The sequence below is a fragment of the Providencia sp. Me31A genome (genome assembly GCF_050487165.1).
Taxonomy (GTDB): domain Bacteria; phylum Pseudomonadota; class Gammaproteobacteria; order Enterobacterales; family Enterobacteriaceae; genus Providencia.
Genome location: NZ_JBKQGZ010000022.1, coordinates 1 through 57,671, shown reverse-complemented (window position 1 = coordinate 57,671; position 57,671 = coordinate 1). Strand labels below are relative to the sequence as shown.

Sequence of the window (57,671 nt, the reverse complement as noted above, 5' to 3'; positions counted from 1 at the left end):
CTCGTGTTGATGGCCCAGTTGTTACGGGGAGTACATTGAAGCAGATGATTGGTAATGGCTTTATCGTGATTACTATTACGCCAAACCAAGGTGAACGTTATCAGGGGATAGTGGCGATTGAAGGGGATTCTATCGAAGAAAGTATCGATGCTTACTTCCGCCAATCTGAGCAATTACCGACACGTTTATTCATTCGTGTTGGTGAAGTCGATGGAAAAGCAACAGCGGGTGGCATGTTGTTGCAAGTTCTGCCTGCGGCGGATGAAACAAGCCATGATATTTTCGATCACTTGGTGCAACTGACGGCGACGATCAAAGGCCAGGAGTTGAGTAAATTAGATGTGAAAGAAGTTTTGCATCGTCTATATCATGAAGAAGATGTCACGTTATATGACCCACAATCTGTTGAGTTTCGTTGCACTTGCTCAAGGGAACGTTGTGAAAGTACTCTTGCAACTTTACCTCATGAAGATGTTATCGATATTTTGCATAAAGATGGGAAAATTGATATGGAATGTGAATATTGTGGCTCACATTATGTATTTATTGAATCCGATCTTGAAGGGTTAAATAATGAGCGTAATCAGCAACTTCACTGATACGATTTAGCAACCTAATTATGTGACGAGGGTGCAATTCTGCACCTTTTTTTTATAATTTTAAAGCATTATTACGTGCTCTAAGTCTCATTATGAATTAAAAAAAATTATACATTTTCAATTCTTTGATAGCAATCGCTGTTAATTAGTCGTAAAGAATTATGATCATCCGCAGATTAATTATGTTTACCAGGAGCAATATAATGAGCGCTAAAAGCATTACCATAAAGGAACTTGAAAAGTACGGTATTCATGATGTAGCTGAAGTGGTTTATAACCCAAGTTACGAGCTGTTATTCACGGAAGAAACAAAGCCAGAACTTGAGGGTTATGAACGAGGTACGGTGACCACATTAGGTGCTGTTGCGGTTGATACAGGTATTTTTACTGGTCGTTCGCCAAAAGATAAATATATCGTTCGTGATGATGTCACTCGCGATACCGTTTGGTGGGCTGACCAAGGTAAAGGTAAAAATGACAATAAACCGATGTCACAAGAAGTTTGGGCTGACCTCAAACATTTAGTGACAGAGCAATTGTCAGGTAAACGTTTGTTTATCATTGATGCATTCTGTGGTGCTAACGCAGATACACGTTTGAAAGTGCGTTTTATCACCGAAGTTGCATGGCAAGCTCATTTCGTGAAAAACATGTTCATTCGTCCATCTGATGAAGAGTTGGTGGGTTTTGAACCCGATTTCATTGTGATGAACGGCGCAAAATGCACTAACCCGAATTGGAAAGCACAAGGCTTGAATTCAGAAAACTTTGTGGCGTTTAACCTGACAGAACGTATGCAGCTGATCGGTGGTTCTTGGTACGGCGGTGAAATGAAAAAAGGGATGTTCTCAATGATGAACTACCTTCTGCCGCTGAAAGGTATCGCATCAATGCACTGCTCAGCTAACGTGGGCGAAAAAGGGGATGTGGCCATTTTCTTTGGATTATCGGGTACGGGTAAAACAACGCTGTCGACAGATCCAAAACGTAAGTTAATTGGTGATGATGAGCACGGTTGGGATGATGACGGTGTGTTCAACTTTGAAGGTGGTTGCTATGCGAAAACAATCAACCTATCTAAAGAAGCTGAGCCAGACATCTATGGTGCCATCAAACGTGATGCATTACTTGAAAACGTGATGGTATTGGCAGATGGTTCTGTTGATTTCAATGATGGCTCGAAAACGGAAAATACCCGTGTTTCTTACCCAATCTATCACATTGAAAATATCGTAAAACCAGTGTCTAAAGCAGGCCATGCAACAAAAGTTATTTTCTTAACTGCGGATGCATTTGGTGTGTTACCACCCGTTTCTCGTTTAACGCCTGAGCAGACGCAATATCACTTCCTGTCAGGCTTTACTGCGAAACTCGCTGGTACAGAGCGTGGTGTTACTGAACCGACACCAACCTTCTCTGCCTGCTTTGGCGCCGCATTCTTATCACTGCATCCAACACAATATGCAGAAGTATTAGTTAAACGTATGGAAGCAGTAGGTGCGAAAGCCTATTTAGTGAACACTGGCTGGAACGGTACTGGTAAACGTATTTCTATTAAAGATACTCGTGCTATCATCGATGCAATCTTAAGTGGTGATATCGAGAAAGCTGATATGATCAAGCTGCCTGTATTTGATCTAGAAGTCCCAACAGCACTACCCGGTGTGGATACAAATATTCTTGATCCACGTAATACTTATGCAGATAAAGCACAATGGGATGAAAAAGCGAAAGATTTAGCGGATCGTTTCGTGAAAAACTTTGATAAATACACTGACACCCCAGCGGGTGAGGCTTTAGTTAAAGCAGGTCCAAAACTGTAATTATCTCCGCGAGTAACGCATAGAAAAGGCTCTATTTAGTAGAGCCTTTATTGTGAAAAAAGGGTTATTCTGTCGCTGGTAAATCGAACAGCAGGATTTCGCTGCTTTCATCAGCCTTAATGTTGAGGCTGTTTTCTCGCCAAATAGCGAGACCATCGCTGGAAGTGGCTTTATGTCCATTCACTTCAATAGAGCCTTTGACAACTTGGACCCACACGACTCGTTTTTCTGCGATGGTATGTGTCTGTGCTTGATTTGTAGGTAGTGCCCAGCGCCAGAGCTCCATATCTTGATAAACCTTTAATGAGCCATTTCGTGCGTCTGGTGATAAAACTAATTGCTTGGCATCTGTTGAATCAAAACGTTTTTGCTCATAACGAGGTTTAATCCCTGTTTTTTCAGGAACGATCCAAATTTGATACAAATGTAATTCTTCTTCATTACTTGGATTGTATTCAGAGTGGCGAATACCTGTCCCTGCACTCATGATTTGGAATTCCCCTGCTGGAATTTGCTCCATGTTGCCCATGCTGTCTTTATGTTCGACTGTACCATTTAGCACATAGGTTAATATTTCCATATCATTATGAGGGTGAGTACCAAATCCTTGTCCAGCAGCAATAAAGTCTTCATTGATCACTCGTAGCGCTGAAAAGCCCATAAATTGCTCATCATAATAGCTAGCGAATGAAAAGGTATGCCAACTGTCGAGCCAGCCATGGTTAGCATGACCACGTTCATTTGCTTTGCGTAAATAGATCATTGTGTTATCTCCTTAAGGGAGTTCAACGTTGGCTAAACTCGCTATAAAATGTATTGCTGATAGTTTAGCCAATTTATGTACTGAGAAAAGTAGCCGCTATTAACCATAGGTTTCAAAAAATTTGAATAAGTTTGATTCGGTTAGTGAGAAACACCAATGAGTAGGGGGAAATACAAAAATAGTTATTGGGATATCTAGTGGATAATTAGATAAAAAATAGCCAGCGCAAGGCTGGCTAAAGTAAACACTGGAAGCAATGTGAGCAATGTCGTACTTCCCAAAAAATGGTGACTAAGTAACCATATCGAGGAAGTGATGATAATGATAATAGTTATCACTATCGTTTGTAAAGCATTATTTTTGACCAAAAGAATATAACTTATAATTAATAACGCAATTATATGATTTATATGAGATTAAAATTTTAACCATTATTTTTCAATGGATTAAATAATTTTAGTGCCTAAAAAAGCCTGCTTTTTATATGGAATATATAAAAATTCGTAGGCTTTTAGTAGATTTATAGTGAGCTCGCTCTCTTAAGGTTAGAAACACGAGTAAGTCATGTATTGCTAAACAATGAGAGGAAAAAGACTTACTAAATTTATTTGGTAAGATCATTAGTCATTCTGTTGCACTAAAATCTGAGGCAGGCTTTCAGCACATGCCGCGGCAGAACTCCACGCCCACTGGAAGTTATAACCCCCAAGCCAACCAGTCACATCCACGACTTCGCCAATAAAATATAACCCACTTATCTTTTGTGATTCCATCGTTTTGGAGGAAATTTCATGGGTATCTACTCCACCCAGTGTCACTTCAGCAGTACGGTATCCCTCTGTTCCATTTGGCTGTACTTGCCATTGATGTAATGTGTCATGTAAGTGTTCAAGTTGTGGATGATTCAATTGTTTAAGGGCACATTCTGGAATTTGGCCTTGTTCTTGGAATACTTCGACGAGTCGCCTAGGTAATAATTTTGCTAGAGTGTTTTTAAGCGATTGATTTGGATGCTGTTGTTTTTCATTGGCTAAGAATTCGGTAATAGATAGGTTAGGAAGTAAGTTAATGCTTACATACTCTCCTGGGTTCCAGTAACTCGAAATTTGCAAAATTGCAGGTCCAGATAGGCCACGATGGGTAAACAGAATATTTTCTTTAAATAGTGTGCCATCCGCCGAGGTGACTGTGGCCGGGACTGAAACTCCAGAAAGCACCTGCAATGATTCCAATAAAGGTTTATGCAAAGTAAAGGGAACTAGTGCTGCACGAGTAGGGATAATGGTATGGCCAAATTGTTCTGCAAGACGATAACCAATAGGAGTGGCACCTAAACCTGGCATAGATAGACCCCCTGTCGCAATTACAAGTGAGTGAGTGCACACTTTGATTCCATTTGCTGTAATTAAAAATCCATCGGCTGTTTTCTCTACTTCGGTCACTTCATTGCGTAGTTTGATGGTGATATTCGGCAAACTACATTCATTTTCCAACATATCGACAATCTCTTGAGCACTATTATCACAAAAAAGCTGCCCTAACGTTTTTTCATGATAAGGGATATTATATTTAGCCACTAAGGCGATAAAATCCCATTGTGTATAGCGAGCAAGTGCTGACTTACAAAAGTGTGGGTTCGTAGAAATGTAATTGCTGTGTTCTGCATACAGATTTGTGAAATTGCATCGTCCACCACCGGACATCAATATTTTTCTGCCTAATTTTTTCCCGTTATCAATCACTAGCGTCTTTAAACCGCGTTTGCCAGCGAGTGAGGCACAAAATAAACCTGCTGCGCCAGCACCTAAAATAATAACATCGAAATTTTTCACAATAAGTATCTCTATATATATTTGATTTTAAGCATAATTACATTGATAACGGGGATATTTTACGTCATCTCATCGAGATTGTAATGTAAAGCTTTGAGGAAGAACTGATGAAAACTATACTAGACGTATTATAATTAGAGAAATTCGACTAAAAAAAAGCAAATAATGATTATTTTCTGGAAATATCGTTAAAAAGTTACAAAAATTCAGAATAAGTTTGATTTATTTAATCTATTGATAAATATGGAGTAATTACTATGAGGTACTTTTTTGATGAGTAGCTAAATCAAAAAAAGGTTAGATTTTGCTTCCACCGCCAGCGTTTGTCACTGATAATGCGCCGCGTTCATGTCCAACATATAATGGCTTAACGTCTATGCTACATCTTTTTACAGGTTTAGAATTTCATACAGGTCTATTACTAGTTCTAGCACTGTTATTTGTGCTGTTCTATGAGGCTATAAATGGCTTCCATGACACCGCTAACGCGGTAGCAACGGTTATTTATACCAGAGCAATGCGAGCTCAGTTTGCAGTTGTCATGGCAGGGGTTTTTAACTTTTTTGGTGTATTGCTGGGAGGGTTGAGCGTTGCATACGCGATAGTTCATCTCTTGCCAACAGACCTTTTGCTTAATGTGAGCTCAGCTCACGGCCTTGCAATGGTGTTTTCATTGCTCTTGGCTGCAATTATTTGGAACCTTGGAACTTGGTACTTAGGTATTCCTGCTTCCAGTTCTCATACACTGATTGGCGCTATCATCGGGGTTGGTTTAACCAACGCGGTTGTGACTGATTCATCAGTGGTTGACGCCTTGAATATACCGAAAATGATCAGTATTTTCATGTCGCTCATTTTGTCTCCCGCTATTGGTTTTGTGATTGCTGGCTTAATGATTTTCTTTTTACGTCGCTATTGGAGTGGCACAAAGAAACGCCGCCGTATCCACTTAACTCCAGCGGAACGTGAGAAAAAAGATGGTAAGCGTAAGCCGCCATTTTGGACTCGTACGGCGCTGATCTTATCAGCCGTAGGTGTCAGTTTCTCTCATGGTGCGAACGATGGGCAAAAAGGCATCGGTCTTATCATGCTGGTATTAATTGGTGTTGCGCCAGCAGGCTTCGTCATGAACATGAATTCAAACGGTTATGATATCGCGAGAACTCATGATGCCGTTGTCCATCTGCAACAATACTATGAAACACATAAACCAGCGTTAAATCATGCAATAGAAAATACCCCAGCAGTCGCTGAAAATAGCGATGGGACAGATGGTGAGTTTCACTGTGATAGCTCTCGTACCGGTGCTATTTTGAACCAAGCACAGACCATGCTTAATGGTATTCAAAGCTACGAAGAGCTAACACCCGATCAACGCAACCATGCGCGCCGTTTGCTGATGTGTATTTCTGATACTGCAAATGCAGTAGCGAAATTGCCAGAAACAAGCTCAAAAGATGCTACCTTACTGAAAAAACTGAGCAATGACCTATTGTATACCGTTGAATATGCACCTCTTTGGATCATTGTTGCGGTGGCACTTGCATTATCGTTAGGTACCATGTTTGGTTGGCAGCGTGTTGCGGTGACCATCGGTGAGAAGATTGGTAAAAAAGGTATGACCTATGCGCAGGGGGTTTCTGCTCAGGTTACAGCCGCAGTATCAATTGGTGTTGCGAGTTATACAGGGATGCCTGTCTCAACGACTCAGGTTCTATCTTCAGCGGTTGCGGGAACCATGGTAGTTGATGGGGGAGGGGTACAAACTAAAACCATCAAGAGCATTGCTCTAGCTTGGTTATTAACGTTACCTGTCTCCATTGTATTATCTGGTGGACTGTATTGGTTATCACTGCTGTTTATCTAAACATATTTAGCTTGGGCTCCATGTGCTGTTATGGAGCCTTTAAAAGTTATATGAACGCAATTATATCCATATAAAAATAGTGATGATCATTTGGTCATCACTATTTTTTTATCATTAAAGAACGTCACGGTTCTTTGTGCGATGAGTCTAGCTGGTCATCAATAAATACACTAAGCTGACAATAACTAGGATGCTAAGTCTGCTTATCAGAATGAATTGTTTGCGAATTCTTTCGCAACGTGTAATGACTTCAGGGTCATAATGGTCAAGGTACTGCTTATTGTTAATGTAGCTAACTAATCGTAATTGTTTATTTAGCTGGCCATGAGTTGTGAAAAAACCATTACCATCGACAGACTGGTAGAGAAGAGGATCAGAATCCCTCAGAATAAATAATAAAACGCGAATCGAAGAAAAGTACCGCATCATATTCAAGATGCACAAAATGCATAATGCCCAAAACAATGCAATCATACTGAACATAATCCCCTCCGTAGAACTTAGCTCAAGTCCACAGCAACTGTTACAAAGGAAAGACAGCAGGAATATTGTATTTATACTCAGTTATTTCATTGTAAGATAAATTTCTGCTTAAAAAAAGTGCAATCATGACAAAATTGTGATTACTAGTTGTTTGTATTGAGTAAATATCAAATAACTGATGAATTTAGTTGACTCTTTTTAAGACACTATCATGTGGTTTTAAGGATGCTTGGGTTAATCTCTAATTCAAATTGTGTAGGCAAATATATTAATATTGAATCAATGATGTTATTGTTTTATAAAATGTTATATGTACTCGCGATTTTAAGGTTAATCTGCTTAGATGTGATCAAAGCAACACCTAATTATCACAATTAGCAGGTATAGTATTCATAAAGATGTGGTGTAGGCATAACCACTCGATAATCAGCATTTGGAAGGAGTTTACTTATGGCTTATAAACATATTCTTGTTGCGGTAGATCTATCACCTGAAAGTAAAGTATTACTGGATAAGGCTGTCTCTATGGCAAAACCTTATGGGGCCAAAGTATCCATGATCCATGTTGATGTTAACTATTCAGACCTTTACACCGGTCTTATTGATGTCAATCTTGGTGACATGCAGCAGCGTATTACTGATGAAACGCGTAACGCTTTGAAAGATTTGTCTGCGGGTGCAGGTTATGACATTCAAGAAACCCTTAGTGGCAGTGGCGATTTAGGTCAAGTATTGGTTGATGCTATCAAAAAATATGATATGGACTTAGTCGTTTGTGGCCATCACCAAGATTTCTGGAGTAAATTAATGTCATCCGCACGCCAGCTAATCAATACAGTTCATGTGGATATGTTGATTGTGCCATTAAATGACGAAGAAGAATAATCTACATCATTAAGTCTGAAAAATTATTCACTAAAAACGCTTGCTTATGCAGGCGTTTTTTTTGTTTCAAAATATGTACTTTCAGGAGGATATTGGTAGGTCAAGCAATTTTTTTTGCATTACAGTGAAAAAAAACCTTGAATTTAGAATACAAACTAATGATATATTCAATAGGCAAACACAAATCAACCTCACATTTTCTAAAAATAATGATAAGAAAGAGTGAGGCACATCACAACAACTACATGTTAAAAAAGGAAGACATAGATGACACAATCACTATCTTCGTTCTTGGAGTCTGTCCAAAAAAGAGATCCATCACAGCCTGAATTCCTACAAGCTGTACGTGAAGTATTCACTTCGCTTTGGCCTTTCTTAGAGCAAAATGCAAAATACCGTGACCAAGCACTACTTGAGCGCTTTGTTGAGCCAGAGCGCGTTATTCAATTTCGTGTTTGTTGGGTTGATGACCAAGGCAAAGTACAAGTAAACCGTGCTTGGCGTGTGCAGTTCAGTTCAGCAATCGGCCCTTTCAAAGGTGGGATGCGTTTTCACCCATCCGTCAACTTGTCCATTTTGAAATTTCTAGGATTCGAACAAACATTGAAAAATGCACTGACAACATTGCCGATGGGTGGTGGTAAAGGTGGTTCTGATTTTGATCCTAAAGGGAAAAGCAATGGTGAAGTTATGCGTTTCTGCCAAGCGTTGATGACAGAACTATACCGTCATATTGGCTCAAACACTGACGTACCTGCGGGTGATATCGGTGTGGGCGGGCGTGAAGTTGGCTTTATGACAGGGATGATGAAAAAATTATCAAATGACACTTCTTGTGTATTTACAGGTAAAGGCTTGTCATTCGGTGGTAGTTTAATTCGCCCAGAAGCTACGGGTTACGGTTTAGTGTATTTCACCAATGCGATGTTGCAACGTCATGGCTTAAGCTTTGATGGGATGCGTGTTGCGGTTTCAGGCTCAGGTAACGTTGCACAATATACCATTGAAAAATGTATGGAATTGGGCGCTAAAGTGGTTACCGCTTCTGATTCAAGTGGTACAGTCGTTGATGAAGCTGGCTTTACAGCAGAGAAATTAGCTCGCTTAGAAGAAATCAAAAATAACTATGGTCGCATTGAAGAATATGCGAAAGAGTTCGGTTTAACTTATTTAGCGGGCCAGCAGCCATGGAATGTTCCTGTTGATATTGCGTTGCCATGTGCAACACAAAATGAGCTGGATGTTGAAGCTGCAAAAGTCCTGATCAAAAACGGTGTTAAAGCGGTCGCAGAAGGGGCTAACATGCCAACCACGATTCCTGCAACAGAGCTGTTCCTTGAGGCGGGTGTTTTATTTGCACCAGGTAAAGCGGCTAACGCAGGTGGTGTTGCGACTTCTGGTTTAGAAATGGCGCAGAATGCGGCTAGGTTAGGCTGGAAAGCGGAAAAAGTTGATGCGCGTTTACATCACATTATGTTGGACATTCACCACCACTGTGTTGAGTTTGGTGGCGAAGGAAAACAAACTAACTATGTTCAAGGTGCTAACATCGCAGGCTTCGTGAAAGTCGCAGATGCAATGCTTGGGCAGGGTGTGTTGTAATTCTCTGACCTCAAAAACGTACGCGAAAGGGCGGTTGTATTAAGCTGATATTTCACCTGTACATACGCCCTTCGCCGTTACGTTTTAATCGCTAGTTTTAATGCAGGGATAAATATCAAATCGATGGTTTTTTGTGGTAACGGCAGAAGGTGCTTTTTGTCCAGCAAGGGGCTCTGCATAATCAGGGCGTTTCACCACCACGCGACGTTTTGCCAAAGCAATCGCAGGTGCTAATAATGAGTCAGCATCATCATCTGCTCCCACCAATGACTGGAATACGCGCATCTCTTTTTTAACTAATGCACTTTTTTGCCGATGTGGATACATTGGGTCAAGATAGATAACATCAGGGGCTTGAGTTATCTCGCTTAATGCTGTGATGCTTGACGCATGGATCAACGACATACGCTCTTGTAGCCATAGGCCAATTTCCGCATCTTGATATCCACGCTGCAAACCATCATCAAGTAATGCTGCCACCACAGGGTGACGCTCTAGCATACGGACACGACAACCTAAAGCGGCTAACACAAACGCATCTCGACCAAGCCCTGCGGTCGCATCAATAACATCTGGGAGATAATCTTTTTTTATACCGACAGCTTTAGCCACGGCTTCGCCACGGCCACCGCCAAATTTGCGACGATGTGCCATCGCGCCAGAGACGAAATCGACAAAAATCCCCCCTAATTTAGGCTCATCTAGCTTGCGTAGTTGCAAGTTATCAGGCGTAAGCACTAATGCCATAGTGGCATCAGGCGTGTGGGAAAGTTGCCATTTTTCAGAAAGCTGAGAAAGGATGCCGTGATCGGCACCCTCTTCGCAGATCAACTGGATCGCAATGTTATTAGCCATGGATACCATAGCTTTTTAACATCGCATCGAGTTCTGGCTTGCGGCCACGGAAGCGTTCAAACAGAGCCATTGGCTCTTCAGAGCCGCCACGACTTAGGATATTGTCGAGGAAGGACTGGCCAGTTTGGCGATTAAAAATGCCTTCTTCACTGAAACGTGAGTAAGCATCCGCTGCCAACACATCAGCCCACAGGTAGCTGTAATAACCCGCCGCGTAGCCCCCTGCAAAAATATGGCTGAATGCATGTGGGAAACGAGCCCATGTAGGTGAAGGAACAACAGCCACTTTTTCCTTAATGGCGTACAAAGTTGGCATGACTTGCGCACCTTTTGCTGGGTCATACTCAGCGTGTAAGGTGAAATCAAATAAACCAAACTCAAGTTGGCGTAAGACAAACATAGCAGACTGATAATTTTTTGCTGCTAACATACTGTTAAGCATTTCCGCTGGTAATGGTTCGCCAGTTTCGTAGTGGCCAGAAATAAATTCAAGCGCTTCAGGCTCCCAGCACCAATTTTCCATAAATTGACTCGGTAGTTCGACGGCATCCCACGGTACACCGTTGATTCCAGCGACATCGGCTACATCAATTTTTGTTAGCATGTGGTGCAATCCATGACCAAACTCGTGGAATAGTGTGATGACTTCATCATGGGTAAAGAGTGCCGGCTTATCGCCTAATGGTTTATTAAAGTTACAGGTTAGGTAGGCAACAGGGTTTTGCAGTGAACCATCTTTATGTACCATTCGGCCTACACAATCATCCATCCATGCCCCGCCACGCTTGTGTTCACGTGCATACAGGTCGAGATAGAAGCTACCACGTAGCGTATCCGTGTCATCATAGAGTTCAAAGAAACGCACATCTTTATGCCAAGTTTCGACATCATTTCGTTCTTTAGCCGTCAAACCATAGATGCGATGAACAACTTCGAATAACCCATTGATAACACGTTGTTCAGGGAAATACGGGCGTAATTGTTCATCACTGAGTGAGAATTTATGCTGTTTTTGCTTTTCGCTGTAATAGGCTAAATCCCAAGACTCTAGAGTATCAACACCATAGTGCTCTTTGGCAAAGGCGGTTAACTCCGCAAGCTCGTTTTTGCCTTGTGGATGCGCACGCTGTGCTAAGTCATTGAGGAAACCTAATACTTGTTCTGGCGATTCGGCCATTTTGGTTGCGAGGGATTTGTCGGCGTAATTTTTGAAACCCAGCAACTGAGCAAGCTCATGGCGTAACGCCATTAATTCATCGATTAAATCACTGTTATCCCACTTACCTGCATTTGGGCCTTGATCAGATGCACGAGTGCTGTATGCATGGCTCATTTCACGGCGCAGTTCCGCGTTATCCGCATAGGTCATTACTGGCAGGTAACTTGGTATATCGAGGGTAAGCAAATAGCCTTCTTCGCCTTTAGACTCGGCCATGGCTTTTGCTGCGGCAATCGCGCTTTCTGGCATGCCCGCTAATTCTTTTTCATCTTTAATCAGCTTGCTCCAACCCATGGTTGCATCAAGAACATTATTGCTAAATTTAGAGGCGATCTCCGACAAACGAGCGACAATTTCACCATAACGTTGCTGTTTTTCAACCGGTAAGCCGATACCGGATAATTCGAAGTCACGTAAGGTATTCTCGATTGATTTACGTTGAGCTTGGCTTAAAGAATTAAATTCAGCACTTTCTTTTAAGGATTTATACGCTTGGTATAAAGGTTCGTGCTGACCCATCCATGTACTGAATTCAGACAGTAGTGGCAAACATTGCTCGTAAGCTTCGCGTAATTCAGGGCTATTCTTCACTGAATGAAGGTGGCTCACAGGTGACCAAACGCGAGACAGCATATCGCTGGCTTCTTCTAACGGCTGACACAGGTTATCCCATGTATAGTGGTTGGTCGCATTAAGAAGGTTTTCAACCGTTTGACGGTACTCAGTAAGCACGTGCTCGACAGCAGGAAAAACGTGTTCAGGTTTAATGCTTGAAAAACGGGGTAATGTAGAATCGGCTAATAATGAATTTGTCATAAAAACATCCTGTGATTGCAGGCTTGTGCTCGTAGGCCAAGGCTTACTGTGTTGACAATAAAAGTTAAACGGCGAAGTTATACCTAAAACGATTCATGTTATAGGGGGATAAAACCAACACACCATTATGAATATAAGAAAGTATATGGGGACGAAAATGAAAACCTCAATATTAAGATAGCGCTTTTTCTTATCAGTCTTTATCAATAAATGGTTTTTTTATTCGCTTTTATCAATAAAGGCGATAGTTGTAATTTCAATGCTTTGGAAAATAATGAATTCAGTCTATAATCCGTTTCAGTCTATAGAGGAAGATCGTCGTCTCCGGTGAGGCGGCTGGATTTCAAATCCAGTTGGGGCTGCCAGCAGTCCCGGGCAGGTTCGACTCCTGTGATCTTCCGCCAAACGCAGTTTCTAAATTTCCCCTAAAGTCTATTTTTTTCTTTTAAATCAATATGATTGATCATGTTGAAGTCTGTCTAATTCTCCCCTATTTTTTGGATGCCTCCACAATGAAACTTTGAAAAAGATATTTTTCCATTTATTGGTCGGCGACCAATCGCTGAAATTAAGCCTATGGAGCTTTTGGAAACATTAAAACGCATTGAAAAGAGAGGCGCATTAGAAAAATTACGTAAAGTCCGCCAGCGCTATGGTGAGGTATTTCGTTACGCGATTATAACAGGGAGAGCTGCCCTATTTTCGGCATGATTTATCCGGCTATACAGGAAGTATTATCACTAAAACGGGAACTAAAATTATCATGCTAACAGGGGGGCGTACCCAAGAGCTCCGTTTTGCTCGTTGGCAGGATATTGATTTAGAAAAAGGAATTTGGGAGATACATGCTGAAATGATGAAAATGAAGCGACCGCATGTTTTACCGCTATCGTACCGAGTATTTTTTCTGAAGAAAAACACGAATCCAGAAGTGACCGATATACTTATATCTCAACCATTACCTTACTCGATAGCCTTCAAAAAGAAGGTTTTTATCCGTTCTTTGCCTGCCAGACGCGTGTACGTGATGCCAGCCGTCGAGAGCATACAAAACATATGTTACGGCTCAGACGTCATGACCAAATCACGGGTATACAAGTCCCTGAAATTATTCTTTTAAATAGCCATGACGTTTCAAGTAGTTATCAAATGTTGCCGGGCTTATTTAGAGCAGTATGTCAGAATGGTTTGGTTTGCGGTGATATCTTTGGTGAGGAGCATCAATCAATTACAGAGGAGCAAGTATTACAGCCTCGTCGCTGGGAGGATAAGAAAGATGATCTGTGGACGGTATATCAACGCTTGCAGGAGAATTTAATCAAAGGTGGACTATCCGGTAGGAACGCTAAAGGTAAGCGCGCTCGTACTCGTTCAGTGAATGGCATTGATGGGGATATCAAATTGAATAAGGCCCTGTGGGTGATGACAGAAAGGATGCATGAACATTTTTCTGGAAGAGAAAGAATATAGGAATGATAGCACATTGTTTTTGCATAAAATAATGTGCTTTCTATCTATTCATTGATGGCCTTATTTTTTTGTTAAATATGCTATATTGTTGTTCACAGTTTATGCGCAACGTATAGAGAGTGGAGGCAATTTGATGAGCGAAAATCTTCCTGAGGCACCACAGGGTGAATTTGTTTTGTTCCGCAGTGAAGATGGACAAACTCGCGTCGAATGCCGCTTTGAAGCTGATACACTGTGGTTATCTCAATCATCAATTGCTGAGCTGTATGGAAAAGACGTTCGTACAATTAATGAGCATCTTGTTAATATTTTCTCTGAAGGGGAACTTGCTCAAAACGCAACCATCCGGAAATTCCGGATAGTTCGATTAGAGGGAAATCGTCAGGTTTCCAGAGAGATAGACCACTATAGTTTACCCGCCATTCTTGCTGTCGGTTACCGTGTCCGCTCTGTTCGTGGTACACAGTTTCGTCAGTGGGCAACGCAAACTCTGGAGCAGTATCTGATCAAAGGGTTTGTGATGGATGATGAACGTCTGAAGAATCCGCCTATCGGTCAGTCAGTCGTGCCTGATTACTTTGATGAGATGCTCGAACGCATCCGCGATATTCGCGCCAGTGAGCGACGTGTGTATTTACGGGTGAAAGAGATTTTCACTATGGCCGCGGACTATGAGCCTTCCAATAAAGAAACCACACGTTTCTTCCAAACCATCCAAAACAAACTGCATTTTGCTTGTACGGGCATGACAGCGGCAGAGCTTATTGCCAGTCGTGCAGATGCAAGTCAGCCAGATATGGGCTTAACAAACTATAAGTCGGACGAAGTCCGTAAAACGGATGTCACTATTGCAAAGAATTATCTACGTGAAAATGAACTGAAAGAATTAAACCGTATCGTCAATATGTGGCTGGATTTTGCCGAAGACCAAGCACTGCGCCGTAAGCAGGTTTTCTTACAGGATTGGGATACTAAACTGGATCAGTTTTTAAGTTTCAATGACCGTGAAGTTTTACAAGGTGCTGGTGGAATAAGTAAGAAAGCCGCTGATGAAAAAGTCAAAGAGATATTTGATGTTTATGCTCAAAAACGTCGCCAATTAAAAGAAGCCGAAGGGGCAAGGGCGAATATTGCGGCACTGAAAGATTTGCTGAAAACAACCAAGCAAAAGAAGTGATGTGGTGAAGACAAGTAAACTGTTTACAGACAAAGATCTCTGTGCGGCGTTATCCGATATATTTGTGGATAATCGGGTGGATTATCAATATATCGCCTCAGTCGCAAAACATTTCCCCGTTGAATATGTTCAAATGATGTTGTATCGGTATGTTGCCCCTATTTGTTATACCAATGCATTAACACCAGTGCCTCCAGTATGGACTTTTTTTGATGCAGATGAATTATGGGAAAATATTGGTATATTGAAAAATAAAGAGCAGGGTTTATTTGGTAAATTTAAAAGAGATCTCTGTACGTTATATTTAAAAAATAGACTTAAGCAAGAGTGGCAAGAATTAATGTGTTTTTTGCAAAATTAACAGAGAGTTCTCCAACTTAATTAAATAGTTGAAAGAATAGGAATAGAACATGCAATCAATACGACTCATGGGGAATGGTTATGAACCTCATGTTGAGCGATTTGGCACTCATTTAACCTACTCACTACCTGTTGACTCAGGTTTTGCCAGTTTTAGTTTTACGTTTGAAATTTGTCAGAATGATCTGGATATTTTACTTTCCGATGATTACAGGCGTGCTGTTCTCGAAGTTATAGCGCATACATTGCTACAGTGTTCTACAATGAAGGGGAATGACTGTTTTACTCAAGGTGACTTCGATTGCCTTATTACGGATATACTTCATTCCACGAGTGATTTTCTCCAAGCGTTCATTGAGCAGGTGAATAGGGAAAATAACATTGTTATTGATCACTATGTGAAAGAAGTTATGAGCCGATGCACGAAGTGTTAACAGTAAAGGAAGTAGAGTGAAATATAAGATTATAAATAAAGATAAAATCATCGGTATCACTGAATTAGAGAGAAGTGATCCTCCTATGGGCTTTGTGTTTGGCGTTTTAGAGCCCACCCAGTTTTATAGATTAGGTATCAATACAACTAATTGTAAAATATTCATTTCTGAAACTGATGAAGAAATTGCTTCTGAATTCATTACGATCGAAGACCATTCAAAGGAATGGGGAGAGCAGTGTATAGAGGTGACCGTTTTAGTTGAGTCAGCTGAAGAATATGAGAAATTCTTTAAGCATCATCTAGATGCTTACGAAAAACAATTCATCTAGGCAACAGATAAAAACAAGATCAATCGACTTCAAAACTGCCCATTTATTCTGAGTCTAATCCGTATAGTGATATACTAACTTTAACTTTCAGTACCACTATTATTTACCTGCTCACTTTCCCCTCAAAAATCAATCTGGGGGCATTAACGGGGGCACTGCTATTTATCAAACTCGATAAACTCATTTAATATCAATGCTATTACCCATCAAATACGACTCCTGTGATGGCCAAACGCAGTTTCTAAATTTTCCCTAAAATCAATATTTTCCTTTTAAATCAATAGGGTTGATCATATCGAAGTCTGTCTAATTCTCCCATAGAAAGCCGATCAGCAAAGAAAGGGTGAATCAGGTTATTGAGTTGTTGGGGTATAAAGGAAGACTAACAGGACATGGCTTTAGGCATACCATGAGCACAATATTACATGAGCAGGGATATTGTGCTCATGGATTGAGGGTCAGCCTGCCCATATCGATAAGAACGCGATCCGTGGAACTTACAACTGTGCTCAGTATATGGACGTAGGGGATATGGACCCTGTAAATAATTCTGTGTATTTGCCTTTCATGAGGTGTGTCCGTCTAGGAGGTCACCGAACTCAATAATAAAACGACTCATTGCCTGTTTCCAGTTTTGAATTGGCATCCCCCCATTTTTACCGGCTGATTCAATCGCTAAATAAATCATTTTTCGTACAGAGTCATCGGTGAGTCATGTTTTAGATGCATAACCATTGCGGGTGTTAGAGCCTGTTTTAGCGCTATTTTTTGCATGTCCCAAATGCTTAGTCAACTCAGCGTTTAATGCCGTTTCAACGGTTAATTTGGTTAACATACGAGTGAACTGATTAAGGTCAGCTTCGGTTTTAATGCCTTTTGCAAATTCTGCTGCAAGGGCTTTTAGTTTTTTCTCATCCATAATATGTCTGCTTTGTTGTTGGATTTAACATATCAAAAGCAGGCAAATACACAATTTAAATTACAGTCTCGAAAAACAAATATGCAAGCATTAGGTGCTGCGATGCGAAAGCTGATTCAAATTTGTTTTTGGGTTATAAAAAATCAAAAAAAAATATCAGTCTGAATTAGCCTTGAATTAAGTTTAAATTAGCTTATAAGAGATGGTATCTACACTACATATTGAAACCGAAAAGGAGTTTTATTGCTTTAAATACCGTGATTAAGATGATTTTTTCTCTGTTAGGTGAATATGATTATTGTGGGGGTTTTTCGGAATATAATTAATACGGAAATAGACTAATACAGTTGGTTAAGTTGTTATATCACTGGTTAAATAATTGTAATAGACCATTATTTAATTTTGTTTTCAATTGATGATTTAATCTATGTTAAAAATGTACATAATCTAAATCTTAATTTTAAATAGACATTGATTATTTATCCTCAATAAATTAGTTAATTGTATGTTAATAGCATAGTCTTATTCAAAATAATAAGATTACTACTATCGTTAATTTTATATTTTATAATACTACAGTCTTATTTCCGGTTGTAACAAACTGAAAGTAATATCTAGAATGTAATGTCAGGTTTATATTTTAGTCACTATATGAGTAATTAAGGCTTTATTTGATGGTTTAATGTTACCTATTGAATTTAAAGTGTTTTTAACCAATGGAAATTGATTGGTATGTAAATAAAATCCAATAGGATAGCTTTAAACTATCGTTTTTTGATTATCAAGTGGTAAAAACATGTTTACAGGCTGATTAAAGAACTCTAATGCTTACTCCATCGGAGTGTTTTTTTGTTTATTTCTTTATTGGTTATATTATATTTTACCTACTTTTCCATTAGGAATTTAATGTAGTTGTATGGTGTTAGTTAATAACTATTATAATAAATAATTGTACGAGATTTTACTAAATAGTGGTGACCTATGATGAATAAAAATGAATATCAACATGATAAAATAATACGTGAAAATATTGGTTTTTTTATTCGTCAATCACGTTTAAATAAATCATTAAGCGGAGATCAGCTTGGAAAATTAATTAATGTTAGTCAACAACAAGTTTCTAGATATGAAAATGGAAATACTAGCTTAAATATTGAGACGCTAAATACTATATTAAAAGTATTAGATGTTAGTTGGCATGACTTTTTTTATAAAGTTCTTCAGGTTGAAGTTGATGATAATGATTATAAAAAAATAAATTGTCATTCTGATAGCCTATGATGTTATTTATTAAAAACAAATAAGACCTTTCTTATGTTAATAAGAATTTTCATTTTCAAAAGATGAATAATTAACTTAAAGAAAATAAGATTTATTTTCGGTTTTTCACGCATGTTACCTAAATATCACACTGATATTAAGGGGCATTTTTATTAATTATTGTTTAAATGAAGTTTGAGGAATATATGAAAAAATTAATGCTAGCAACATTTGTATTAGGCGCTCTGAGCTCATCTGCTTTTGCAGCTGATCAAGGTAGTGGTGAAGTTAAATTTACTGGTACTATAATTACTGCACCTTGTTCTATTGCACCGGGTGATGAAAGCCAAACTGTACCATTAGGTCAAATTTCTAATGTTACCTTAGAAAAAGGTAACATGTCTAAGCCACAGCCATTTAGCATCAAATTGGAAGGATGTAACTTGAATGCAACTTACGTTGACGCAGCTGGTGAAACTCAAAATTACAATAATACACTAAATGTGACTTTTAAAGGCACTGAGTGGATGAATGGTACAACTGCTACTGGTCTACTGCAAATCATTGGTGATGGTAAAAATGCCGGTGTTCAGTTAATGACCGCTTCTGGTAACAAAATCAAACTGAATGAAAAATCAGACGACCGTAGCTTTATCGAAGGTGATAATGAGCTGAAATTCTCTGCTGCACTTGCAGGTGTTAAAGATCTTAAAGTTACTCCAGGTCAATTCGACGCTACCACAAACTTCGTTTTAAGTTACAACTAATTTGTGGATGGGTGTGCGCCTAAATTTTAGGCCACACCATTTTTAGTGTAAGGATTGCTTCATGAAAAAAATAGGTAAAGCCACCGTACTTTTTCTCAGCATTTCATCGCCATACATAGCTTTTGCTGATGTTAATTTTAACAGCGGTAATGGTGATGTGAGAATGAACGGAGCCATTATAGAAACACCTTGCGCTATCGCGATGGAGTCTATTGATCAAACAGTTGCGTTCGATACTGTTCCCGTTAGTACCCTGAAACAATGGGGACAGGGGCCTAGAAAACAATTTACTATCAATATAATAGGTTGTCGATTGCCTTCTGAAGATGAAAGCCAAGAGATGAATTTCGGTATGACTTTTGATGGACCTTCTGAAAAGTATGGCTTTTCAACGTTTGGTTCAGCTCGGGGAGTGGCATTACAAATAGATAATGAGCAAGGTCAAATCATATGGCCTGGCCAACCTATTTATTGGGGGTCGATAGTGCCAGGTGATAGACAACTTAAGTATGGATTACGTTTAGTGAGTAATCATTCTGTATATAAACCTGGAGATTTTCAAAGCATTATACGTTTCAAACTAAACTATTACTAGTGAAAAATGCTGCCATGCCATGTCAAGCATAATGTCATAAACAAGGATTTTTTATGTCTTTTCATTTACATCCAAAATTTCGTTATCGGATACTTCCTATAGTTATCGCTACGGTGATTCTTGGCGGACTGTTTCCTTATTCAAACGCGGAAGAAATCCAATTTAATATGGATGTACTCGACGTAGAAGACAAACAAAATATTGATTTAGGGCAGTTCGCTCAATCTGGACATATCATGCCAGGCTCATACCTCCTTGATGTGAAAATAAATCAACAATCTTTGGGTGAAGAACGTATTGTTTTTGAAGATGATCCGAATAGCCCAACTGGCAGCAAAGCATGCTTACCTGCGTCAATGATTGAAAAACTAGGTTTACTGGCTAGTGCACAAGAAAAGTTAACACTGATAAATGACGGACAGTGTATAGATCCTTCCAATTTAACCGGTGTCACAATAACAGGGGATTTATCATCTTCATCTTTGCTTGTTAACGTTCCTCAAGCGTACTTAGAGTACCAGTCTCCAGATTGGGATCCGCCTTCACGTTGGGATAATGGCTTACCTGCTGTTCTTTTTGATTATAACGTAAATGGGAGCATCATTACCCCAAAAGATGACGATAGAAAAACATTTTCGTTAACAGGAAATGGTGAAGCCGGGGTTAACCTTGGAGCATGGCGATTCAGGGGCGAATGGCAAGGTCAAGCTATCCAAGAAAAAGGAAAAAATAGTTCCTCTAATACTGATTTTACTTGGAATAGGTTTTATGCATACAGAGCATTGGCATCTATTCAAGCAAAATTGTTGGTTGGGGAGAATTACTTTAATTCAGCCATTTTTGATTCTTTCCGATTTATTGGTGCAGCGATTGAAACCGACTTAAATATGGTTCCACCTAACTTGCGTGGTTATGCACCTGAAATCGTGGGAACAGCAAAAACTAACGCAACTGTTACGGTACGTCAACAAGGACGCGTTGTTTATGAATCTCAAGTTGCACAAGGACCTTTTCGTATTACCGATTTGTCGGATGCTTTGTCAGGAACGCTAAATGTCACTGTAAAAGAACAAGATGGGACAGTGCAACAATTTGATGTGGATACGGCAAACTTGCCTTTTTTAACGCGCCCAGGAGATATTCAGTATAAATTAGCTCTCGGACAACCTACTAACTATGAGCGTCACAGTGAAGGGGAGAATTTTGCTTCTGGTGAATTTTCATGGGGTATTCGTAATGGTTGGTCATTATTTGGTGGTCTCTTAGGGAGTGAGCGGTATCAAGCAGTTTCAGTTGGTTTAGGGCGAGATTTATTAGCTCTTGGCGCACTATCATTTGATATCACTCAATCTGTTGCTCGTTTACCTGATGAACGCTTGACCGGTGGATCTTATCGACTTAGTTATTCTAAAAAATTCGAGGAATACAACAGTCAGATTACCTTTGCGGGTTATCGATTCTCTGAACGTGACTTTATGACAATGAATGACTTTTTAAACGCGAAGAAAGTCGGTTATCACTATGGAAGTAGTAAAGAACTTTACACATTGTCATTTAACAAAAACTTTATCGATAGTGGTTTATCTTTGTACTTAAGTTATAACCACCAAACTTATTGGAATGAGCCAGAAAATAACTATTACAGCTTAATATTATCTAAATACTTTGATATTGGAAGCTTTAAAAATATTAGTGCTTCTTTAACCTTAAACCATCAGGTAAATCAAGGAAGCAATGATGATAGTGCGTACCTCTCTCTCTCTATGCCATGGGGAGCAGGTAGTAGTATAAGTTATTCAATGGATGCCCGTCGTGGTGGAGTGAGTAACAGAGCATCGTATTACGATACGCTCAATGACAGAATGATATATAGCATGAGCTTAGGTGAAAACCGCAAAGGTGCATCAACTAGTGGGTTTTTCACTTATCAAGGTGATTCTGCAGTGATCACAGGAAATGCAAGCTACGCAAATAACGATTATAGAGGCGTGGGTTTGAACATGACAGGTGGATTAACTTTAACTCCTGAAGGCGGTGGTATTCACCGTACTTCACAAGTGGGAGGTACTCGTTTAATTCTAGATACTGGAGGCATAGCAGATGTGCCTATTAAAGGTATTGGAGCACCTGTGCGGTCAAATAGATTTGGTAAAGCCATTGTTTCGGATATGAATAGTTACTACAGAAATAATGTACAAATCGATTTAAATAAATTAGCGGATAACGTGGATGCTGAACAGTCAGTTGTACAAGCGACATTGACCGAGGGTGCTGTTGGCTACCGTAAGTTTAATGTTTTGTATGGTGAAAAAGCTATGGTTATCATTAGATTATCTGATGGCACCTACCCTCCGTTTGGTGCGCAAGTTAAAAATACAGCCGGTCAAAATACAGGGATTGTTTCTGATGGAGGTAACACCTATTTAAGCGGTATTACCCCATCCGGAGAAATGACCATTGCTTGGGGGAATGACGAAGGATGCCGATTGAAATTCCCAAGTGTATTAGATTTTACTGGTTCGGTACTGTTACCGTGTGAAACACAACCACCTGGATCTATTACAAAATTGTAATATAAATTGTATCCCGATACCTCTCAAATTTTATTTAAGAGGTAATAAGTAAGTGAAAGTAACAGGACTATAATTAATAAAGGTATAAAACATGACTTTGACAACAATACAGCGCCACATAATTTTGATTTCTGGATTACTGGCAACCCAAATAGCTACAGCAGGGGTTACCATGGATCGTACGCGTATTATTTTCGATGGAGATCAACGGTCTGTTACGTTAGATATTGGTAATAATAACCCGGAGTTACCATATTTAGCTCAAGGCTGGATAGAAAATGAAGAAGGAAAAAAAATTAATGGGCCGTTAGTCGTTTTACCCCCTGTTCAACGGTTAGAAGCCAATAAATCCAGTCAGATTAAAATTGAGGCTCTTCCTTCTATTAGTTCATTACCACAAGATAGGGAATCTCTTTTCTATTTTAACTTACGTGAAATTCCACCTAAGAGTAATAAACCTAACGTGTTACAGGTTGCTTTACAAACGCGTGTGAAACTTTTTTACCGACCAAAAGCTGTAATTCCGTTAGAAAAAGCGGAGCCAGCTATATATAAACTTACTCTGGATAAAGCTAGTGCTCAAGCGGTAGTAAAAAATCCTACACCATATTACACAACAATTATTAATGTTTATTCATCGTCATTAAAAAATGATACTAACTTTGAACCAGTTATGGTGCCGCCTTTTGGTCAATCTAATTTAGGAGTTTCAAGTGCGAAATTGGGTAGCGATCCAACATTAATCACTATTAATGATTACGGTGGTCGACCTGAAATTAAATTTAGCTGTCAAGGTGCGGTTTGTCAGGCTAATCCAAAGAAATAACGTTACGCTTTAGGAGAAAACATAATGAGGCTATCTAGGGAGTTCTTGAGGTCACTGAGCTATTTGTTAGGTAGCCTCTTATGTGTGAGTGTTGGTTTTCCAGCGTTTGCTGGGCTGAAGGATATCGGATATCGCAGTGTAGATAATTGGCAAGTTGACGGTCAGCATGGCATTTTGCATGTTAAAGGTGCATTAACTGACAGTCCTTGTCGTTTGGTTATGAGTTCTGCAGATCAAACTATCATGCTCGGTACAGTACCGGTGGGGGATTTTCCTTCAATAGGAACACAAGGAAAAGCGACAAAATTTAATATTGAACTAACTAACTGTTTAGCAGTAGAAAATGCCAGAATGAATCGACAGACAGGGCAAGTACCTTGGAGCTTAGATCAACCTGGCTTTTCAATGCGTTTTACTGCGGTAGATACAGATAGCTCTGGTCGTTATGTAAAATTAAATGGTATTTCAGGCTTAGGGTTGATGATCAAAGATAATAATGGAAAAACCTTAAAACTAGGACAGTATAATGACCCTTCTTTTTTACCAGCAGGTCAGACTATTTTAACTTATAACGTTGTTCCTGTGCGGGTCCCAGGACCGTTTTCTCCCGGTGCATTCTATGCTGCAATTGGGTTTCAGCTTAGTTATGACTAAGTAGAATGAGGGATATGATGAAAATAAGCACTAAGAGTATCTATTTAGGATTATTGCTGAATGCCTGTTATTTTTTTACATCACCAATGTGGGCCGCTCAATCAGTAGGTTTGACGATAAAAGGAAAGCTCACTATTGATGACCCTTGTCAGATCTCTGGTCAAAATGGTAGCCCCATATCAGTAAATTTCGGTGATATGCCTATTTCTGATATCACGGGGAATAACTTTGGGCAATCTATACCTTATAAAATAAGCTGTTCACCCGGCTCAGATACTCTCATTATATTAACTTTTGTTGGTGCAACTATGTCTGGCCAACCGGATGCCTTAGCGACTGATAATAAAGATTTAGGTATTCGATTTCAATATTCTTTAAGCGGAACTAGAAATTTTGCCAGATTAAATACTGATTTTGTTGCATTTAATAGTAAAGGAGAATTGCCTGTTATTACGGCTTATCCGAGAGTTTATAATGCCAATGTATCGGCAGTTAAAACAGGAGCCTTTTCTGCAAGTATCACATTACGCGCTGATTACCCGTAAATAGGCGAACTTACTGAGTCAATTAAGAGTGAGTAGTAGAAATGAATATACATAAATTGATAGGACGGCTCTCTTTAGGGGGACTACTCTTTAGTCTGACATTCTCTGTATTTGCGGGTAATAGCGTCCAAATTAATTTAAGAGGAAATCTTCTTGGTTCTCGGCCTTGTGATATAGCCGCAAGTGATGGCAAAAATACGATATCTGTCAATTTTGGCGATATGGTTATTCGATATATCACGGGGAATAATTTTGGGCAACCTGTACCTTATAAAATAACTTGCCCGCCAGGTTCAGATACAACTATTGTGCTCTCTTTTTCTGGCACAACTGTACCAGGTCAAGCGGATGCACTGGCGACGAATAATAAAGATTTAGGTATTCGGTTTCAATATTCTTTGGGTGGGACGAGTAATTTTGCCAGATTAAACACTAAATTTGTTACATTTGATAGTAAAAACCAATTACCTGTAATTACAGCTTATCCGAGAATTTACAATTCCAATCTATCGGCAGTTAAAACAGGAACCTTTACTTCAACTATCACATTACGTGCTGATTACCCGTAAATACTCAAACTTACTGAGTAAATGAAGAGTGAGTAGAAATGAATATGCATAAATTAATAAGAAAAAGAGTCTCTTTAGGGGGGCTGCTCTTTAGTCTGGTATTCTCAGTATGTGCGGATAATAGCGCCCAAATTAATTTGAGAGGAAATCTTCTCGGTGATCCACCTTGTGACATTTCTGCAAGTGATGGCAGAAATACGATATCTGTCGATTTTGGCGAAATGTTAATTACTAATATGGATACAACTGTTGCGGGAAGAACATATAAAAAACCATTACCTTATAAAATAGTTTGTACAACACCAGTAAATACTGCAATTAAAGTGACACTATCATCTGATGCGCCATCTTCTTTTGATAGTCGGTTTGTATCAACTAACAATGTAAATGTAGGGATTATGTTTTTAACAAATAATGCATTATTTAGTCGGGGAACTAATGCGTTAATGAATTATGGAAATGAAGCTAAATTTGAGGTAGTTCCTATTAAAAATGGTGCAGCTAATATCAAAGTCGCGGCGGGTGATTTAACCTCAACAGCAACATTAACCGTTAGCTACCAGTAATATCTTGTCTGGTAAAATATTTAAAAGGCAGAGACATTAATATGAATAAAAAAAGAGTAAATATTAGTCTCATAGTGATGATATTAACCATCACTATATCGCTGCTGCTAAATAGCAAAATAGCGACTGCGGATACTAATGTTGTTGTGAACATGAAGGGTAGATTACTTGATTTTCCGCCTTGTGAGGTTTATGGATTGCAAGGTAAGGGTAACCCTATTCACATTGATTTTGGTGAGATAGGTATTCAAAGAATTGATGGTCAACGTTATAGGCAAGATTGGACATTAAAAATAGCCTGCGATGCTGGTTTAGGAAGAGATGTTCCAATTGCGTTAACTTATACGAGCGGAAGATCAAGCTTTGATAACTTAGCGATAGCGACAAACAAAACTAATTTAGGCATACGTGTTTATCCTGTGAATACTTCTGGCGAACCAATAAAAATAAATACACCGATGACTATAAGAATGTCATCAAATGGTTATAAAGAAATACCTTTATACTCCGTTCCAGTAAAAAGGTCGGGCGGTAATCTCACCGCTGGTAAATTTAGCGCTACGGCAACAGTCACAATAACTTACCCATAGCATTAGGAGAATCTATGACAAAAATTAACCTAGCTATAGTAGGGGGGCTCTTAGGGCTCACAAGTCAAGTAGCATTGAGTAATAATGTTAACACCGTAAATTATGAAGGTACGTTAATTAATATGCCCTGTATTATTGATGAAGATACACCGATTTTGGTAAATATGGGTAACCTTGTTGATCATCAAATTTATTTACATGGTCGTTCTATAGCAAGAAAATTCGAATTAATATTAAAAGAATGTGACCCATCTCTGGCAAACAGTGTCAAAATAACTCTGCAAGCTCCACCGGGTAATATTACCACTGATGGATACTTAGAGTTTGATAGAGGTAGTACTGCAAAAGGGGCTGTTATTGGTATTTCTGAAGAAGGCTCAATGCAAAGCAACCGAGTTCTGATTGGCTCGTCATTAAAACCAAAAACCCTTAAAGCGGGAACGATGACTGTACCGTTATATGCGTATTTGTCAGCAAAACCGGGGGTTGTGGCGGCAAAATCAATTGTTCCGGGACCTTATACGGCAACTCTGTATTATTTACTTAATTTCGAATAAATATTCAAAATTAATTTATTTATCATTTTGATAAATAGGATGAGGACTTTATGCATAAAGCTATTACCCCATATTATTGGTTATATTTACTCATGTTAGCGAGTATAGCTGGGTATGCTAACCCACAAGTTCAGGTATATGAATATACAATCAAAGTGAACGTACAAACTAGAACGTGTGATATATCAAGCACTACAGGTAGCAATATGATCACTGTCGATTTTGATACTATTTCAAAACAAGGGATTTTAAATAACCAATATGAAAGAACTATTCCATATAGAATTAGATGTAGTGCGAATTCATCATTAAAAATAAAAATACAAGGTGATGGTACTTCATTTAATACGAATTTATTAAAAGTTAAAGATAATGCAGATTTAGGTTTTCAGTTTAAATATAATAACAGTATCTTTAATATAAATACATTGTCGAGTAGTTTTATGAGCAGTAGTCCACCGATATTGAAAGTATCACCTAAAATTGCTCCATCTAAAGAGAATACGATAAAAGGCGGTGATTTTAATAGCTCAACAGCTAATATTATTATCGAATATTCGTGATAAACGAATTCATTATAAAAATTAATTAGTGAGTTTTTAAATGAAAAAGCAGCTAGCTTTATTGATGACAATAATTTCTTCATTCTATGTGAATGCTGAGGTTCAAAAACCCAATCTTATACTACAACCTGTACAGGTAAAAGCTATTAGTGGTTCTCGAATTTCATTTAGTTGGCAATCTATACCGGCAGATGACCGATATGATGACCTTATAACGCCTTACACTGCTTTTGGAATTTTTTTAGTTCAAGGTGTAGATCAAACGCGTGGTAGATGTTTAACTGAACCAATGGCTGGTCCTGGTAACTTTCGGCGTTGTGTCTATATGACAGCTATGAACACAACTGCAGCGTCGGTACCTCGTTCATGGAGAGCTTTCCAAGCGCAATGGGCTAGGGGATATGGCGAATCAGGGTCAGGAGTAGCGGACATGCAAACTGAAGCGATTGTTGATTGGTCGTCTATCTATTTGTGTGCGGGCGCTATACGTGGTTCAATAAATGGAGTATATATGTCCTATTATCCGTCACTAGGATGTATATCAGTACGTCCGCCAAACGTATCTTGCACATTTTCAGCATCTTCATTAGTGTTAGATCATGGTACGTTATCTGAGCAAAGTATCAACGGAAATAAGGCGACCTCTAATATTAATATCCAATGTAATAATGCCGCTACATATAAAGCGAATATATCGAATACAGATGTTGATTTAGGTGGAGGTGTCCGTTCAACAGTTGCATTTGATGGATATGCAAATAACGCTAATGTTAGCGTGGCTAATTCAAAAGTGCTGACGCTGAGCTCTACATTACGAACTTCAGGAAGTGTAACGCCAGGTGAGCATACTGGTAATACTGTTATTTTGTTTTCAATACAATAAGAGCTTATTGTGATATTTTGTAGCCTTAAGAAGATAAGAGTAGTGATTTCTTGATAATAGAATTGAAGTCACTTAAGTCTATCTTATTAGAAAGCTTTTTTAGTATATTCATTAATTCGTCGATATGAAGTGGTCAATTAATATTGGCCACTTCATTAGACTATTTGTAGAATAGTCGCTCTGATGCCGCTGTAATAGTCCCTGTAAATAATTCTGTGTATTTGACTTTCATTAAATGTGGTCGTCTAGGTGGTCATCGAATTCAATAATAAAACGGCTCATTGCCTGTTTCCAGTTTTGAATTGGCATACCCCCATTTTTACCGGCTGATTCAATCACTAAATAAATCATTTTTCGTACAGAATCATCGGTGAGTCATGTTTTAGATGCATAACCATTGCGGGTGTTAGAGCCTGTTTTAGCGCTATTTTTTGCATGTCCCAATGCTCAGTTAACTCAGTGTTTAATGCCGTTTCAACGGTTAATTTGGTTAACATACGAGTGAACTGATTAAGGTTAGCTTCGGTTTTAATGCCTTTTGCAAATTCTGCTGCAAGGGCTTTTAGTTTTTTCTCATCCATAATATGTCTGCTTTGTTGTTGGATTTAACATGTCAAAAACAGGCAAATACACAATTTAAATTACAGTCTCGATGAATTACAAACATATCAGCTCAGTAGCTACTCAACGGATTCCCCTTTTAATAGTTTAACTAATTTAGCTAGGTCATCAATAGGTTATCTGAAATGAGCTTAGGACCATGATCGACTCTAATCTGTTTCGGCAACCCTCTTAATGTTCAAGTACCCCAATAACGAGTTAAGCTGGTAAGGACATGCCAACCTCAAGCACCAAGCATTCACATGTTCTTTCATCAATAATATTGAGAGTTTTGAGTGACACAATGGTTAGGGCCGAAAATCTAATTATAGCTGTCTTATTTTCGGGGAAGTGGACAGTGACCCCGTGGTATGCCTATTACATGGATGAGTTTGAGGTTAGCTTGGATAAGTGAGTTTTAATTGATTCGCGGCTATATTTACATTTACAAATAAAGATGGCTATTTTGTAAGTATTATTACCAAGAAAAGTTGAATGGATGAATAGAGAGGTGATGAAAACATTTTCATTAGTTAATGTTTCATACAAATCGACATCATCATTTATGAATATATTATTCAATATGGAAGATATAGGCTTTAGTATGAAATTATTATTTATCGTTATAAAAATTTTCTTATTTATTGGTAGGAATAATCTCAATTAGCGAGTGCTTATGATTTATTTAATTTAATTATTTTCCCCATCCATTATTTTTAAATACTATTTTGTTTCAGGCTTATTTTAATATGTAACAAAATAAAAAAAGTTTTAGTTTAAATAATAAATTCGCAATAATTTGACTGTATTACAACCTGTTGTTTTTTTCATTCATTATAACTCGTGAAAGGCTTACGTGCTGAATTTAAATGGTTTTTTCTCTATGATGACCTTGTGTCGCGATTAAACCCTTATTGTGAATAGGGTTAAGCTATCAAATTTAGTTTATCAATCGATATAAACGTTTTTACAGTGGGGGGATTGGTGGTTATCTTTTACACGTAGCGGGAGTTTGTGGTGATTTTTAATATTCGATATTTAAAATTAACTTACACACCTTACACGGCAAAATAAAATTACACACGTTATTTTAATTGCATGAAGATAATATTTTATAGACGTAAAAATAATAAGCAGTCTATGTGTTGAATAAACTGATTGACTAATTTTTTTATGAGTCACGGTTTACTAAATACTTAACTGGTAATTAATAAATATATGCTAACAACACATTTCTCGCTCTGAAAATGGTGTGACAAGTTTATACATTTTGAAAAGCTAGATACTATATTTTCAGTATTAGACATTAATTGGTCTAATTTTATCTAAGCTTACTCGTTATTCGAGTTGTGAATTGTGTGTTTAATATTGAAAATAAAGTGACATGATTTCAAAAGTAAATAGTTTTATCTGTTTAGTTAGAATTGTTACTTTTTTTGAGTAATGTTAATGGCCTTTTGTTATCTGATTCGTATTTAATGAATTTAATTGATGTTGTGTGTTTATTCTATTTATGCACAGCATTATGAGAGTGTAGATAAACTCGAAAATTATTCGAGAGTTTATTTTAATTTAAATTATTACTTTTATTCTTATTAGAGGATTTTATGAAAAAATTAGCGATTGCAACTGTATTGGCTGGAACAGTTGTTTCATTTAGCTCAATGGCGACTAACACAGGTATTATCAATTTCGAAGGTTCTGTCGTCAATTCGCCTTGTAATATTGAGCAATCATCAACAAAACAAACTGTAGATTTTGGTCAATTATCTCGTAAAGCACTGGAAAGCGGTACTGCCGCTGAAGCTGATTTTGATATTAAGTTCACTGGATGTGACTTTACTAACTTCAGTCAAACAACAGGAGAAGATGGCAAAGTCACAATTAACCCAGTGAAAACAATGTCACTGACTTTCACTGGCCAAACTTATGCAGATACAGCACAAACCATGTTAACGACTTCAGCAGGGAACGCTAATAACTTAGGTATTGCTATCGATGGTTTTACCTTCGGAACTGCTCAAAACGTGTTACCACGCATTGCAAATGAGATTGGTGATAATACTTTAAGATTTAAAGCGTTAGCTAAAGCTGTAGACACTCAGAAGGCTGTCGGTGAAGGTCGCTTTAGTTCGATTGCAAATTTCCGTATTACTTATCAGTAAAAGTTCTTTATTAACCGCCAAGTTTATTGGCGGTTAATAAATCCTAAGCAAGGGAAGATGATGATACTGGCATATCAACCTTATATCCGAAAAGCACTATTAATTTATTTTTGTAGTTGTTTCTCCGTCTTTGCTGCAAAAAATATTGGTGTGCGACATGAAGGAACTACTGAAATGGTTGGTAGTGTGATTGCTGCACCTTGCTCTATTGCGATGAAAGATAGTCTCCAAGTAATTGATTTTTCATCATTGGCGTTAGCTTCGTTATCAACAAAAACATCAAGAGAAGCACAGCGTCAACCCTTTGATATTGAATTAACTCATTGCGGTAGCGTGTTTTCTTCACTTGATAGTAAAACGTGGGTCATACGCTTTGATGGTAATCGAGCAAGTAATATTAATGCTTTTGTCTTACAAGGTTCTTCGGAAGGATTAGGCGTTTCTGTTCTTAATAACACAATGGAGACGTTAGTTCCGGGGGTAGGTTATCCATTGAGTCATAGTGTTCTAAGACAAGGAAAGTCAGGTCAAACACTTTTATTACGCTATTTTTTACAGCTTGATTTTACAGGGAAGCCGATACAGGCAGGCCGTTATCATGGGCTAATTCGTTTTTCTATTGATTATCAATAAACAAAGAAAATAGCCAATGCTTTGTATTGATTGATTTTTGCTGTCTTCGGAGTGGTATAAGCATGGCGTTTTCATTTTCAAAAGTTAGACAGGCAGTTTTGATGGTATTAAGCTTTACCGCTTGTACAGCTTACTCTTCCGAATTTAATACCGATATTTTGGATGCTGAAGACTTAGAACACGTCGACATAAGTCAGTTCTCTGTCGCAGGTTATGTCCCTCCTGGTGATTATGTATTAACTGTTTTTGTCAATGGTCAACGTTTAGGCGCACCTCGGGATATCCATATTCTTGAGCAAACTGAGCCAAATCAAACTGAATTACAAACAACGTGTATTCCTGTAGGGCTATTAGACCTTCTCGGACTCAAAGATACAGCAAAAGAAAAAGTACGCCTTTCACATGATGAACAGTGCTTGGACTTATCCGCCCTTACGGGGACACAATTAAAAGTTGAACTTGCAACGTTATCGTTAAAAATAACAATTCCACAATATTGGCTAGAATATCAAGATCCTAGTTGGATTCCTCCTGCATTATGGGAAGAAGGGATTAATGGCGCGTTGATTGATTATAATGCGAATTTTTCCGCAACAAAAGAAAACAAGGGCAATAAACAAGTTTATATATCTACGAATGGAACTGCCGGTTTAAATCTCGGCGCTTGGCGTATTCGTGGAGATTTCAATGGATCATATCAAAAGCAACATGGAAGTGAACAATCACAGGAGTCGCATGAGTTTGATTTTAGTCGGCTATATGCATTCACTTCTATTAAAGCCTTATCATCTATTCTGGCGTTAGGGGAAAACTATTTTTATTCCGATATTTTTGAGTCGTGGCAGTATACAGGGGTTTCATTAGAGAGTGATGATCGCATGTTACCGCCTAAACTTGTGGGATACGCTCCAGAAATTGTCGGTGTTGCAAATACAAATGCAACGGTAATTGTGCGCAGTAAAGAACGAGTACTGTTAGAAACAACCGTACCACCAGGACCTTTTCGTATTCAAACGTTAGATAGCGGCGTACGGGGTACGCTTGATGTTACTGTGCGTGAAGAAAACGGTGAAGAGAAAAAATTCAGTGTCAACACTGCATCGTTACCTTATTTAACTCGACCGGGTCGCCTAATCTATAAACTTGTTGCAGGTAAAACACGTTATAATGGTCATCAACTAAAAGGGAAACCTGTTGCTAGCGGTGAGTTATCCTATGGTTTAACTAACGAATGGTCTCTCTATGGCGGATCGCAGATTAACGCTGATTATCAGACTGCCGCGATCGGTGTTGGGCGAGACTTATTTGCATTTGGGGCTATTTCTTTTGATGTAACGCAGTCTGTGGCGCGATTTACTCAAGAAACACTGAAAGGCCGCTCGTATCGCGTAAATTATTCAAAATCATTTGATGTATTACGTACCGATATTACGTTTGCAGGATATCGCTTTGCTGATAAAAACTACCGAACACTCGGTCAGTTTATGGATGAAGTTAGCTTTGGAAGTGTAGCTCTAGCACCGAAAGAAACTTATCAAATCTATCTCAATAAATACTTTGATAATTTCAGTTTATCACTGAATTATGATTACAGTACGTATTGGTATGATAAATCACAAACGCAATATGGTTTATATGCTAGTACGAATATTAGCTTACCAGGGCTTTCTTTGCAGGATGCAACGTTATCATTATCTGCCATCCGTACAGAGCGTGATAATGGTTATAAAGATGACTCAGTGAATCTTTATTTAAATGTTCCCCTTTATAATGGCCACAGTTTATCATTTTCTGAGTCATATTCAAAAAATGCAGGGTATAACCAATATAATCATGCGGTAGGTTATAGCGGATACAATGAGCGAGATAATTACAGCGTAAACGTTGGATATAACCATGGACAGCTGTATGACAGTGAATCCAGTATCAGTGGTTATTACTCAAGAGATCTCTCTCAAGCCAATCTTTCGGCAAATGCGAGTTATGTTCCACAACAATATCGCAGTATTGGTATGTCTATTAATAGTGGAATAACTGCAACGGCGCACGGTGTTGCATTACATCGTGGTTCAGCTGGCGATACTCGATTAATGATTGAGACCCCAGATGTAGGAGGAGTTCCTCTTGATAATGGAACAATTACAACTAATCGATATGGTGTTGCTGTTATTCCAAATGTGAGCAGCTACCGTAAAACCGAAGCTTCAATCAATATCAGTAAATTGCCGGACAACTTAGAAACATTAGAGTCTTCTACCGATATTACCTTGACTAAAGGCGCAATTGGTTACCGTAAGTTATCGGTGATGAAAGGGGAAAAACTCTTTGCTATTTTGTCATTAGGTCATGATAAAACACCACCATTTGGTGCGAGTGTTCGTAACGCCAATAATATTGAGTTAGGAATTGTAGGAGATGATGGCGTTACATGGTTAGTTGGGGTTTCTCCTCATGAAGATTTGTCGGTTTATTGGGGGGGGCAAGTGCAGTGTAAGTTATCGCTTCCTGAAAACTTAGATACATCGAGTAATATGTTATTATTACCATGTGCATCTATGACGAAATAAGTATTGATGTCGATAATAACTAACTCGAATTAGCAGTACCTATATTTTATTTGTTTATGAGGTTTTATTATGTTGAATTTATTTACATCTCAGCGTTTATTCACGACGTTGGTTTTTACGACTGCATTTTTATCAATGAATGCGTATAGTGCGGTGACGCTCGATAGAACACGGATTATTTTCCCTGGTTCGGAAAAATCAATTAATATCACGATATCAAATGATAATCGAGAAGAAGCCTATTTAGCACAAAGTTGGATCGAAGACTTACAAGGTAATAAGTTAACTAAAGGGGCTATTTTAGCCACTCCTCCCTTACAACGTGTTGAGCCATCCAGTAAAAGTTTAGTTCGCTTAAGCACAACACCAGAAGTCAATAAATTACCACAAGATAGAGAGTCTGTTTTTTATTTTAATTTGCGAGAAGTTCCGCCCAAAGCGAATGATGGAAATACATTGCAAATAGCATTGCAGTCTCGCGTAAAATTATTTTATCGTCCAAGTAGTATTTTAACAGAATCAGAGACTCAGTGGGCGAATAAGGTCACTTTGACAAAAATAGCGAATGGTTATCGTTTAAATAATACGACCCCCTTTCATTTGACAATCATTGGTTTTGGGGGGAGTAAACAACAAGCTGAAAATAATAAATTTGATGTTACCATGGTCGCTCCAAAATCGTCATATGATATAGTTTCACCTAATTTATCAAAGCCTTATCTTACCTATATAAATGATTATGGTGGGAAGCCATCATTGGTTTTTAAATGTGAAAATTCAGTTTGTACTGTTTCTGGTGAAGAATAATATTCAGTAAGTATTGTTGTATTAATAAGGAAAATGAGAATGAACAGTCAACGAAAAGCATACCTGCGATTTTTCATGATAATGCTTATGATTGGTAATATAACTAGCATAAAAAATGCATTTGCAGACTTGGCTGTTAATCAATCTCTATATGGTCAGATACAAGTTTATGTTAATTTATTAAATACAGCATGTAATTTATCCGTAAATCATAAAGAAATCATGCTAACACGTTGTGGAGCAGGGGATGCCTTTAATGATCCGACTATTTATAGCACAACGACATATACACCTGTGAAGTTACAATTCTATAATGTGGAGAATGCTCAGTTATCTCGAAAGTATTCTGTATATTTAGCAAATGGTGATAATAAAGTTTCATTACCGTTTAACGTGGATAAATATCAAACATTACGCCTTGAGGTCAATTATGAATAAGAACAAAATAGTCAGCTGGGCTTTTTGCTTATCATCATTGCTTACTTCCTTATTATCTTTCAATGCTCAAGGTGTTGATATGGAATTTAAAGGTGAGCTTGTCGATACCGCCTGTAAAGTAACGTCTGAATCTTTAAATCAAAAAATCACTATTTATAATGTACGATTAAAGTCAATTAATGAAGGAAAACCGAGTGCGATAACTCCGTTTTCAATTACTATTGATAAATGTAGTGAGACCGACTTAAAAAAAGTAATTAAATTAACTTGGAGTAGTAATCAATTACTTAATATAGGTAATGACACCTTTTTAAATACCCAAGGCGATAGTGGTGTTCTTTTAGGGGTGACGGATAAAGACGATAAATTAATTGTATGGAATCGCCCTATTACTCTTGGTTCTGTTCCTGAAGTTGGAAAAACTCGAGAATTAAATTTTGGTGTTTTTGCTCGAAAGCCTGCGACTAAAGAAGCGAAGGCTGGGAAATTCTCCGCTTCAATTACTTTTACTGTGGAGTATGAATAATGAGTAAAATAAACATAGTCTTTATGTTTTTATTTGGAGGTGGGTATTTTTTTACGTCTAATTCTTTTGCCGTAGATGTCCCAATAACTATATCAGGAGTGATTAAAACTGCACCTTGTATCATAAATAAAAATGAAAAAATAGTTTTTAACTTTAACACTATCCAAATGGATAGTGTTGATAACGTTAGTAATTTTATTACAAAAAACATTCCAATCGATTGTCAATATTATCAAGGTAAGCCTTACGTTAATATTGTTGGGGATAAGTTAGTTAATGCACCCAGTAATGTATTACAAACGAAGGGAAATACAGGATTAGGGATCGCGCTATATCAAGGAAACAGTGTCAATAGTTCTTATCCTATTGCTATTGACAACAATATCAATAATCTTGGCAGTGAAATTATAAATGGATTAAGTGGTAAAGGGCAAGCCAATGGAAACTTTTCGATTACAGCAGTTCCTTATGCTGTAAACGTCAATAAATTAACTCCAGGGAAGTTTGAATCAACCGCCAAAATAATTATCACGTACAACTAATAACAACGAATCGGATTGGGTATAATATGATAATTAAGCGTAGTTTTTTTATTTTAACTTTATTAAATCTATTGTGTTTTTCTGTGACGAGCAAAGCCGACTATCGGCACTTTATTTGGGTTGTTTCAAATCCGGTCAGGATGGATGATGTCGCAATTAAATATAATGATAAAAGCGTCAGTGCGTCGTCAACAATGAACGGTGGATGGAGTGGTAATCACAGTTCAAGAAATGTTTATAGTAATTGTAAAGGACCCGTATCCAACGAAAACACGGTAGTAACCCAATCGAAAACTGCATGGCTTATTATGCAAGATAAGGTGTATATAGGTAATATTCCCATAACAATAAGCATTGACACATATAACGGCTGGAGGCGACCAGATCAGGCGCAAAGACCAGGGTATATATCAAGGGTAAATCAAATATTAGTTCAAACTCCTCTCGGAATTTGTTATCCATTATATAGTACCCAATGGGTTGATTTTCATTGGGCTACGCCAAGAATTACGGTAAATATGCCAGTTAGTAGTTTAGCGCCTGGATCTTATCGAGTTCCCGTAAATTATTATTACGCTTTCGAAGAAAATAAACACACTGTTGATGATGGTGGGCCATCACAGAATGTGCCTTCATTAATTTTAGGAGGAGCTGGAACTAGATCTACATTTTATTTAAATATTACTGTAGAATCTAAATGTGATTTTAGTAGTAATCCAATTCCATTAGTACATGATATTACTTTAGGTGATGAGTCTAGTTATACAAGTAAAGTAGCAAGTTATAGTGTATCTTGTTCTAAAATAAATCCAGTTAAAATGGAATTAATTGGCTCAAGTAAACCGACAGGAAAAGGTATAAATTTCACAAAGTGTGGTGAAGGGGATTGTGAGTTGACTTTTAATGATGGAACAGCCATAAGCGAAGATAAAATCACAGGGAAAAAAGATTATTTAATTAATTCGAAGTACCATCCAAATGATAAAAGTAAAACAGGAACATTTAGCGGAGCTGGGGTGTTAAGAGTAACAATAGAATAATCTTTTAAGTTGATAAAATTTTGCTAATTATTTAATGTTATTTTTAATAAAACATCAAATACATATTCTATGTTCTTCTATATCCTAGTCAGTAAGGTAATTATAAAATTTACTGACTAGGATATATTTATTTAAATATATTCAAAAATTAGTACGCCACCACCACTTATATTACCAAAAGATGCATTAGCACGGCTTTTTCCTAAGGTCACCCCTATATCTAATGTTTTACTTGTAATGTTTTGGAGAGTTGTGGTTAATTGTTTTCTACCATCAACGGCTAATTCACCGTACCAGCCAGATGACACGCTACCCAAATCTAAACTTGTACGAGTTGGATTTGCGCTATCGATAGGTTTTGATGGCTGATAAGTTACCTTAATATTCCCTGGATGCACACAGCTAACAGTTAAATTTTTAGTTTGGCTTACACCCTCAGCTGTTGCTTGTGGTAAAGCACCAAAATTAAAATCTAGGATTTCCTTATCGACACGACATGTATTGACAACTTTAACATAAAAAATCAGTTCAGCAGAGTTTTTAGGTTGAATAAGCGCAACAGAACTTAGCCATTTAGATGGTACTGTTGGGTTTCTTACACCAAATAAAGTTGTCATTACTTTAATTTCATGTGGTGTATTCCTGATCGGTAGATCAGTACGACTAATTAGCGTAACAGGTGTTTGCCCATTAAATGGTTGTGGGATATACGGCCTAGCATTGCATTGCGCGCGACCTACATTACCTATACTTTGGCCTATCTTTGCGTATTGTGCATTTGGATATCCACTAATTTCTCCCAATGAATTAGGTAATTCAATTGTAAAATTATATTTTGTATTGGTAATGGGGTCGACATACTCTGCTGTATTAGGCACGATAACATATTGTTCGTTCGTTGAACCTGGGGTATTACCGTATGGAGGACATGCACGAGGCCCCCATGCATACTCAGTCATTTTACCACCCGAACTACTTAGGTTGGCAATCAATGTTAAGTTTACACCATTAAAGTTAGCGCCAGTCCAAGTTGTATTTGCTGTAAATTGAGTACCACTATACCCCATGACAGTCCAGTCATCTGGATTACCTGCTGCGAAGCTAATACTTGAAATCGTCAGTAGTGAAACAGGTAATAAATAAAAAGCGGATTTCATCATAACATATAGTCCAAGTTATAAATAACTCATTAGGATAGCAACAGTACTGTCGAAGCTACCTTCGGTTAATAATAATTTATTGGGAGTAATCAACGAAGCACGAAGGATAAATGAGCCTTGCAGCTCATTACTACCAAAAGGTATCCACTTATTTAAATCAAGATTAGCATTACTTTTGGTTAAAGAGATGCCTAGTCCATTTTTTGATGTTCGTAATACGTTATTACCTACTTGTGTATAGACACCATATTTTGTTGGGTATAAATATAAGTTCATGACTTTATTAGCTGGAACAGAACTTCCTGTACAGCTATATTTTAACTGAATATCCTTATAGGCAGTTCCATTTTCAACCTCAGAAAAGTCAACATTATCAAAATTCACAAATAAAGGTGATTCATTATTCTCACCAACAAGGGTGCAAACTGGAGCAACTATCGTTGCGGTAATATTAATTTTTACATCAGCACGACCACTATTAAATTCAGCAGCAGTTGCTATACTAGAAAAAAGTAATAAGAATAAGAATGCTTTTCTTATTTTCATTATATAACTTCCTATTGTTAGTTATAATTAACCATAATGCTTGCAGTACCATGTATGGTCCCAGGCCTAGCAAAGTCACCTTTTTTTAGATATGTATTTAGTACTAACTCTGCTTTATTTTCTGAGCTTACTCTAACCTCAAGAGGTTGATTAAAAGAAACTAGCTCGCCATTAAGATTTTCAAGACCAACGATTAGTCCTGTTCCCCCTTGTGTCGTTAAATAATCAATTCCATTTTGTTTATATATATTTGTAGAAGATAATGAAATTTTTATTATTTTATCCATCATGGTAGGTGTACAGTTTTCAAACTCAATTTTTAATAACTTTTTATCTGAAATATTACCGGTAACCTCAATATAACCTAGAGAGTAAGGAATAAACTGAATTGTTATCTCAGACTGTTTAATTTCACATTTTTTATCAACTAGATTCCCATTAAAATTAATAAGTAAATCGCTCGAGAAAGCAATTGGAGTCATAGTAATAAGCAATATAGAAAATATGAATTTAATCATAATTTAACTCCATGATAGCTGAGCTGCTTTTAGTATTTTTAGTTTGTATATAAAGTACATTTTTACCAGAATAAAGTGGATGATTAATATCATATGATGATGTTGTTATGTTGTTTTTTTCGACTAATCTAGCCTTTGCTCGTAAAGGTATTTTAATGTTTTGGTTGTTTACTAAGCATTGTTCTAGTTCAATTAAAAAAATACCATTATTATATTCATCATCCAAAATAACGCACGGAGAGTACATTAATCCTAGTTTAAAATGAAGTTCCCCACTTAAACCATCCATTTTATTAGCTGATGTTGCATCATGTGATGGAAAATAATAATTTTCATCATACTGACTAGCTACACTACTTAATGAAATAAAAAGTGAGAAAAATACTACTGGAAAATATTTCATTGTACCCTCGTTTTATAACTGTCTATTGTTGACTATCAGCTTTACATACTGATGATTTGCAGTTAAAGGAGACTGTTGGCCTACCACCGTAATCATTTATATAAGTTAAGTATGGCTTCTGAAAGTGTGTGCTTTTAACTTGATGACTTCCGAAAGGGTCGATCATAAATGAATCAAATGCACCATTTTCAGATTTATTTTTATCTCCTGCTAACCCAATGACGGTTAAATAAAATGGTGAGGTATTCTTAATAATATACCCATCATTCACCGTGTTTAGCTCTAAATCTAAGGCCCAGTCAGTTTTTGCTTTATCTAAAATAGACTCTGGGCGATAAAATAATTTAATTCTTGATTGTAATGCAACTTGCATTACGTTTGGCTTATCACTTTTCGGTGGTATCTCTCTTAAATTAAAATAATAAATAGATTCTCTATCCTTTGGTAATTTAGATACATCCGTAGTTGAAATTCGGATCATACTCTTTATATTTGGTTCTAAACGCTGAACTAATGGTGTTGCAATTAATGGCCCGGTCGTGATTTTATTTCCATCTTTATCATCAATCCAAGCTTGAGCCAAATACGGTAAAGTATCACTCTGATTTTCGATGTTAATAACTACAGGGGTAGAATCACCTTCTACTATTGCTCTTGTTCTATCAAGAGATACTGCTGCTATGCTATGTTGTGCTATCAATAATAGTGGGATTAATAAAAATTTCTTTTTCATAAAATTCTCTATTTTTCACAAATTAAAATAATTTGGTTTGCATTATCTAAATTGGGTAATGTTGTAGTACACTGATTTTTATTAGACCAATTAATATTTAGCTTTTCTTCTGATTGAACAGCTGTTAACCATACTAATCCGTTATCGCTAATTATCCCTACTTCTCTACCTTTTTCATTTAGTACTTGAGCACCAAATGGAGGAGAACCTGAATTATCTGCCATTTTAATAGTAGCAAATAACTTAAATCCCTTATCTGCACTTATTTTTCTGTATCCGATTGCACCTTCCGTTAATGCGATATCATATATCGTATTTGATGATTCAATATTATCGGGTAATTTACTCATATCAACGTTATAGCTATTTTTATAGTAGCTAGTCATATTTGGAATGACGCCAATTCCCATTCCATTTGTTACCGTTGTACCATTATTTAAAGGAACATCAGCAATATTATTTGTATCTATCATTAACCTAGAAGCAGATGAATATGATGAGCTATGCAACGCAATACCATGCTGTGTTAATGTTACACCACCATTTAATCCCATACCTAAGCTAGAATCGCCTTTATCTGAAACTGAAATATTGCTAGTTAAAGACGCGTAACGAGTTTTTAAATCATACATACCTGCTAGCGTACTTTGTTTTTTAGCATCCTTACCATAGCTTGTTGATGCACTTAAGTTATAGTAATCATTATCCTCAGTTAAGGTCGATACAGAAACTCGTGAATTATAAGTGTCATTATATTTCATTGTATCGAAAGAGTAGAACTGCTTACCAAATGGAACTGAAAGCATCAAACTGATTTGGTCATCATATTTATTTTGATAATAACTTCTGTTTGCTGATAGCGTTATACTTCCTCCCTGTAAATTTAAATAAGGAATATTAACGCTCTTACCTATATTTAGACCGTATTGATGGGTTTGTCCCCGATCCCAATACTGTTGTAATTGATAATTTAAATTTATGTTAAATTCACCTAAACGCTTTGAAAGGCTTATTTGATAGCGTTCTTTTTCATTATCAATAAATTTGTCATTTCTTAGATCTAAATATTGAGACATGGTATAAAATTTTCTATCTGTAAAGCGATACCCCGCAAAAGTTAGATCCATGTCATAGTCATCAAAAGTTTTAGAATAGTTAATACTATATGAGTTACCTGATGGACTATCGTGATCTAACTGTGCAAAAGAGCGAGCTATATTTACAGATAAAGCACCAAACTGGTTCATAAATCGCCCAAAGCCTAATGAAATTTGCTGATAACCTTGGCTTATATCTGAAGCTGCATTTAATGACCAATTATTATTTAAACCATGTGAGGCTTCTCCCCTGAAGAAAAAAACACCTCTATATACTGAGTGATCTCGTTTAATTGGTTGCCCTGCAGTTACATTATATCGAGTAGTTCCAGGACGGGTTAAATAAGGCACATTAGAGCTATTAACAATAAACTGTTGTTCAGACCCATCTTGCTCAATAACTTTTACATGCAATTCACCACGAGTACCACTATTCAAAGATTGAATTTTAAATGGACCAGCAGGTACATTGCCATCATATATTACTCTTCCTAATTGTGTGATGACAACGCGAGAGTTAGTTTTAGCTATTCCTGTAATTTCAGGAGCATATCCTCTTAGTCTAGGAGGTAACATTGAATCGTTTGTAAATAAAGATAATCCTGTAAACCTAAATGGTTCTAATATCTGTGATGGTGTTGTACTTTCACCGACAACTAATTTAGCGTCTAGTTCTTTAATGTTTCTATATAAATAAATTGCATTAAATAAGAAGTTACGAATAGTTGATGTTTGGCCATTAGACTCTTGTCTTTGATAGTTTCCATAATATTCGCTTCGTAAGCGCCAAGCACCCATATTGGCGCCAAGATATCCGCTAATCGACGCAATTTGGTTTTTTAAGCTGTCATTATCACTATATTGATAGTTGGCATTGTAATCTAATAATAGTCCGCCAATACCCTCATCCCAAAGGGTCTTAGGTAACCAGTTAACATCCATATACTCTAAATACAGTTGAGGTATATTTAGAGTTACAGTTCCTTCTGGTAAGTTTGGAGTAACACTAACACCTTTTAACGCCGAGAAATCAATGCATTCTCCATTGTTCCAATAGGCTAATTCTTTTATATATTTTTCTTTAAGACCTAAGCTATTAATATAGTTTTTATCAATACAGATATCACTCACAGAATCATCGTTATCATTACCTATAATTTTAATAGGAGCTGCGGATTGAGTTAATTGAGTACTATTAATTATTATATTGAAAAAATAAGTCCCAGGAAGAATAAAATTTGGATTTTTAAATCTTGATACGTCAATATTAGCTTTATCTGCGCTATCAAGTATATCTGTATTGAACTCTACAGAATAGGATACTTTGGTAAAGCAAAGCATCGACACCATTAAAATGGTCATTTTTTCTTTTATTGATAACATCCGCAAATACTCATTAAATTAATAGTAATCAATATCAAATGTAATGATACTCGAAAATTCTCCTACTTCTGGCCTAAGCCCATCATCAAAAACAATTTCAGATAAAAAATCTAATTGTTGTTCATTGACTGATTTCGTTCTGCCTGCGGTTCTTTTTAAATCATAAATGGGATAATATTCATTAGGCTTGACAATGTTATTTCCGTTTAATATATAAATAGCCAAACCATCGGCATCATTAAATTTAAATCCATTAAAGTTATTTGTTACTGAACCTGAAAATTTTATTCTTATAGGTGATTTTTCATCTTCAAAATAAGAATTTGATAGCTGACAATTTTTTAATATTATTTTAAACGGTTTGATTATCTTTTTTTCTTCAACTCTACTTAAAGGGTAATCACCAAATTCAATAATTTGGTTTTTACTTGTTAGTTGCATTGAACAACCCGAGGCTAATATTTCGCCTTTAACCGTTGCCTGTCCCCAATTCATTGCCGCAAATGCTGGAATGCTAACAAAATGAGCAAAAAAAGTGGCAATAATTAACAAGTTTTTCATAATAATATTCTTTTTCAGGTAATATGCTCCTTCACATAATAGTGAAGGAGCGTATATAACTTACTGGTATGCGATTTCGAAAGTAGAAATAGTTGTGAAATCACCTGCTGTTACAGCAGCAGTACCTGCTTTTTTAACAAAAGCAGCGTAAGTTAAAGTGTTGTCACCATCACGCAGGTTTAAGTTAGCTGGGGTACCAAAAGTAATATCTTTAATACCTACTGCAACGTTTGCAGCGCTACCTGTAGTTGCTAAAAGGTTTTGACCTGCGATTTTACTTACACCATCAAAAGTAATAGTTGCAGTTTTAGTTACTGTAGTTGGGTTTTGTGGATCGCTGTTATCAATAGAAGTTAATTTGCAGCCTTTCAGATTTAAATCGAAGTTTTTATACTTAGAATCACCATCATTTAATTGGCTTAATGATAGTTGGCCGAAATCAACTATTGTTGCAGTACCACCTTGCCCTGCATCTAAGTTACAAGGTGTATCACGAACTTCACCTTTGAAAGTTACAGTACCTGTATTAGTATCTGCAAGTGAAGCAAACGAAGCAGTTAACATTGCAGCCGCTAGTACAGACATATATTTATTTAATTTCATACTATTTCCTAATATCTTAATTAATATTTTAATGTTTATGTGAATAAAATTAATGTAATTTCATTACCTAACACAGATAACTATACCTGTATAAGAAAGAGTCTTAATTACTTAATTTTCTTTCTTATACAGGAATGTGTAATAGGTGCAATAGCTGCAATAGCCTATACATTCTCTAGTTATGACACGATTACGTAGTAAGGTAATATTTATAAATTAAACGGTTTTTTCTCTCATTCTAAATATGATGAGTATGAAATTAGGTCTGAAAATGATACATTCATAATCGATAAAATAAATATTAAATCTGGTAATGATATGCCATTTGAACCTCGTTCATAACGTGATATTTGTTGTTGACTCACACCAATCAGTTTACCGAGTTGTGCACCAGTCAATCCATTTTTAATTCTTATTTTTCTTATAAACCTACCAACTTCTAAATTTATTTCTTTAACGAGTGAGTTTTTTTCTGAACTAACCATAATAAATGCCTCAATAATTTATTATAATTAAACTAGCTGAATATATTTATTACTCATTTAATGTTTAATCAATCTAACGCTTATTTTTATTTAGTTAAAGATGTTTATATCGATCGATTGTTTAATTTTAATAGCTTGGGGCTATCAAGAATGAATTATTGATCGTTATAACGAATTGAGTGATGATTAAAACTACTATTTTGAGTATGTAACAATATGATTGTATGGGGTTTTATTTATTCAGATATAGTATCGTAGTTTTGAGTTAGAATAAAAATCTATTTATTTAAATTACAATCTTCACCTTAATAATAAACATATTGTTACACATAGATATAGTTTGCTGTATTATTTTTTATAATGATTTATTGTTACATGTAAAACGCGTTATAATATTAAACTGTAGTATTAACTATAATATTACATTTAAATGGGAATATTCTTATGATTAAGTGTGATTATAATCAAGTATGTTTATAATCAGGTATGCTTATTTGAATGAAATGATATTAACTGGAACGAAGTGTCCCAATATTAATATGGTTATAGCAGAATGGATGTTGGTTGAGCATATAGATTGATTTGAGCATAAAAGATTATTGGCTAATAATACAATTGAAATCCTACTAATTACACGTTTACCGAGTTTTAATGATTGTTATCAATATTCACTACAATTACGTCTAGTAGAGTATTTCGTTGTTCTAGGATTGAAAGCCCGGCCTGCCATGCAGGGGTAAATATAACGCAACTAAAGTTTGATTATCAATTGGTATGCAAAGAAGGTTTAATTCTCGTTCAATTAATGTGGTAATTGTGTGAACAACAACCCCATATTTTTTCATTTTCCAATGTATACAAGTATTGTCATGATATTACTATGACTTTCTTCGGTGATTCTTGAAGTGAAATACGTCATTTCCCAGTTCCAGACACAGTAAATGTAACAATCTAGTTTTTGATAGCAAACTCGGTGTATTAATGGAATGTTTATCTTAAAAATGTATAAGAGTGGAATCCATGAAAGCAAAATTTTGATGCTATATCGAAAAATATTATCTGCATTACAGTAACAATAAGCAGCTTCATTTAAAGTGATTAAACTTGCGGTGCATTACTGAGTTTTCATGAGGATGGCTATGCTCTTGCTGTGGCAGAAGCTGTGATATTGGCGGTGCTTTATATGGCCCAGATTGCCTAGTACCTAGTTATTGTGGCTGATTATCGAATGTTGTCAGCCCCAATGTCATTGATTAAGGGGGGTTAGGATACTTTTACCTTTTATGATTTAGGGCTTTTAATTTAATTGTATAGCCATTAGTGAGCTAATTTAAAATAAATTTGGGCTTGATGTTATTGCGGGTATGTACTTGGGTTACTTATTGATTAATGGTTCATAATAACGAAAAGTATATTAAGAACCTTTTAGTCTTCGTGGGGCATGGCATGTTTTAGTTGGAGGTTTTCTGACTAAAACTCAGTCTTAGAAAAGCCGGTCATATCTTCCAGCTCCATTTCGCGCCCTAGTGCCGTCATTGGATGGACAATTACCAAGCCTCGCACGGCTTTCTTCAGCTTGCCCAGATCGGCTTGCTCTTTCTTAGTAATAGGGCGTTTGAATGGCATATCTACCAGTTTTTGCGCTTCTTTGCTGAGTTTTTTGTGACGAACCGCCTTCAGATGAGCGATTTGAATTTCCAATGCCGCTCTTTCTTTCTCAAGCGCTGTGTACTTTTCGGTTTCGTTTGTCAGCTGCATACTTGCCATCTGATGACGAATGAGGTCTAAACGATCGCTAAGGAGTTTAATTTGTGTTTTTTCGATTTCTTTCATTATTAATTAACCGTGAATAAATTTTTGTCGGCGAGTATACACTATTCTGTGTAATAGGGCGAAAAGGGATACTTGTTAGCCGCGGATCACCAGTTTTTTCTCGCGGTTAGACACAAGATACCTTGACTCGATAGTTTTCCTTTTGAATGACGATCATCGTGCACTGATACGTTGGAAAGAAATAGAAAATTGTGGGGGATGCTGTATTTTGCTAAAGAGAGGTATCATGGTCTGGCATAAAGCCCGATTGGCATGTTTTTGATTCATATATTAAAAATGTGGTATTCAATCTGAAGAGTAAATTATATTTGTGCAATATAATCATACTCCCTAGGGTTAGCGAGTATGATTATCGACAAATGAGTGTAATACTAATTTATTGCGTAGATTAGAATGTATATCTAACACCTAAATTGATTTCATGTGCTTTAAGATGGGCTTTCATTTGCTCATCCTTTAAACCACGAAAATTTCTGAAATTGTTATAGCCCGTTTCCACTTTTCCTAAGTCAATATAACGATAACCTAAATCAAAGTTTAATCGCTCAATTGGCTCATAGCTCACCCCAGCACCGAGTGAATAAGCTAAATTTGTGTCGGTATTACTGGCGAATTGGTTAGCAGGTACGTTTTGCCAGCCAGAGGATTTAACTTTTGCAATACCAATACCTGCGGTACCGTATACAGAAATATCTTTATAGACATTATAATCGCGGTAAGCATTTAGCATCAGACGCTGAACATCGGTTTTGTGATGGTTCAAACTGTTTGGGAAGTTTGATGAACCACTTGTATATTCTGATTTTTTCTTAAAGGTGTATTCGGCTTCAGTACGCCAACCATTACCGTATTGATAACCCGCAGCGATTGAGCCGTTATAAAAGTCTTCTTTATCATCACCGGAAACAAATTGACCAATCCCCGGACGACTACTCGTGTCCATGTTGTGTGCTTTTTGCCAAACTTTGGACAGTCTTGCCGCACCGTAGTAACCCTCATCAGTCGTTGACGCAGCAGCAGACATCATAATTCCTGACGAAATTAAGGCCAGTGGAAGTAAAATAAGTTTACGCATGAAATAATTCCATTTAGTGATTATCGGGATGTGAAATTTATCACTTAACTGAAATAATTCAAGGCGAATTTATTGATGAACTCTGTCAATTTTATTGTTGTTTGAGTGTTGGTTTAATAATTTTCTTAATATTCATTGAGTTGAATTATTTTCTCTCTGAGTGCCAATCATTTATTACACCTATTTTTGGTATTTTAATTTTTGAATTTGGAATGGAGTTATCATGCAAGTAAATATATAAGTTTGTCTCATGCCTAAAACGGTTATTTAAAATAACCAGTTGATTTATAAGGTAGCTTGTGTTTATGTCAGAATTTAGGTTAGTCTCGGCATAGCCAGTCATCAAACTACTCTTATTCAGTTTTTTTACGTTTTAACGCCTTGGATTGCCGCGCAAGCACACTTAGAAAATTGGAAACTACCGGTGGAGTAATGGGGCAAATTCGCCAATGCGGTACAGACCTCAAAATAATAGGTATAATCTGGTTTATGCTCCCATAAATTTAGAGGCAATAATGGCAAAACTCACATTACAAGAGCAGATGCTAAAGGCAGGGCTCGTAACCAGTAAAAAAATGGCGAAAGTCCAAAGGACAGCAAAAAAGTCACGTGTTCAGGCGCGTGAAGCAAGAGAGGCGGTTGCAGAAAATAAAAAAGCGCAGCTTGAGCGAGATAAGCAGCTCAATGAGCAACAAAAGCAAGTGTTGTTATCGAAAGAATATAAAGCACAAGTAAAGCAGCTTATTGAAATGAATAAAATTGATATTTCAAAGGGCGATATTGCTTTTAATTTCACTGATAATAATGTTATCAAACAAGTGATGGTGGATAAGCTAACACAAAATCAGCTGATTAGTGGCCGTTTGGCAATCGCTCGTCTACTCATTGAAAACAGTGATGTTAATGAATACGCAATTATCCCTGCGAGTGTGGCAGATAAAATTACACAACGAGACGCCGATAGCATAATATTAAACAATTCGCTGAGCCAAGAAGAGCAGGATGAAGATGATCCTTATGCGGATTTTAAGGTACCTGATGATCTGATGTGGTAATACTCGTTATATTTCAAACTGTGGCGTTGTTGGCTGTGCTCATTAACCCTAGTCACATACTTATGTATGCTCCTAGGGATTAATTCCCTTACCGCCTAGCCACAGCTTGAACTATTTAGCGTATTGTGTTTGTCATATTTCAAGCTTATTTTGTCGACCACCTAATGCATGGGCAGTCGCTTAGGGTCAAAATGGACTGCTACTCAACATTTTGAAATTCTCTTGACTAACAGGATGAACAAAATGCAGTTCGCTAGCGTGCAGCATCAAGCGCGGGGTTTGTTCAGTTCCCTGTAATAATTGCCCTCCATATAGATCGCAACCTAATATTGGGTGACCTATTTTTTGGCAGTGAATGCGTAACTGGTGGGTACGGCCCGTCTCTGGGGTTAATCGTACGCGACTGACAAGAAGTGATGTGCCATTTTCCAAAGAGTGATAAGCGCGTTCCATTACTTGATAGCGCGAACGGGCGGGCTTGCCGGTGATTTCACAGATAGACATGCGAGGAAATAGGACAGGGTCTTTCGCTATCGCAGCATCAATGACACCCTCGTCGTTATCTAAGTGACCGCAAAGTAGCGCTTGGTATATTTTCATGACCGTTCGTTGGCTAAATTGCTGGCTTAGTGCTGCATTTATTGCCTTATTACGCGCTACCACCATCAGCCCAGATGTGCCGAAATCTAATCGATGGACGAGGGTGCAACCTGGAAATATTTTGACTAAGCGGTGGTGGACTGAATCCAAATTTTGCGGGTTTTTCCCTGAAAGACTCAGTAAGCCAGAGGGTTTGTTGATGAGTAGCAGGTGTTCGTCTTGATAGAGAATGTCGATTTGCTCGTCACAGGGTGGTGCAATAAAGGTATCGATAACTTGAGACATAAGGCTCTCCAGACGAAGCGAAAGGAGGCGATGATAACGAATTTTCAGTTGCTAAGCGAGTTATCCTATTTTGATTAGTCCTTATTTATCATCTAGCTTTAAACTAAAGGCATAGTCTGCATGGTCATTGTGCACTATACTGCGAGTTGTAAAACTAGGTCGATAAATGATTAATTAGGTGGTAATGGCGATGAACGGAACAATCACAACGTGGTTTGAAGATAAAGGTTTTGGATTTATCAAAGATGAAAATGGCGATAACCGTTATTTTCATGTAGTTAAAGTTGCCAATCCTGATTTGATTAAGAAAAATGCAGCAGTGACGTTTGAACCGACAACCAATAATAAAGGGTTATCCGCTTATGCGGTAAAAGTCATTCCTGAAAGTAAATATATTTATATTGCTGGTGAGCGCATTAAGATTACATCAATTAAATCTTATCGAGTCTATAGTGAAGAGGTTCCCGCAGATACGCGAATTAATAAAGAAAACACGGTGCTGTCAGTGGGGGCGCTGATGAACAGTATTCGGCCAAAATCAGAAGTCCAAGCAGGGGATATGCGTTCACTGAAGAAATTGGCGATTGATACTTTGCATGGAACAACATTAACGTTTTCAGAAGATGAAATAAATATCGATGAAACAGTGAAGCAACTTAGATTTAAATAAAAATTACTACGCTAAATTGGTGTCATTTGGCTAATTTTCAAAGGGTTCGAGTTTTTCATCTATTAGACTGAACCCTATCATTTTTCTTCTTGTGGTATTCGGCAATAGAGAACAATTACGTCTCTTTTTATTCAACTATTGGTTCAGATTACAAAAGTTCCCCTTTAAACCCAGCATAGCGTGGTATTTTGACGTATAATCAATCTATTGTGTGTTTTGATTTACGTCATTATACGTAATGAATGTTTTTAGTGTTCACTAAATTGATTGGGAGGGGGATATGCTAGATTTTTTAAAGAATTACGATAATTTAACAATCAGCGAAAAGAAAGTATTAAAATATCTGACGGATAATATTTCAGATATCCCTTACCTCAATATTAATGATTTAGTGGCTAAAACTTTTGTATCCAAAACGGTTATCATTAATTTATCGCAAAAATTAGGGTTTAGTGGTTTTAAAGAGCTTAAATTTCAAATCAACAATCATCTTTTATCAAAGAATAAGACTGAAAAAATCTCTCCTTCCTCGTATAAAAAGCAGCTCGAAAAAAATATCACTAAAAGTTTTACATTAATAAATGAAGAGCAAATCTATGATTGTGCGAAGATCCTTCATGGCTCTAGAAACATTTTTATTGTCGCTAGAGGAACCAGCAAGGCCGTTGGCTACTACCTTGAACATTTGCTGTTTGCTTTAGGTTTACATTGCTTTTTTATTAATGATTACAATTTATCTGATTCTTTCACTCGGCTCGTTAGCAAAGATGATACTGTGATATTTATATCCTTATCTGGCGGCACGAAAAAAATTATAGAAACCGCGAAAATTGTACAGCTTAAAGGTGCCAATATTATTAGTATGACGGCGTTCAATACGAATGAATTAACCACTTATACGGATAATACACTTTTTTGTTTCGCAGATAGTTATGATACTAAACGGGACGATACCAAATCGAGGATCGGTTTTTTTATTTTAGTTGATTTGCTTATCAATGAGTTAGAAAGCCTACTTTAAATAAAATTCCTTCTTTTTATTTTTCCACAAATCTCATTTTCATTGCTCTTGAACACACGCAAATGACCTAGGTCATAATCGGTGACATAAGATAATTTTTAAAACCCGGACATCATTTCTTTTATAAATCCCCCACGCTAGTATGCCTTAATTCTAATAATAGAAGTCATAAGGATACAGTATGGCCAGAAGAAAGTTCGGTGAATCTATTCAACGCTTTGGGAGAACATTACTCCTTCCAATTGGTGTGCTTGCACCGATTGGTATGATATTGGGTATCAGTGGTGCGTTAGTGCAAACCTATATGATTGCACGCTTTCCTTTTCTCGGAAATGAAACCGTTAACGCATTACTTGTCAGCATTCGTTCAATCGCAGGTGTTATTTTCGATAACATCCCGCTGCTGTTTGCGATGGGGGTGGCCTATGGTATGAGTCATCGAGACAAGGGGATTGCCGTCTTTGCCTCGGTGGTCGGCTACTTGTCTTTGATCATCACCATGAATATTTGGTTGGTACTTACAGGCAAACTGGCAGACCCTACCATTATGAGCCAAGTGGGGCAAATCAAGGTACTGGGTATACAAACGTTAAATATCAGTGCCGCAGGGGGGATCATTACGGGTTTGATTGCCGCATGGGCGACGGATAAGTTTTATAACCTTGAATTACCAACCGCATTTGCCTTCTTCTCCGGTAAAAAATCTGTGTCTATTATCATGATCGGTTTAATGATTATGGTCGGCGCGTTATTACCGTTCATTTGGGAAGTGTTAGTTCAGGGCTTGATGAAGCTTTCTGCTGTGTTCTTAAGTCCTGTAGGGCCTTTCTTTACGGCCGGTGGCGAGCGTTTATTTATTCCATTTGGCTTACATCATGTTTGGAACGTTTTATTTAGATTTACGGAAGCTGGCGGGACTTATGTTATTGATGGACAAACGTTTGTTGGGGTTGTGCCTGCATTAACGGAAGTTTTATTCAAGCAAGGCCCGAACAGTGAATATTGGGCGATGATGCCAAGCTTGACGCGTTTTATGGCGCAGCAACAAATGTTAGTAACGTTGTTCTTATTTCCTGCGATTGCGTTAGCGATTTATAGAACCTCAAAGAAAGAAAACCGCGCTGAAGTGAAATCCATGTTAGTCACTATGGTATTAACGGCAATGCTTGGAAACGTCACTGAACCCCTTGAATTTACGTTCGTATTTATTGCGCCACTACTGTATTTAATTTATGCCATTATTGTGGGTATCGGTGCTGTCTTACTGTCTTTCGCGGGCGTCGCTATCGGTTATATTCGCGGAACGGTGTTTGACTTTACTATTTTTGGTTTACTGTACGAGCACACTAATTGGATCTTCTTAGTCATTATCGGCAGCTGTTTAGCCGTTGTCACTTACTTCATTTTCTACTGGGCTATCATTAAATTTGATATTAAAACACCGGGCCGCGAAGAGTCGAGTAACCTGAAAAATACGTTAATTAAAGAAAAACGTTATGGGGAAATTGCTGAAATCTTAATTCAGGCGTTAGGCGGCAAACAAAATATCCATAACGTAGATAACTGCATTACCCGTATGCGTATTGATGTCGCAGAAGTGAATCAAATTGATAAAGATTTAATGTTGGAATCAGGATGTACCGCATTCTTCTTTCCATCGGCAAACCACGTCCATGTTGTATATGGACCGAAAGTTGAGTTCGTTCGCAATGCTGTTGATGAAGCAATGAAGAAATAAAGAAGGGATACAAAATGAGAGCACTATACGATTCTAAAAGTAAAACGATAGATGACCGCGGTATTAAAGCGCTGTTATCCAATGAAGCGAAATATTCGACTTGGTTAATGTTTGAGTCCATGTTGGCACAAGCGCAGGCTGAATTAGGTTTTATTCCACAATCTGCGGCAGATGAAATTAAAGAAAAGGCCGTTATTGAAAATATTGATTTTGAAGAAATGAACCGTATCTATCAGAAAATTGGCCATGGCTTTGTCCCTTTTCTAAAGGTGTTAGTGAATGCCTGTTCTGAAGAAAGTGGCAAATACATTCATTACGGTATTACCACGCAAAATATTCAGCAAAGCTCGCAGTTGTATATGATGAAAACGGTGCACAACAAATTTATGTTGTTGCTCGGTGAAATCATCGAAAATTTATCGGGCTTGGCAGAAAAAACCAAACATATGGTGATGCCGGGAAGAACTCATGGCCGCCATGCCATTCCGATTACTTACGGTTATAAAGTGTCTGTCTGGATCAGTGATTTTATCGACTGTTACCAACGGATGAAAGAATGCGAGAAACGCGTATTCACTATTATGATGGGGGGAGCTGTCGGGGCATTTAACTCTATGCCAGGTATTGGTTTGGAGGTACAAAAACGCGTAGCTGAGCTGACGGGTATGCATGCAATGGAAGTGCCATCGAGAAACCTGAGTACCCATAAGTTAGAGTATATGGCGAATTTGGCGTTGATGGCGAATATTTGCCATAAGATTGGCGAAGAAGTGTATAGCACAACATTGGAAGAAATTGCTGAGGTTTCTGAAGGCTTTACGAAAGGGACTGTCGGCAGTAGCACCATGCCACACAAAATTAACCCGAAATTAGCTAAGGGAATTATTGCTAACTCACAGAAACTTTATTCCTTGCCAAGTGTAGGGATGTATTCAGCGGTGAGACCTTATGAAGGGGATAGCAGCTCTTACATGTTATTCGATGGGTTAATTGAAGAATCTTTAGAATTGACGACCGAAATTCTCTTAAGGACGGAAGAGCTTTCTCGAACTCTGGTTCCTCATGAAGAACGAATGTTGCACAACGTACTTAGAAACAAAGGGTTAGATAATACTGAGTATGTGATGATGAAGATGGCAGAAAAATTAGGTAAAGATAAAGCCCACGAATTGTTATACGAAGAAGCGATTAAAACGGCGGCAGATGGCGAAGATTTTTATACTAATTTGACCAAAAATAGTGTGATCACTGCGGCGTTTAGTGATGACGAAATCAAGGCCATGCTAGACCCGAGATCTTATATTGGTTTATCGGTTGAAATTGCAGAAAAAGAAGCGAGACGTGGTCTGGTGGTTTCTCAGGAAATTAAACAGCAATACCAATAAATTTATTGTCAATGAAGGGGTATTTTGGCACAGAGCTACCTGTTACATAGGGTAGCTCTTTTTTATTATGGTTTTAGCCCGTTGTGAAATCCAACGGGCTAAGTGGTTAAGTGAAAAGATTTGTTAGATTTTAGGGGTATGCGGGGAGCGATTGAGCCCTTCCCAGTAAAATTTTATTTCGTTAACCGTTGCTGATTTGTCACCGAATGTTAGATGAGTTTTCAGTATTCCTTTTCCATAATGATCTTCCATACAATCACTCTTAATGGCGTACTTTCCGGTGATCTCATTAAATTTATAATAATTATTCTTTTTGATTTGGTATTGGTTATTAAAGCTAAGCTCATTAACATCACCCTCCACCCTCTTGAGCGAATGGTTAATTTTCAAAGGAATGAGTAGTTCTCTGCTACCTATGTCTATCTTGGTAATGGGCTGAATCATAAAATGTCGTGCTGTATAAAGCCATGCAGACCCCCGCGCCAAGCATTTATTGTCGTCATCATCTTTATCATCTTTAGTAATAATATAACGTGGTTGATAATCAGTCAGTATGGTGCCAATTTTACTTGGGTCAGTATATTCGACCTGTGTGTCATGGCTTTTGCTTGTGACGATATGCAAGCTCTGTTTCCCTTTCGCATGAATCTCAATAGTTAGATCCTTTTTATAAAAATTGATATCAGGCTGATAAGTGATGGTATTTTGTTTACTCCAATCTTGGATCTTTTCGCGTTTAATCTCATGATTACCTGATTTCAAGATAATCTCAATGCTGGAAGGCTTATCATATTCCGTATACTTAATAGGAGGGATAACCACCGTCATTGAATCATCAGTATAGACGGGTAGCCACTGAGTGCCCCCGCGTACCTCTTTGCCGTTATTGCGATAGATAACATTAATGGGTGGCAGGTTAGGTTTCGCATAAATTTTCGAGGTGTATGAGCTTTCTGAATCCTCATAGTAATCATTATTCTTAATAGCGAGGGTTAGCTGAACTTTCCCTTTTTCTAACCTATTGATAACCCCATTTGGTTCAATGTTGATGATGTTATTATCACTTGAGCTCCATTTTGCCTCCGCTTTAGCAGGGATGGTGGTTTGAGCTTGCTGCAAGTTAAAGTAAGCTTTTTCATCAGTGGCTTCTTGCTCTGGGGTGGCAAAATGAATGTTCACCCGTGCTTTGGAAAGTTCATAAGTCATTTCTTGGCTATCGGCTAAGAATTGCTCCGTTTCTTTGCTATTAACGATTAACTTTGCTACCCCTGGTTTTACTTGGATAATTTCACCTGTTTGGAAGTCAACGTGGGCAATATTGGCATTTTTGCTGAGAAATTCTACAGGAAGGGTGGATGCATCACCATTGTCGAATGTAGGCGTAATCTTTGGCTTTGACCCATCATCCCATACGGCGGTGACGGTTTTACTGCTGATTAACTTAAGCTTTGGCTTTGCTTTTGCCACGTCTAGCTCATAGCTCACTTCTGCAGATTTATAGATGCCATTACCATCAATACGTGCCCAAATCTTAGTATGACCTGCTTTTTTCAGTTTAATTTCCCCTAGGTCATTCACCGTCGCAATACTGGTGTTATCACTTGACCACCTTGGCGTAAAACCATTAGGTAGGCCTTTAATTGTTTGCCCTGAATTGGTTTTAGATGAGTAAGTGAGTTTTTTTACATTATCATCAAAACTTAATATGGGTGTGATCGCATCAATTTTTATCTCAATAGGTTGGGCGATGGTTTGATTACCCACTTTTGCTATTAATTTCACTGGGCCTTTTCCTGCCGCACTGAAAGATGCAGTCGCTTTGGCAGTATATTGGCCATCTTGCTGCTCGGTGACTTTGCCAATAACGAAATCACTTGCGGTGGCATCGCTTTTAATGTCGATAACTTGTTTTAGCGCTGGGTTGCCGAAGCTATCTTGCAGTTTCACTGTCAATAACACCTCTTCTTTGCCATCGGGACCAATATCGGTTTTATTGGTGGTGAAGGTTGAAAGCTGTGGGTCGATAGCATTTGCGACGACTTGAACAGCATCTGCCTTTTTCTCAACTTTGTCAGATAACACCGCATTCATGATCAGTTCCCCCGCATGTTGGCTAGTGAGTTTGATCTCTGCTTTCCCTTGTGCATTGGTGGTTGATGAATGTGGGAACGGATTTGATTTGCCTCGCAAGTGCCATGACACATTCACATCAGAAAGTGGGTTTTGGTATTGATCCACAATCGTGGCTTTATAAGTAACGCCCGAGTTATCACCCGCTTTAATAGTTTTTTTGTCTGAAACTAAGCTGGTGATATGCCAACTCGTTTTATCACCGAGAGTACGTAGTGTTTTGGTTTGCGCAATGGTTGTTCCGTTAAGTTTTACGGATAACTCACCACTACCTGATTTGTTACTGGTGACCACGGCTTGATAATTTCCGGGTAGCAAAGTAGCCTCTGTCACTGGGCCAATGGAAATATCAGCGTTAGCGCTTTTAACAGTAATCGCTGTGGCTTGGTGAGTTAATACATTACCGAATTGATCCTTAAGAATAATATTTAAGCGTGATGAGCTACCTGCAATAATTGTTGAAGGCGTGAGCTCTAATAGGGTTTTACTGATATCAATCGTTCCTTGTTCAAAACGAACGACGGGGGCATTTTTGCTATTTTGTGAGGCCAAATTGACTGTTTGTGTCACTCAGAACCTCGGCTGACGTTTAGTCTTAAAGACCAAGCTTATTTTTTAACACTTCATACGGTGTTTTACCAGCATGAGCTGAGTGGGGGCGATGACAATTATAAAATGCCTCCCATTCA

General features: G+C 37.5%; 53 protein-coding genes, 1 tRNA gene and 7 pseudogenes (1 of these 61 running past the window's edge). 39 read left to right on the top strand and 22 right to left on the bottom strand.

The annotated features are described in order from the left end of the window. Both hslO and pckA read left to right on the top strand, forming a co-directional pair. A protein-coding gene (hslO, locus tag ACLPIE_RS17445; RefSeq protein WP_430262983.1) for an Hsp33 family molecular chaperone HslO crosses the window boundary here: on the top strand, positions 1-599 show its 3' portion. The gene continues 274 nt to the left of window position 1, outside the view; only the last 599 of its 873 coding nucleotides appear in the window; its start codon lies beyond the left edge, outside the window; it ends in the stop codon at positions 597-599. 203 nt (positions 600-802) lie between these two features. Continuing rightward, complete coding sequence (gene pckA, locus ACLPIE_RS17440) at positions 803-2,422, top strand: phosphoenolpyruvate carboxykinase (ATP) (protein WP_430262982.1); 1,620 nt, start codon at positions 803-805, stop codon at positions 2,420-2,422. Between the two features lie 64 nt (positions 2,423-2,486). On the opposite strand, the gene ACLPIE_RS17435 is transcribed toward pckA, so the two are convergent. Then, a complete protein-coding gene (locus tag ACLPIE_RS17435; protein ID WP_430262981.1) occupies positions 2,487-3,185 on the bottom strand; it encodes a pirin family protein in 699 nt (232 codons plus the stop codon). A gap of 620 nt (positions 3,186-3,805) precedes the next feature. Further along, positions 3,806-5,017, bottom strand: coding sequence for a BaiN/RdsA family NAD(P)/FAD-dependent oxidoreductase (locus ACLPIE_RS17430; RefSeq protein WP_430262980.1), 1,212 nt, complete (start codon positions 5,015-5,017; stop codon positions 3,806-3,808). A 376-nt stretch (positions 5,018-5,393) separates the two neighbouring features. Here ACLPIE_RS17430 and pitA point away from each other — a divergent pair, with 376 nt between their 5' ends. Further along, positions 5,394-6,884, top strand: coding sequence for an inorganic phosphate transporter PitA (gene pitA, locus ACLPIE_RS17425; protein WP_430263007.1), 1,491 nt, complete (start codon positions 5,394-5,396; stop codon positions 6,882-6,884). Between the two features lie 147 nt (positions 6,885-7,031). On the opposite strand, the gene uspB is transcribed toward pitA, so the two are convergent. After that, positions 7,032-7,367 (bottom strand): universal stress protein UspB, encoded by a 336-nt coding sequence (gene uspB, locus ACLPIE_RS17420; protein WP_430262979.1) that lies wholly within the window; start codon positions 7,365-7,367, stop codon positions 7,032-7,034. A 450-nt stretch (positions 7,368-7,817) separates the two neighbouring features. Here uspB and uspA point away from each other — a divergent pair, with 450 nt between their 5' ends. Beyond that, complete coding sequence (uspA, locus tag ACLPIE_RS17415; RefSeq protein ID WP_430262978.1) at positions 7,818-8,252, top strand: universal stress protein UspA; 435 nt, start codon at positions 7,818-7,820, stop codon at positions 8,250-8,252. Positions 8,253-8,519: 267 nt separating this feature from the next. Beyond that, the gene (gene gdhA, locus ACLPIE_RS17410) at positions 8,520-9,854 is read left to right on the top strand and encodes an NADP-specific glutamate dehydrogenase (RefSeq protein WP_430262977.1); all 1,335 of its coding nucleotides are present in this window, start codon (positions 8,520-8,522) and stop codon (positions 9,852-9,854) included. An 84-nt stretch (positions 9,855-9,938) separates the two neighbouring features. Here the strand turns inward: gdhA and rsmJ are convergent, their stop codons facing one another. Both rsmJ and prlC read right to left on the bottom strand, forming a co-directional pair. Next, positions 9,939-10,709 carry a 16S rRNA (guanine(1516)-N(2))-methyltransferase RsmJ gene (gene rsmJ, locus ACLPIE_RS17405; protein WP_430262976.1) on the bottom strand — a complete coding sequence of 257 codons (771 nt, stop codon included), beginning with the start codon at positions 10,707-10,709 and terminating at the stop codon, positions 9,939-9,941. Continuing rightward, the gene (gene prlC, locus ACLPIE_RS17400) at positions 10,702-12,744 is read right to left on the bottom strand and encodes an oligopeptidase A (RefSeq protein WP_430262975.1); all 2,043 of its coding nucleotides are present in this window, start codon (positions 12,742-12,744) and stop codon (positions 10,702-10,704) included. The genes rsmJ and prlC overlap by 8 nt, the downstream gene beginning before the upstream one ends. A gap of 309 nt (positions 12,745-13,053) precedes the next feature. Between prlC and ACLPIE_RS17395 the strand changes: the two genes are divergently transcribed. From ACLPIE_RS17395 to ACLPIE_RS17360, 8 genes and pseudogenes are all read left to right on the top strand, one after another. Further along, positions 13,054-13,148 (top strand) — tRNA-Sec (locus ACLPIE_RS17395). Between the two features lie 115 nt (positions 13,149-13,263). Next, positions 13,264-13,672: pseudogene (locus ACLPIE_RS17390) on the top strand (tyrosine-type recombinase/integrase); the annotation flags it as partial. Continuing rightward, a pseudogene (locus ACLPIE_RS17385) lies at positions 13,633-14,214 on the top strand (DUF932 domain-containing protein); the annotation flags it as partial. The pseudogenes ACLPIE_RS17390 and ACLPIE_RS17385, both read left to right, overlap by 40 nt. A gap of 133 nt (positions 14,215-14,347) precedes the next feature. Further along, a complete protein-coding gene (locus tag ACLPIE_RS17380; protein ID WP_430262974.1) occupies positions 14,348-15,391 on the top strand; it encodes a virulence RhuM family protein in 1,044 nt (347 codons plus the stop codon). 4 nt (positions 15,392-15,395) lie between these two features. After that, complete coding sequence (locus ACLPIE_RS17375; protein WP_430262973.1) at positions 15,396-15,752, top strand: DUF7079 family protein; 357 nt, start codon at positions 15,396-15,398, stop codon at positions 15,750-15,752. A 49-nt stretch (positions 15,753-15,801) separates the two neighbouring features. Beyond that, positions 15,802-16,185 carry a hypothetical protein gene (locus ACLPIE_RS17370; RefSeq protein ID WP_430262972.1) on the top strand — a complete coding sequence of 128 codons (384 nt, stop codon included), beginning with the start codon at positions 15,802-15,804 and terminating at the stop codon, positions 16,183-16,185. A gap of 16 nt (positions 16,186-16,201) precedes the next feature. Beyond that, positions 16,202-16,516: a hypothetical protein gene (locus ACLPIE_RS17365; protein ID WP_430262971.1), complete on the top strand. Its 315-nt coding sequence runs from the start codon at positions 16,202-16,204 to the stop codon at positions 16,514-16,516. Between the two features lie 319 nt (positions 16,517-16,835). After that, positions 16,836-17,122, top strand: a pseudogene (locus ACLPIE_RS17360) (integrase); the annotation flags it as partial. Here ACLPIE_RS17360 and ACLPIE_RS17355 read toward each other — a convergent pair. Further along, positions 17,082-17,225, bottom strand: a pseudogene (locus tag ACLPIE_RS17355) (IS256 family transposase); the annotation flags it as partial. The pseudogenes ACLPIE_RS17360 and ACLPIE_RS17355 sit on opposite strands and share 41 nt — an antisense overlap. Positions 17,226-17,231: 6 nt before the next feature. Further along, positions 17,232-17,435 (bottom strand): annotated as a pseudogene (locus ACLPIE_RS17350) (transposase); the annotation flags it as partial. Between the two features lie 981 nt (positions 17,436-18,416). Between ACLPIE_RS17350 and ACLPIE_RS17345 the strand changes: the two are divergent. The 13 genes from ACLPIE_RS17345 (at position 18,417) to ACLPIE_RS17285 (ending at position 28,383) form a co-directional block, all read left to right on the top strand. Beyond that, positions 18,417-18,716 (top strand): helix-turn-helix domain-containing protein, encoded by a 300-nt coding sequence (locus ACLPIE_RS17345; RefSeq protein WP_430262970.1) that lies wholly within the window; start codon positions 18,417-18,419, stop codon positions 18,714-18,716. Positions 18,717-18,901: 185 nt separating this feature from the next. After that, entirely contained in the window at positions 18,902-19,462 is a 561-nt protein-coding gene (locus ACLPIE_RS17340; protein ID WP_430262969.1) for a fimbrial protein, read from the top strand. 61 nt (positions 19,463-19,523) lie between these two features. Further along, entirely contained in the window at positions 19,524-20,057 is a 534-nt protein-coding gene (locus tag ACLPIE_RS17335; RefSeq protein WP_430262968.1) for a fimbrial protein, read from the top strand. A 53-nt stretch (positions 20,058-20,110) separates the two neighbouring features. After that, positions 20,111-22,630, top strand: a complete 2,520-nt coding sequence (locus tag ACLPIE_RS17330; RefSeq protein WP_430262967.1) for an outer membrane usher protein — start codon at positions 20,111-20,113, stop codon at positions 22,628-22,630. Between the two features lie 91 nt (positions 22,631-22,721). Then, positions 22,722-23,456, top strand: coding sequence for a fimbria/pilus periplasmic chaperone (locus ACLPIE_RS17325; RefSeq protein ID WP_430262966.1), 735 nt, complete (start codon positions 22,722-22,724; stop codon positions 23,454-23,456). A gap of 24 nt (positions 23,457-23,480) precedes the next feature. Continuing rightward, on the top strand, positions 23,481-24,110 hold the full coding sequence (locus ACLPIE_RS17320; RefSeq protein ID WP_430262965.1) for a fimbrial protein: 630 nt from the start codon (positions 23,481-23,483) through the stop codon (positions 24,108-24,110). 14 nt (positions 24,111-24,124) lie between these two features. After that, positions 24,125-24,655 (top strand): fimbrial protein, encoded by a 531-nt coding sequence (locus tag ACLPIE_RS17315; protein WP_430262964.1) that lies wholly within the window; start codon positions 24,125-24,127, stop codon positions 24,653-24,655. Between the two features lie 41 nt (positions 24,656-24,696). Then, complete coding sequence (locus ACLPIE_RS17310) at positions 24,697-25,224, top strand: fimbrial protein (protein WP_430262963.1); 528 nt, start codon at positions 24,697-24,699, stop codon at positions 25,222-25,224. Positions 25,225-25,262: 38 nt separating this feature from the next. Continuing rightward, positions 25,263-25,790 carry a fimbrial protein gene (locus tag ACLPIE_RS17305; protein WP_430262962.1) on the top strand — a complete coding sequence of 176 codons (528 nt, stop codon included), beginning with the start codon at positions 25,263-25,265 and terminating at the stop codon, positions 25,788-25,790. Positions 25,791-25,831: 41 nt separating this feature from the next. Then, positions 25,832-26,380 (top strand): fimbrial protein, encoded by a 549-nt coding sequence (locus tag ACLPIE_RS17300; protein ID WP_430262961.1) that lies wholly within the window; start codon positions 25,832-25,834, stop codon positions 26,378-26,380. Between the two features lie 14 nt (positions 26,381-26,394). Continuing rightward, positions 26,395-26,937 carry a fimbrial protein gene (locus ACLPIE_RS17295; protein ID WP_430262960.1) on the top strand — a complete coding sequence of 181 codons (543 nt, stop codon included), beginning with the start codon at positions 26,395-26,397 and terminating at the stop codon, positions 26,935-26,937. Between the two features lie 50 nt (positions 26,938-26,987). Continuing rightward, positions 26,988-27,500 carry a fimbrial protein gene (locus ACLPIE_RS17290; RefSeq protein WP_430262959.1) on the top strand — a complete coding sequence of 171 codons (513 nt, stop codon included), beginning with the start codon at positions 26,988-26,990 and terminating at the stop codon, positions 27,498-27,500. Between the two features lie 325 nt (positions 27,501-27,825). Beyond that, complete coding sequence (locus ACLPIE_RS17285) at positions 27,826-28,383, top strand: MrpH family fimbial adhesin (RefSeq protein ID WP_430262958.1); 558 nt, start codon at positions 27,826-27,828, stop codon at positions 28,381-28,383. A 378-nt stretch (positions 28,384-28,761) separates the two neighbouring features. Here the strand turns inward: ACLPIE_RS17285 and ACLPIE_RS17280 are convergent. After that, positions 28,762-28,964: pseudogene (locus ACLPIE_RS17280) on the bottom strand (IS256 family transposase); the annotation flags it as partial. A gap of 1,626 nt (positions 28,965-30,590) precedes the next feature. On the opposite strand from ACLPIE_RS17280, the gene ACLPIE_RS17275 reads away from it, so the two are divergent. The 8 genes from ACLPIE_RS17275 to ACLPIE_RS17240 all read left to right on the top strand — a co-directional run bounded on the left by ACLPIE_RS17275 (position 30,591) and on the right by ACLPIE_RS17240 (position 37,701). Then, on the top strand, positions 30,591-31,148 hold the full coding sequence (locus tag ACLPIE_RS17275; protein ID WP_430262957.1) for a fimbrial protein: 558 nt from the start codon (positions 30,591-30,593) through the stop codon (positions 31,146-31,148). A 57-nt stretch (positions 31,149-31,205) separates the two neighbouring features. Beyond that, positions 31,206-31,781 (top strand): fimbrial protein, encoded by a 576-nt coding sequence (locus ACLPIE_RS17270; RefSeq protein ID WP_430262956.1) that lies wholly within the window; start codon positions 31,206-31,208, stop codon positions 31,779-31,781. A gap of 62 nt (positions 31,782-31,843) precedes the next feature. Next, a complete protein-coding gene (locus ACLPIE_RS17265) occupies positions 31,844-34,348 on the top strand; it encodes a fimbria/pilus outer membrane usher protein (RefSeq protein ID WP_430262955.1) in 2,505 nt (834 codons plus the stop codon). 69 nt (positions 34,349-34,417) lie between these two features. Further along, a complete protein-coding gene (locus ACLPIE_RS17260; protein WP_430262954.1) occupies positions 34,418-35,155 on the top strand; it encodes a fimbrial biogenesis chaperone in 738 nt (245 codons plus the stop codon). Between the two features lie 39 nt (positions 35,156-35,194). Next, a complete protein-coding gene (locus tag ACLPIE_RS17255) occupies positions 35,195-35,593 on the top strand; it encodes a hypothetical protein (RefSeq protein ID WP_430262953.1) in 399 nt (132 codons plus the stop codon). Then, entirely contained in the window at positions 35,586-36,119 is a 534-nt protein-coding gene (locus ACLPIE_RS17250; RefSeq protein ID WP_430262952.1) for a fimbrial protein, read from the top strand. Before ACLPIE_RS17255 ends, ACLPIE_RS17250 begins: the two co-directional genes overlap by 8 nt. Beyond that, complete coding sequence (locus ACLPIE_RS17245) at positions 36,119-36,661, top strand: fimbrial protein (protein ID WP_430262951.1); 543 nt, start codon at positions 36,119-36,121, stop codon at positions 36,659-36,661. Before ACLPIE_RS17250 ends, ACLPIE_RS17245 begins: the two co-directional genes overlap by 1 nt. 26 nt (positions 36,662-36,687) lie before the next feature. Next, positions 36,688-37,701: a hypothetical protein gene (locus tag ACLPIE_RS17240; protein WP_430262950.1), complete on the top strand. Its 1,014-nt coding sequence runs from the start codon at positions 36,688-36,690 to the stop codon at positions 37,699-37,701. 131 nt (positions 37,702-37,832) lie between these two features. Here the strand turns inward: ACLPIE_RS17240 and ACLPIE_RS17235 are convergent, their stop codons facing one another. The 11 genes from ACLPIE_RS17235 to ACLPIE_RS17185 all read right to left on the bottom strand — a co-directional run bounded on the left by ACLPIE_RS17235 (position 37,833) and on the right by ACLPIE_RS17185 (position 48,098). Beyond that, complete coding sequence (locus ACLPIE_RS17235; RefSeq protein WP_430262949.1) at positions 37,833-38,861, bottom strand: hypothetical protein; 1,029 nt, start codon at positions 38,859-38,861, stop codon at positions 37,833-37,835. Between the two features lie 15 nt (positions 38,862-38,876). Then, positions 38,877-39,407 (bottom strand): fimbrial protein, encoded by a 531-nt coding sequence (locus tag ACLPIE_RS17230; protein WP_430262948.1) that lies wholly within the window; start codon positions 39,405-39,407, stop codon positions 38,877-38,879. A 17-nt stretch (positions 39,408-39,424) separates the two neighbouring features. Continuing rightward, the gene (locus tag ACLPIE_RS17225) at positions 39,425-39,925 is read right to left on the bottom strand and encodes a fimbrial protein (RefSeq protein WP_430262947.1); all 501 of its coding nucleotides are present in this window, start codon (positions 39,923-39,925) and stop codon (positions 39,425-39,427) included. Next, complete coding sequence (locus tag ACLPIE_RS17220; RefSeq protein WP_430262946.1) at positions 39,918-40,328, bottom strand: hypothetical protein; 411 nt, start codon at positions 40,326-40,328, stop codon at positions 39,918-39,920. The genes ACLPIE_RS17225 and ACLPIE_RS17220 overlap by 8 nt, the downstream gene beginning before the upstream one ends. Before the next feature lie 22 nt (positions 40,329-40,350). Beyond that, on the bottom strand, positions 40,351-41,061 hold the full coding sequence (locus ACLPIE_RS17215) for a fimbrial biogenesis chaperone (protein WP_430262945.1): 711 nt from the start codon (positions 41,059-41,061) through the stop codon (positions 40,351-40,353). Positions 41,062-41,069: 8 nt separating this feature from the next. Beyond that, the gene (locus tag ACLPIE_RS17210) at positions 41,070-43,541 is read right to left on the bottom strand and encodes a fimbria/pilus outer membrane usher protein (protein WP_430262944.1); all 2,472 of its coding nucleotides are present in this window, start codon (positions 43,539-43,541) and stop codon (positions 41,070-41,072) included. A gap of 18 nt (positions 43,542-43,559) precedes the next feature. Beyond that, a complete protein-coding gene (locus ACLPIE_RS17205) occupies positions 43,560-44,102 on the bottom strand; it encodes a fimbrial protein (protein ID WP_430262943.1) in 543 nt (180 codons plus the stop codon). 60 nt (positions 44,103-44,162) lie between these two features. Continuing rightward, complete coding sequence (locus ACLPIE_RS17200; RefSeq protein ID WP_430262942.1) at positions 44,163-44,705, bottom strand: fimbrial protein; 543 nt, start codon at positions 44,703-44,705, stop codon at positions 44,163-44,165. A gap of 233 nt (positions 44,706-44,938) precedes the next feature. Next, entirely contained in the window at positions 44,939-45,190 is a 252-nt protein-coding gene (locus ACLPIE_RS17195) for a helix-turn-helix domain-containing protein (RefSeq protein ID WP_430262941.1), read from the bottom strand. Positions 45,191-46,660: 1,470 nt separating this feature from the next. Beyond that, positions 46,661-47,023: a YibL family ribosome-associated protein gene (locus ACLPIE_RS17190; RefSeq protein WP_430262940.1), complete on the bottom strand. Its 363-nt coding sequence runs from the start codon at positions 47,021-47,023 to the stop codon at positions 46,661-46,663. A gap of 388 nt (positions 47,024-47,411) precedes the next feature. Next, complete coding sequence (locus ACLPIE_RS17185) at positions 47,412-48,098, bottom strand: outer membrane protein (RefSeq protein WP_430262939.1); 687 nt, start codon at positions 48,096-48,098, stop codon at positions 47,412-47,414. A 515-nt stretch (positions 48,099-48,613) separates the two neighbouring features. Between ACLPIE_RS17185 and ACLPIE_RS17180 the strand changes: the two genes are divergently transcribed. After that, the gene (locus ACLPIE_RS17180; RefSeq protein WP_430262938.1) at positions 48,614-49,153 is read left to right on the top strand and encodes a DUF2058 domain-containing protein; all 540 of its coding nucleotides are present in this window, start codon (positions 48,614-48,616) and stop codon (positions 49,151-49,153) included. Between the two features lie 186 nt (positions 49,154-49,339). Here the strand turns inward: ACLPIE_RS17180 and ACLPIE_RS17175 are convergent, their stop codons facing one another. After that, on the bottom strand, positions 49,340-50,038 hold the full coding sequence (locus ACLPIE_RS17175) for an RluA family pseudouridine synthase (protein ID WP_430262937.1): 699 nt from the start codon (positions 50,036-50,038) through the stop codon (positions 49,340-49,342). 184 nt (positions 50,039-50,222) lie between these two features. On the opposite strand from ACLPIE_RS17175, the gene ACLPIE_RS17170 reads away from it, so the two are divergent. The 4 genes from ACLPIE_RS17170 to ACLPIE_RS17155 all read left to right on the top strand — a co-directional run bounded on the left by ACLPIE_RS17170 (position 50,223) and on the right by ACLPIE_RS17155 (position 54,852). Then, positions 50,223-50,708: a cold-shock protein gene (locus ACLPIE_RS17170; protein WP_430262936.1), complete on the top strand. Its 486-nt coding sequence runs from the start codon at positions 50,223-50,225 to the stop codon at positions 50,706-50,708. Positions 50,709-50,988: 280 nt separating this feature from the next. Continuing rightward, positions 50,989-51,729 carry a MurR/RpiR family transcriptional regulator gene (locus ACLPIE_RS17165; protein WP_430262935.1) on the top strand — a complete coding sequence of 247 codons (741 nt, stop codon included), beginning with the start codon at positions 50,989-50,991 and terminating at the stop codon, positions 51,727-51,729. 181 nt (positions 51,730-51,910) lie between these two features. Continuing rightward, complete coding sequence (locus ACLPIE_RS17160) at positions 51,911-53,467, top strand: PTS transporter subunit EIIC (RefSeq protein WP_430262934.1); 1,557 nt, start codon at positions 51,911-51,913, stop codon at positions 53,465-53,467. A 14-nt stretch (positions 53,468-53,481) separates the two neighbouring features. Continuing rightward, positions 53,482-54,852, top strand: a complete 1,371-nt coding sequence (locus tag ACLPIE_RS17155) for a class-II fumarase/aspartase family protein (protein ID WP_430262933.1) — start codon at positions 53,482-53,484, stop codon at positions 54,850-54,852. Between the two features lie 123 nt (positions 54,853-54,975). Here ACLPIE_RS17155 and ACLPIE_RS17150 read toward each other — a convergent pair whose 3' ends face one another. Continuing rightward, positions 54,976-57,552: an invasin domain 3-containing protein gene (locus tag ACLPIE_RS17150; RefSeq protein WP_430262932.1), complete on the bottom strand. Its 2,577-nt coding sequence runs from the start codon at positions 57,550-57,552 to the stop codon at positions 54,976-54,978. A gap of 25 nt (positions 57,553-57,577) precedes the next feature. After that, positions 57,578-57,671 (bottom strand): annotated as a pseudogene (locus tag ACLPIE_RS17145) (IS481 family transposase); the annotation flags it as partial.

Coding starts and splice junctions, on each gene's coding strand:
- pckA (WP_430262982.1), top strand. CDS start 803: ATGAGCGCTAAAAGCATTACCATAAAGGAACTTGAAAAGTACGGTATT.
- ACLPIE_RS17435 (WP_430262981.1), bottom strand. CDS start 3,185: ATGATCTATTTACGCAAAGCAAATGAACGTGGTCATGCTAACCATGGC.
- pitA (WP_430263007.1), top strand. CDS start 5,394: ATGCTACATCTTTTTACAGGTTTAGAATTTCATACAGGTCTATTACTA.
- uspB (WP_430262979.1), bottom strand. CDS start 7,367: ATGTTCAGTATGATTGCATTGTTTTGGGCATTATGCATTTTGTGCATC.
- uspA (WP_430262978.1), top strand. CDS start 7,818: ATGGCTTATAAACATATTCTTGTTGCGGTAGATCTATCACCTGAAAGT.
- gdhA (WP_430262977.1), top strand. CDS start 8,520: ATGACACAATCACTATCTTCGTTCTTGGAGTCTGTCCAAAAAAGAGAT.
- rsmJ (WP_430262976.1), bottom strand. CDS start 10,709: ATGGCTAATAACATTGCGATCCAGTTGATCTGCGAAGAGGGTGCCGAT.
- prlC (WP_430262975.1), bottom strand. CDS start 12,744: ATGACAAATTCATTATTAGCCGATTCTACATTACCCCGTTTTTCAAGC.
- ACLPIE_RS17380 (WP_430262974.1), top strand. CDS start 14,348: ATGAGCGAAAATCTTCCTGAGGCACCACAGGGTGAATTTGTTTTGTTC.
- ACLPIE_RS17370 (WP_430262972.1), top strand. CDS start 15,802: ATGCAATCAATACGACTCATGGGGAATGGTTATGAACCTCATGTTGAG.
- ACLPIE_RS17345 (WP_430262970.1), top strand. CDS start 18,417: ATGATGAATAAAAATGAATATCAACATGATAAAATAATACGTGAAAAT.
- ACLPIE_RS17340 (WP_430262969.1), top strand. CDS start 18,902: ATGAAAAAATTAATGCTAGCAACATTTGTATTAGGCGCTCTGAGCTCA.
- ACLPIE_RS17335 (WP_430262968.1), top strand. CDS start 19,524: ATGAAAAAAATAGGTAAAGCCACCGTACTTTTTCTCAGCATTTCATCG.
- ACLPIE_RS17330 (WP_430262967.1), top strand. CDS start 20,111: ATGTCTTTTCATTTACATCCAAAATTTCGTTATCGGATACTTCCTATA.
- ACLPIE_RS17325 (WP_430262966.1), top strand. CDS start 22,722: ATGACTTTGACAACAATACAGCGCCACATAATTTTGATTTCTGGATTA.
- ACLPIE_RS17320 (WP_430262965.1), top strand. CDS start 23,481: ATGAGGCTATCTAGGGAGTTCTTGAGGTCACTGAGCTATTTGTTAGGT.
- ACLPIE_RS17315 (WP_430262964.1), top strand. CDS start 24,125: ATGATGAAAATAAGCACTAAGAGTATCTATTTAGGATTATTGCTGAAT.
- ACLPIE_RS17310 (WP_430262963.1), top strand. CDS start 24,697: ATGAATATACATAAATTGATAGGACGGCTCTCTTTAGGGGGACTACTC.
- ACLPIE_RS17305 (WP_430262962.1), top strand. CDS start 25,263: ATGAATATGCATAAATTAATAAGAAAAAGAGTCTCTTTAGGGGGGCTG.
- ACLPIE_RS17300 (WP_430262961.1), top strand. CDS start 25,832: ATGAATAAAAAAAGAGTAAATATTAGTCTCATAGTGATGATATTAACC.
- ACLPIE_RS17295 (WP_430262960.1), top strand. CDS start 26,395: ATGACAAAAATTAACCTAGCTATAGTAGGGGGGCTCTTAGGGCTCACA.
- ACLPIE_RS17290 (WP_430262959.1), top strand. CDS start 26,988: ATGCATAAAGCTATTACCCCATATTATTGGTTATATTTACTCATGTTA.
- ACLPIE_RS17285 (WP_430262958.1), top strand. CDS start 27,826: ATGACAGCTATGAACACAACTGCAGCGTCGGTACCTCGTTCATGGAGA.
- ACLPIE_RS17275 (WP_430262957.1), top strand. CDS start 30,591: ATGAAAAAATTAGCGATTGCAACTGTATTGGCTGGAACAGTTGTTTCA.
- ACLPIE_RS17270 (WP_430262956.1), top strand. CDS start 31,206: ATGATGATACTGGCATATCAACCTTATATCCGAAAAGCACTATTAATT.
- ACLPIE_RS17265 (WP_430262955.1), top strand. CDS start 31,844: ATGGCGTTTTCATTTTCAAAAGTTAGACAGGCAGTTTTGATGGTATTA.
- ACLPIE_RS17260 (WP_430262954.1), top strand. CDS start 34,418: ATGTTGAATTTATTTACATCTCAGCGTTTATTCACGACGTTGGTTTTT.
- ACLPIE_RS17255 (WP_430262953.1), top strand. CDS start 35,195: ATGAACAGTCAACGAAAAGCATACCTGCGATTTTTCATGATAATGCTT.
- ACLPIE_RS17250 (WP_430262952.1), top strand. CDS start 35,586: ATGAATAAGAACAAAATAGTCAGCTGGGCTTTTTGCTTATCATCATTG.
- ACLPIE_RS17245 (WP_430262951.1), top strand. CDS start 36,119: ATGAGTAAAATAAACATAGTCTTTATGTTTTTATTTGGAGGTGGGTAT.
- ACLPIE_RS17240 (WP_430262950.1), top strand. CDS start 36,688: ATGATAATTAAGCGTAGTTTTTTTATTTTAACTTTATTAAATCTATTG.
- ACLPIE_RS17235 (WP_430262949.1), bottom strand. CDS start 38,861: ATGATGAAATCCGCTTTTTATTTATTACCTGTTTCACTACTGACGATT.
- ACLPIE_RS17230 (WP_430262948.1), bottom strand. CDS start 39,407: ATGAAAATAAGAAAAGCATTCTTATTCTTATTACTTTTTTCTAGTATA.
- ACLPIE_RS17225 (WP_430262947.1), bottom strand. CDS start 39,925: ATGATTAAATTCATATTTTCTATATTGCTTATTACTATGACTCCAATT.
- ACLPIE_RS17220 (WP_430262946.1), bottom strand. CDS start 40,328: ATGAAATATTTTCCAGTAGTATTTTTCTCACTTTTTATTTCATTAAGT.
- ACLPIE_RS17215 (WP_430262945.1), bottom strand. CDS start 41,061: ATGAAAAAGAAATTTTTATTAATCCCACTATTATTGATAGCACAACAT.
- ACLPIE_RS17210 (WP_430262944.1), bottom strand. CDS start 43,541: ATGTTATCAATAAAAGAAAAAATGACCATTTTAATGGTGTCGATGCTT.
- ACLPIE_RS17205 (WP_430262943.1), bottom strand. CDS start 44,102: ATGAAAAACTTGTTAATTATTGCCACTTTTTTTGCTCATTTTGTTAGC.
- ACLPIE_RS17200 (WP_430262942.1), bottom strand. CDS start 44,705: ATGAAATTAAATAAATATATGTCTGTACTAGCGGCTGCAATGTTAACT.
- ACLPIE_RS17195 (WP_430262941.1), bottom strand. CDS start 45,190: ATGGTTAGTTCAGAAAAAAACTCACTCGTTAAAGAAATAAATTTAGAA.
- ACLPIE_RS17190 (WP_430262940.1), bottom strand. CDS start 47,023: ATGAAAGAAATCGAAAAAACACAAATTAAACTCCTTAGCGATCGTTTA.
- ACLPIE_RS17185 (WP_430262939.1), bottom strand. CDS start 48,098: ATGCGTAAACTTATTTTACTTCCACTGGCCTTAATTTCGTCAGGAATT.
- ACLPIE_RS17180 (WP_430262938.1), top strand. CDS start 48,614: ATGGCAAAACTCACATTACAAGAGCAGATGCTAAAGGCAGGGCTCGTA.
- ACLPIE_RS17175 (WP_430262937.1), bottom strand. CDS start 50,038: ATGTCTCAAGTTATCGATACCTTTATTGCACCACCCTGTGACGAGCAA.
- ACLPIE_RS17170 (WP_430262936.1), top strand. CDS start 50,223: ATGGCGATGAACGGAACAATCACAACGTGGTTTGAAGATAAAGGTTTT.
- ACLPIE_RS17165 (WP_430262935.1), top strand. CDS start 50,989: ATGCTAGATTTTTTAAAGAATTACGATAATTTAACAATCAGCGAAAAG.
- ACLPIE_RS17160 (WP_430262934.1), top strand. CDS start 51,911: ATGGCCAGAAGAAAGTTCGGTGAATCTATTCAACGCTTTGGGAGAACA.
- ACLPIE_RS17155 (WP_430262933.1), top strand. CDS start 53,482: ATGAGAGCACTATACGATTCTAAAAGTAAAACGATAGATGACCGCGGT.